This is a genomic window from Enterobacter cloacae complex sp. XAL002 (assembly GCF_049236805.1).
GTDB classification, from domain to species: Bacteria; Pseudomonadota; Gammaproteobacteria; order Enterobacterales; family Enterobacteriaceae; genus Enterobacter; species Enterobacter intestinihominis.
This window is the reverse complement of sequence record NZ_JBMKJN010000001.1, coordinates 57672-114678: the sequence shown is the minus strand read 5'-3', so window position 1 is coordinate 114678 and position 57007 is coordinate 57672. Positions and strand designations below refer to the sequence as shown.

Below are 57007 nucleotides of genomic sequence, written 5' to 3'. Positions count from 1 at the left end.
GATACACTCTTTCTATAGCTAAAAAAGGGAGCAACCCGGATGGCAACCTATCCAGACAGTTTATTAATTCTTAACGGCAAGAGTGCAGGCAACGATCTGCTGCGCCAGGCGATTACCGAATTGCGTGAAGACGGAGCATGCATACACGTGCGAGTAACGTTTGAAAAAGGCGATGCGGCGCGCTACATCGACGAGGGCATCAGGTTAGGTGTTCAGACCATCATTTCCGGCGGCGGCGACGGAACGATCAACGAGATCGCCGGTGCGCTCATTGACCTCAACGCCGCAGCGCGCCCGGCGATGGGGATTTTACCGCTCGGTACCGCCAACGATTTTGCCACCAGCGCCGGTATTCCGGAGGATGTAGGCAAAGCGCTACAGCTGGCCATTCTCGGTAAGGCTACCGCCGTCGATATTGCTCAGGTGAATGAAAAAACCTGCTTTATTAATATGGCGACCGGCGGTTTCGGCACGCGCATTACCAGCGAAACGCCCGAAAAACTCAAGGCGGCGCTGGGCGGCGTATCATATTTGATCCACGGCCTGATGCGCATGGACACCCTCAAGCCCGACAGCTGTGAAATCCAAGGTGAAAACTTCCACTGGCAGGGCGACGCGCTGGTGATTGGTATCGGCAATGGGCGTCAGGCAGGCGGCGGACAGCAGCTTTGCCCGGAAGCGCTGATTAATGACGGTCAATTACAGCTGCGCATTTTTACCGGTGACGGGCTGCTGCCGGCGCTGTTTACGACGCTGACGCAGCCAGAGGAGAGCCCCAATATCATCGACGGGAAATCCGCGTGGTTTGAAGTGATCGCCCCACACGGCATGACCTTTAACCTCGACGGAGAGCCGCTCAGCGGCGAGCGATTCCGCATTGAGGTGTTGCCCGGGGCGTTGCAGTGCCGGTTGCCGCCGGACTGTCAGCTTTTGCGCTGATGTGTTGCCGGGTGGCGGCCCTCTTCCCGTATGCACTGAACAGTCCCCTCTCCCCGTTGGGGAGAGGGTTAGGGTGAGGGGAAAAGACTTAAGCGATCGTGACCTTACTGTCCAGATAGACGTCCTGAACCGCGTTGATCAGCTTCACGCCGTCGGCCATAGATTTTTTGAACGCCTTACGGCCGAGGATCAGCCCCATGCCGCCCGCGCGTTTGTTAATCACCGCCGTGCGCACCGCGTCGGTCAGATCGGTTTCACCGCCTGCCGCACCGCCGGAGTTAATCAGCCCGGCGCGGCCCATATAGCAGTTCGCCAGCTGGTAGCGCACCAGATCGATCGGGTTGTCGCTAGTCAGCTTGCTGTAGACGCGGTCGTCGGTATAGCCAAAGTTCACCGCTTTATAGCCGCCGTTATTCTCGGCCATTTTCTGCTTCACGATGTCCGCGCCGATGGTCGCCGCAAGGTGGTTTGCCTGACCGGTCAGATCCGCAGACACGTGGTAATCCACACCGTCTTTTTTGAACGAGCCGTTACGCAGATAGGCCCACAGCACGGTTACCATGCCCAGCTCGTGGGCGCGCTCGAACGCCGCGGAGATCTCTTCTATCTGACGACGCGACTGTTCAGAACCGAAATAGATGGTTGCCCCGACCGCCACCGCACCCATATTGAACGCCTGCTCGACGCTGGCGTAGAGCGTCTGGTCGTATTCGGTTGGGTAGCTCAGGGTTTCGTTGTGGTTCAGCTTAACGAGGAACGGAATGCGGTGGGCATAGCGACGCGACACGGAGGCCAGCACGCCGTAGGTGGAGGCCACGCAGTTACAGCCCGCCTCAATCGCCAGCTCGACGATATTTTTCGGATCAAAATAGAGCGGGTTCGCGGCAAACGATGCCCCCGCAGAGTGTTCAACGCCCTGGTCAACGGGCAGAATAGAGAGGTACCCGGTTCCGCCCAGGCGGCCGGTATTATAAAGCGTCTGCATGTTTCGCAGTACGGCAGGAGGACGGTTGTTGTCGACCATGACGCGGTCTACGTAATCATGGCCAGGCAGATAAAGCTGGTCGGCTGGAATGGTCATACAACGATGCTGTAAAAGGCTGTCGGCGTCTTTGCCAAGCAGCTGCGCAATATCAGTCATAGTGATGCTCCCGTATGTCCGACATGATGTCGGAGCGTGTGATCCAAGCCCACGTTTTTGCAGGCAGACTAAGCCTGGTACCGACTTAACCTATTTTCCACCATTTGCAACTTTTTTAAGCACAATCTGCTGGCTCGTTTCATGTACAACATTTTTGTTACACTGATCAAACAATCGCCTTAAAGGTATTTAAAAGGTATTATCACATGGTATGTTACATGCGTACCTCTGACATGCAGGATTAAAAAATGAAAACGAAAGTCCAACTGTCATTCATGATGTTTGTTGAATGGTTTATCTGGGGCGCGTGGTTTGTGCCGCTGTGGCTGTGGCTGAGCAAGAGCGGGTTTTCCGCTGGGGAAATTGGCTGGTCCTATGCCTGTACCGCTATTGCCGCGATCCTCTCTCCTATCCTGGTCGGCTCGCTGACCGACCGTTTCTTCGCCGCCCAGAAAGTGCTGGCCGTGCTGATGTTCGCTGGCGCGATTCTGATGTATTTCGCAGCACAGCAAACCCAGTTCAGCACCTTCTTCCCGCTGCTGCTGGCCTACTCCCTGACCTATATGCCGACCATCGCGCTGACGAACAGCATCGCTTTTGCGAACGTCGATGACGTGGAGGCTGATTTCCCGCGCATCCGCGTGATGGGCACCATCGGCTGGATTGCCTCCGGCCTGGCGTGCGGCTTCCTGCCGCAGATGATGGGCTATAGCGACATCTCTGACACCAATATCCCGCTGCTGATGACCGCTGCCAGCTCCCTTCTGCTCGGCGTCTTCGCACTTTTCCTGCCGAATACCCCGCCGAAGAGCACCGGCAAGCTGGATATCAAAGTGATGCTGGGGCTGGATGCGCTGATCCTGCTGCGCGATAAAAACTTCCTGGTGTTCTTCTTCTGCTCATTCCTGTTCGCCATGCCGCTGGCTTTCTACTACATCTTTGCCAACGGCTATCTCACCGAAGTGGGGATGAAAAACGCCACCGGCTGGATGACCCTCGGCCAGTTCTCTGAAATCTTCTTCATGCTCGCTCTGCCGTTCTTTACCAAACGCTTTGGTATTAAGAAGGTCTTGCTGCTGGGGCTGATCACCGCCGCCATTCGCTACGGCTTCTTTGTTTACGGCGGCGCCGAACAATACTTCACCTACGCCCTGCTGTTCCTCGGCATTCTGCTGCACGGCGTAAGCTATGACTTCTATTACGTCACCGCGTACATCTACGTGGATAAAAAAGCGCCCGTGCATATGCGCAACGCGGCGCAGGGCTTGATCACGCTGTGCTGTCAGGGCTTTGGTAGCCTGCTGGGTTACCGTCTCGGCGGCGTGATGATGGAAAAAATGTTCGCCTATAAAGAGCCGGTGAATGGGCTGACCTTCAACTGGGCCGGAATGTGGACGTTTGGTGCAATCATGATTGTAGTGATTGCCGTGCTGTTTATGCTGTTTTTCCGCGAATCGGATAAAGAGATCACCGCAATTGAGGTGGTTGATGGCGATACCGCGCTGACACGAGGGGAAGTTAAATGAAACAAGACCGTATTCTCGGTGCTCTTTACGGGCAGGCGTTAGGGGATGCGATGGGGATGCCGTCTGAACTGTGGCCGCGCAAGCGGGTGAAAGCGCACTTCGGCTGGATCGACCGTTTCTTACCCGGCCCGGCTGAGAATAATGCCGCCTGCTACTTTAATCAGGCCGAATTTACGGATGATACGTCGATGGCGCTGTGCCTGGCCGACGCGATTATCGAATGCGACGGGGAAATTAATCCTGACGTTATCGGTAAGCATATTCTGGACTGGGCGCTGGATTTTGACGCGTTCAATAAGAATGTGCTCGGCCCGACCTCCAAAATTGCCCTGAACGCCATCCGTGACGGCAAGCCGGTGAGCGAGCTGGAAAATAACGGCGTCACCAACGGGGCGGCGATGCGCGCCTCCCCGCTGGGATGCCTGCTACCGGCCACGCGTCTGGCACATTTTGTTGAACAGGTTGCGTTAGCCTCCAGCCCGACCCATAAATCGGATCTCGCCATCGCCGGTGCGGTGGTGATCGCGTGGGCGGTTTCACGCGCTATCGACGGCGAGCGCTGGCAGAACATCGCCGATGCCCTGCCGGGTATTGCCCGTGCGGCGCAGGAGGCGAACACCACCACCTTCAGCGCATCGCTTTCCGCTCGTATTGAGCTGGCCCTGAAAACCGTGCGCGAAGCCAACGGTACGGAGACCGCCAGCGAGCAGATCTATCAGCTTATTGGCGCGGGCACGAGCACACTGGAGTCCGTTCCGGCGGCGATTGCGATGGTCGAACTCGCGGGCACCGATCCGAACCGCTGCGCGGTGTTATGCGCTAACCTGGGCGGTGATACTGACACTATCGGCGCGATGGCAACGGCCATCTGTGGCGCGCTGCACGGTGTACAGGCCATTGATCCGGCGCTTAAAAGCGAACTTGATGCCGTAAACCAGCTTGATTTCGGACGCTACTGCGAAAAACTGCTGCACTTCCGGGAGCAAAGGGAGGGCGTATGAGTGCTTTTGCCCGCCGTCTCGAAACCCTTCACGCTACGCGCCCCGTAACGGTGCTCGGCGCGGCGGTCATCGACGTGATTGCCGACGCCTACGCCCTGCCCTGGCGCGGGTGTGATATCGAGCTGAAGCAACAGGGAGTGAATATTGGCGGCTGCGCGCTGAATATCGCCATCGCCCTCAAGCGGCTCGGCATTGCAGCGCAAAACGCGCTTCCCGTTGGCCACGGCGTGTGGGCCGATATTATCCGTAATGCCATGGCGAAGCAGGATCTGCACAGCGCCGTGGAAGCGGAAACGGGCGATAACGGCTGGTGCCTGGCGCTGGTGGAGCCTGATGGTGAACGGACCTTCATGTCGTTTAGCGGTGTGGAGAATCAGTGGCAGCAACGCTGGCTGGATGGGTTGAGCGTGCCGGAGAAAAGCCTGGTCTATTTGTCCGGCTACCAGCTGGCGTCGCCCAGCGGCGAGCTGCTGACGGCCTGGGTGGAACGTCTTCAGGATGTGACGCTCTTTATCGATTTCGGTCCGCGCATCGCGGATATTCCCGACCCGCTGATGGCGCGGATTATGGCCCGTAAACCGGTTGTCTCGCTCAATCGGCAGGAGGCGGAACTTGCCGCCGAATGGCTTGGCGTGAACGTGGAACAGCTCGGCACTCAGTGGCAGCAACGGTTTGGCGCTGCGCTAATCGTACGCCATGATAAAGACGGGGCGGTCTGGTACGACGCTGACGCTTCCGGACACGTTCCGGCGTTTCCTGCTACCGTCGTCGATACCATCGGTGCCGGTGACAGCCATGCGGGAGGTACCCTTGCCGGGCTGGCTGCGGGATGGTCACTGCCAGAGTCGGTACAGCTTGGCAATGCCGTGGCCGCCTGGGTAGTCAGCCATCGCGGTGGAGACTGCGCCCCCACGCGCGAGGCCCTACTCCTCGCACACAAAGACGTATAGGTCGCTGCGGCAGTAGCTGATGCTGTACTCAATTGGCCGCTGCTGTTGATCGAGCGCGACTTGCTTGATCACCAGCACCGGTATCTTATCGTCCATCTTGATATGCGCCTGAAACTCGCTGTCCGGCATCCGGGCGCTGACGCGGGAACGGGTGCGCTGCGGAAAGATATTCTGGCTGCGGAAGTAATCATAAAGCGAGACGCCAATGTCGTCCGGGTTGGGAATTAATCCTACCGGTACCCAGGACTCCTCTATCGATACCGCATCGTCATCCACGTAACGGATGCGCTTAAGTAAAAACACATCGCTTTCCGGCGCAAGGGAAAGATGGCGGGCGATCTCTTCCGGGCACTTCACGATGCGTTTATTGACCCACAGGGTGTTGGGCGTTTTGCCACGCAGCACCACCTGCTGAGAAAAGCCGCGCGCCTCTTTCAGCGAATATTCAAAGATATTGTTGATTTGCGTCCCGTATCCACGCGCGCGGGTAACGACGCCAGCCTCTTCCAGCGCCTGCATGGCTTTACGCACCGTAATACGCGACACACCGGCCAGCTGGCTCAGATCGCGCTCGCCGGGCAAAATATTACCGTGCGCGAGCACACCGCTGCGCACCGCGTTCTTGACCGTTTCGGCAAATTTCAGATACAGCGGCGTGTTGTCCGGTGCGGCAATTCGTTCCTTGAGTTGAGCAATTAACCGGGTATGCGCTTGTTCCATCTCTGTTTTTCTCTGGCATGAGTTTCATGCCAGTATACGGCTTACCACCATGCATGAAAATGGTGAACCGGACCAATACCGTGACCCACTTCCAGAGAATCGGCTTTTGCCAGCGCGCCCGAGAGCCAGACCTTCGCCTCCTGCACCGTATCCGCCCATGTGGCGTGACGAGGACGCAGCGCCGCCAGCGCCGCCGAGAGCGTACAGCCCGTGCCGTGGGTGTTTTTGGTCTGGACGCGTGGCGCGGTGAAACGTTGCGTGCCATCGTGGGTGAAAAGCCAGTCCGGGCTTTCTGCATCATCAAGATGGCCGCCTTTCATCAGCACCGCGCGACACCCCATCGCCAGCAGCGCATTCCCCTGCTCTTTCATCTCACGTTCGTTTTGCGCGTGTGGCGCATCCAGCAGCGCGGCGGCTTCAGGCAGGTTTGGCGTGATCAGCGCAACCTGCGGCAGCAGCTTTTTACGCAGAGTGTCGACAGCCGAGGCGGAGAGCAGCGGATCGCCGCTTTTGGCCAGCATCACGGTATCAAGCACCACGTTTTTTATCTGGTAGTGTTTGAGACGTTCAGCGACCGCTTCAACAATGTCCGCCTCTGCCAGCATGCCGATCTTGGTGGTGTCGATACGTACGTCGCTGAATACCGAATCCAGCTGCGCGGCGACAAAATCCGGGTCAATGCGATACACCGACTGTACGCCGCGCGTGTTTTGCGCAACCAGCGCGGTGATAACCGAGCACCCGTATGCGCCGAGCGCAGAGAAGGTTTTCAGGTCTGCCTGGATCCCCGCTCCGCCGCTGGGATCGGTTCCCGCAATAGTCAGGGCATTAATGCGCGTCATACCTGTTCCTCCAGCGCGTAAAGCGCGTCCAGAAACGCGGAGACAAAGCTGCCGGGCCCCCGGCTTTGAGTCAGGGCAACTGACCCTGCGCGCTTCATAAAGCCGCAGGCTGCCGCCGCGTTATCAAGCCTGTCGCCAGGCAGCGAGCAGCAGGCGGCGACGACCGCCGAGAGCGCACAGCCAGTTCCTACCACGCGGGTCATCAGCGGGTCGCCCCCCGCGACCGTACGGGTTCGCTGGCCGTCGGTGATGTGATCCACTTCCCCTGTGACGACTACAACGGCGTGGGTCTGGCGGGCTAGCACCTGCGCAGCGGTCAACGCGCTCGCTGCCGTATCGGTGGAATCGACCCCACGTCCGCCCGCACTCATTCCGGCAAGGGCGAGGATTTCGGAGGCGTTGCCACGAATGGCCGCAGGTTTAAGGGATAATATTTGCTGGCAAAAACGGGTGCGGAACGCCAGCGCGCCAACCGCGACGGGGTCCAGAACCCAGGGTGTGCCCGCGGCTACCGCGCTCTCAATAGCCCGACGCATCGACTGGGCGCGCGGCGCGGTGAGGGTGCCAACGTTGACGAGCAGGGCATCGGCAAGCGCGGCAAACTGTTCCGCTTCCTCGGCTTCGATCACCATTGCCGGGGAAGCACCGAGCGCGAGCAGAACGTTGGCGGTGAAGGTCTGCACGACATCGTTGGTCATACAGTGCGTGAGCGGGGAACGGGTTCGGAATTGATGTAAAACGTGTGAGTCGAGCAGGTCAGGCTGCATGGTTTCGCTCCTGCCGTGCGGAAAGAAGCGATGACCGGGTAGGCATCTGACTTCCCTACGCTGGCATTATCCAGATCAGGTAATACGGGTATTTCTCAGCCTTCACAAAGAAGGGCACCCCGAGTCAAATCATCTATAAAACAAAAGCTTAAACAATACTTTGTTATTTAGTGTACCCGCGATTGAGCCTGCTGACAACCATTTTCCCTTTATCTCACTGCCTTATAAGGTACAGACGGGTTCAGGTTACACAAAAAATGAGAAATTCTATTGTTCATTTTCCGGTATTATTTGTACTGAATAAATAACTAACATTGAATTCACATTAAAAATATCTTTATTTAATGTCTACATTGAAAATCTTACGGAAGAATACCTTGCCCTTTATTTAAACACACCCACTCGATAATGTTTACTTTCAGCTTTAAAGGTCGTAATTTTCATTTGAAAACCCCCGTGTAAACCTTAATTTCCATCTCTTAAATAAAAACCGCATAAGTGTTAAAATAAAATTTCATAAAAATCATAAGGTTAAATTAAGCCACCTCGCAAGCGTATCACAACAAATTGATTTTAAAGAAGAAACAATGCAAGAGCATTATTTCTCATCATTCTTATCATTAATAAGAAACATGATCAAAATCAATATTTCTCGCCGCGAAATATCTATAGTTTCGCTCCGTTACCAACATAAATATTAAATACAACTATAAAATTCGACACACTTAAACTTACCCATTCAGCTCTGCTTAAACAAACGTTAGCAATATCGCTAGCGTATATTTTATCTGCCAAACACTGTGAGTCATTTCAAATGAAACCTGTTAGACAAACCGTCATCGCTGTCGCTATTATCGGTGCTCTTTTTGCTGGTACAATGAACGTAGCTAAAGCTGCTGATGTAAATGTAACTCTTAACGATAATGTTACCAATTCAGGTACTTTTATTCAGGTTCAAGGGACTAACAACACCGCATATAACCTTGATAACATCAAGGCTAGCAACACTCAACAAGACGGACAAATCTATAATCTGCAAGGGGATGTTGAGAAGGCAAACATTGCTATCAATAATGCGCAAGATACTGCTAACACTGCTGTAAATAAAGCTGATGCTGCTCAAGCTGGTGTTAATGCTAATGCACAATTTAACTCTACTTTGAATCAGAAAGTAGCTGATAACAAAGCTGATCAGATCTCCACCGACAACAAACAAAATATTTTGATTGATGACATTAAAAACAAAGCAGACACTGCTTTACAAGGTGTTGTTAACAATGGTTCCGATATTAAATCATTGCAAGATGAAAGCGCGTTACAAGGTTCTGTATTGATTAACCATGATCAACGGATCACCGCTTTAGAGAACCAAACACCACCTAAAGACGGTGTGAATGGTAAAGATGGTGTTGACGGTAAAGACGGGGCAACGGGTGCTACAGGCGCTGCAGGTGCAACTGGTGCGCAAGGTTTAAAAGGTGATACAGGCGCACAAGGTATAGCTGGGAAAGATGGTGCTCCAGGTGTTAAGGGTGAGAAAGGAGATAAAGGAGATTCCATCAAAGGTGATAAGGGCGACACTGGCGCTAAAGGTGATAAAGGGGATGCAGGTAAAGCTGGCTCTAACGGAATCACAACTACCATCACTAAGAAAGAAGTTGATACTAAAACTATCAATCTGGTTAAGTCACTCAATACCCAAACTACAGCACAAGCTAAAGATCTGAAAGCTGCTCAACAAGTGTTCGCACAAGCGCAAGCTAACACTAACTCTCAATTCAAGAGCCTGAAAGATGAAGTTGACAGCAATAAGAAAGAAGCCCGTTCAGGTGCTGCTAGCGCTGTAGCTATCGCCTCTATGCCTCAAGTAGAGAAAGATCAGGCTGTCATGTTCTCTGCTGGTGTAGGTAGCTTTAAAGACGAGCAAGCTGTTAGTGTGGGTGCATCCTTCCACGTTGGTAGCAACACCATCGTTAAAGCTGGCGTAAGCGATTCTACAAATAATGATCTTGCTATGGGCGCAGGCATCGGGATTGGCTTTTAAGAAAAACACGTAACTCGACTACATTCATAATAGAGGAAGCTTTTCAGGGCGACAGTACTTCGCTGATGGAAAGTATGATGATGGCCAATAACATGCTCAAACACATTTTTATTTCAGCTGCCCTGTATCTATTGCTTATTTCGGTCGGGGTCTGGATCGGCATTATGTACGTTTCTTATTATTTGTGTCGTTTTTAAGGTGATAAAATGAAAAAATCAATGATGCTAGTGTTAAGCGCTGCCGTACTTGCTGGGTGTATTTCGCCTGCACACGCCATTAGCGCACACTATCGTGCTCAGTTAGAGCGCTCGGGATGCACGCAAATTAGCGCTGGCGATGGATCTTGCGATATCAGCAAAACCAAAGCGGAAAACGCGGCACAACACGAACCAACGGCATCCGTTCACGATCCCCTTCGCGAAGCCTCGTTCTCGTCGGATACGGTTAACGCTACCCTTTCTAACGGCTTTTTTAGCGCTACCGTGAACGGCAAAAAAGCCAGCGTTAAACGTCTGAATGCGAATTTCTATGAGATCCATGGTAACGGTTTTGTGATATCGATAAGCCTGGATGAAAACGGTATTACGGACGCGTCATGGAATAAAACAAAGGGACGTGAACACGGCGTTTTACGCGTTACCCAAAAATAAACAGTCTAAGGAGGCTCTCCGCCTCCTTTTAGCCTGCCAGGCGCACAATTTGCCACACTCTTTCATCTGATTTTACAATGCTGACAATCCATATATAAGCCACTGTTTTTATTAAGAATAATCTGCATATTTTTGCCGGAAAATGAGGTTATCCCCTCCCCTGTGCCCTGTGTCACAAAACAGTAAACAAATTAACCATTGAGCCCGGTGACAAAAGGCTCTATATTGGCGGCGTTTTTTTCAGGCCCCATCTGTTTTTTAACTTTTTATTCAATCGTTGCTCATAACGAAGCGGCGGTTGTAGGAGTGATATGATGACGGATAAAGTCCGTATTGACACCGTAGATGCCCACAAAAGCAACGAAACCTATCTGGCCCGTCAGGCCGAGTTTGAATCTAACGTCAGGAGTTATCCGCGCAAACTGCCTTTAGCGATCACGAAAGCAGAAGGCGTGTGGATCACCGATGCAGATAATAAAGAATACCTTGACTGTTTAGCAGGCGCAGGCACCCTCGCGCTTGGCCACAATCATCCTGATGTGCTGCAAAGCATCCAAAATGTCATTACCAGCGGCTTGCCGTTACATACCCTGGATCTGACTACGCCGTTGAAAGACGCGTTTTCAGAATACCTCCTCTCTCTGTTGCCTGGTCAGGGCAAAGAGTACTGTCTGCAATTCACTGGCCCGTCCGGGGCTGACGCCGTTGAAGCGGCGCTGAAGCTGGCGAAAAAAGTAACCGGTCGCAGCGGTATCATCAGTTTCTCTGGTGGTTACCACGGTATGACCCACGGTGCACTGTCCGTCACCGGTAACCTGTCTCCGAAAGAAGCGGTTGACGGTATGATGCCAGAAGTCCAGTTCATGCCTTACCCACACGAGTACCGCTGCCCACTGGGTATCGGTGGTGAAGCGGGCGTGAAGGCGCTGACCTACTACTTCGATAACCTGATCAACGACGTTGAAAGCGGCGTGCGTAAACCTGCCGCGGTGATCCTGGAAGCTGTTCAGGGCGAAGGCGGCGTGAACCCGGCTCCGGCTGAGTGGTTGCAGCGCATCCGTAAAGTGACTCAGGAACACGGCATTCTGCTGATCCTCGACGAAGTTCAGGCTGGCTTTGCCCGTACCGGTAAATTCTTTGCCTTCGAACACGCAGGCATTGAGCCTGACATCATCGTGATGTCCAAAGCAGTTGGCGGCGGTCTGCCACTGGCTGTGCTCGGTATCAAGAAGCAGTTCGATGCGTGGGCGCCTGGTCACCACACCGGTACCTTCCGCGGCAACCAGCTGGCGATGGCAACAGGTCTGACGACGCTGAAGATCCTGAAAGACCAGAATATCGCGGGCAAAGTGGCCGCACAGGGCGAATGGCTGAAAGGCCAGCTGAAAGAGATGGCGAAACGCTATCCGGTTATCGGCCACGTTCGCGGTCTGGGCATGATGATCGGTATTGAAATCGTTAAGCCACATGAAGCCGCCGACCACATGGGTTGCTTCCCGGGCGATGGCGAGCTGTCTGCACTGATCCAGAAGAAGTGCTTCGAAGCAGGCCTGATTCTGGAGCGTGGCGGCCGTAACGGTATCGTTCTGCGTCTGCTGCCGTCACTGCTGATCAGCGATGACGAGCTGAAAGTCTTCCTGGATAAATTCGAGCAGGCACTGCTTGCTGCGGGCGTTCGCCCGGCGTAACCGGAGTTGTTGATTACGATGTCTGATTCAAACCCAATTTTGTTCTCCTCTGCCCAGAGCATTGAAGCTTACCAGCAGGCGATTGAACAAAGCACTCAGGCTGTGATGCAGTGGCTGAAACAGCCTGAGATGTACCAGGGCAAAACGGTCGCGGAGCTGCGCGACCGTATTAAGCTGGATTTCAACCCGAAAGGGCTGGGCAACGAAGCGGCGATTGAACGCGCCGTGGAGTTCTTCCTGAAAGACAGTTTGTCCGTTCATCACCCGCAGTGCGTGGCGCACCTGCACTGCCCAAGCCTGGTCGTAAGCCAGGCGGCGGAAGTGCTGATTAACGCCACCAACCAGAGTATGGACTCCTGGGATCAAAGCCCGTCCGCAACCATTATTGAGATCAAGCTGATCGAATGGCTGCGTACCCGCGTGGGTTATCAGGCTGGCGACGCAGGCGTCTTCACCAGCGGCGGCACCCAGAGTAACCTGATGGGCCTGATGCTGGCGCGTGATGCGTTCTTCGCGCGTCAGGGCCACTCGGTACAGCAGGACGGTCTGGTGGGCGATCTGCGCAAAATTCGCGTGCTGTGCTCTGAAAACGCCCACTTCTCCGTGCAGAAAAACATGGCGCTGATGGGCCTGGGCTACCAGTCCGTGGTGCAGGTGAAAACTGATGAATTCTCCCGCATGGATCTCACCGATCTGGCGGCGAAAATCGAACAGTGCAACGCGAACGGCGAACAGATCCTGGCGATTGTGGCCACGGCCGGCACGACGGATGCGGGTGCTATCGATCCGCTGCGTGCCATTGCCGAGCTGGCTGCGAAACAGAATATCTGGGTACATGTTGATGCGGCCTGGGGCGGCGCGCTGCTGATGTCCGAGCAGTATCGTCACTACCTGGACGGCATCGAGCTGGTGGATTCCGTGACGCTGGACTTCCACAAGCAGTTCTTCCAGACCATCAGCTGCGGTGCCTTCTTGCTGAAAGAAGCACGTCATTATGAGCTGATGCGCTATCAGGCGGCTTACCTGAACTCTGAGTTCGATGAAGAAGCGGGCGTGCCTAACCTGGTTTCCAAATCTCTGCAAACCACCCGTCGTTTCGACGCGCTGAAACTGTGGATGAGCCTGGAAGCGCTGGGTCAGGAGCAATATGCGGCAATTATCGATCACGGCGTGACGCTGGCACAGCAGGTTGCGGCTTACGTAAAAGAGCAGTCTGCTCTGGAACTGGTTATGCAACCCCAGCTGGCAAGCGTGCTGTTCCGCTTCCGTCCGCAGACCCAGATGGCTGACGCCGGTATCGCCCTGCTGAACCAGAAAATTGGCGATGCGCTGCTGGAATCCGGCCGCGCAAACGTCGGGGTGACCGAGCATAACGGCGTCACCTGCCTGAAGCTGACCCTGCTGAACCCAACCGTGACGCTGGAGGACGTTAAAGTCCTGCTGTCTCTGGTTGAGCGTACCGCGCAGGAAGTGATGGCGAAGTAATGCTTTTCCCTCTCCCATCCGGGAGAGGGTTTATTTTCCCGTCCTGACGCCCCTATCCTTTTTTCCTCGAAGCATAACCGTAGTCATACTGGCTATACCCCGAGCTGTAAAACAGCGCTGCGGATTTAACAATATCGTTGAGGATTGTGCCGCTGACCTTCACGCCAACGTGCTGTAGACGTTTAACGGTATTCTCCATCTCTTTCACGCTGGTTTTATCGTAACGGGCAACCATTAGCGTTGTTCCGGCTGCTCTGGCAACCAGCGCGGCATCATTGACGGCAAGAACTGGGGGTGTATCGATGATGACAATGTCATATTGCTCGTTAACCCAGGACATGATGTCAATGAACCGTTCGCTTAACAGCATTTCTAACGGACGCAGGGGTTCCGGGCCGCAGGTGATGACGTCAATTCCCCCTTTTTCAGCATGCTGAATGACCTCCCCAAAGTCGCGCTTCCCTTCCAGCAGGAAGGATAATCCGTGGCGGTTCTCCAGGCCAAAAATATTATGCACATAACCCTGGCGCATATCCGCATCAATAAACAGCGCACGCTGACCGCTCTGCCCGGCAATGGCCGCCAGGTTCGTCGCCACCAGCGTTTTTCCGCAGTCCTGCGTGGGGCCAGAAATCATCACAATGCGATTCTCAGCCTCCATCATGGTGAAATGCAGACTGGTTCGCAGCCCGCGTACCGCTTCAACAAACATATCAGCAGGTCGATCGACTGGCAGGAAAGGTACATCCGAGGTTTTGTGTGTCCAGCGACGAGAAAACGGATTTTTTCTGCGCAAATGCGTTTTACTCCAAAGCCACTGTGAACGTGGTAACGTCGCCAGAACCGGCATCCCCTGCGCTTCCAGCTGTTCGGAAAGCGTGATCCCACGTTTGAACGCCTGACGTACCAGTACGGTCCCCATTGAAAGGATGAGCCCGAACAGCACGCCAAGCGCAATGATTAGCGCTTTTCGCGGTTTTATCGGATCCGGGAGTGTAACCGCCTCATCAATGATCCTCACGTTCCCGACAGCGCTGGAGCGGGAAATATTCAGCTCCTGCTGACGCGTCAAAAGCTGTAAATAAATCGTGCGGCCCGACTCAACATCGCGGCTCAGGCGTAAAATCTCCTGCTGCGTGGAGGGCATCGAGGACACACGGTTATTAAGACGATCCCGTTCCCGCACAAGGGTTTGTCTTTTTTCATGCAATGCACGGTAGGTAGGGTGACTCTTTTTAAAGAGCTGGGAAATTTCTGCCTCCCGGAACGTCAGCTCATTTAGCTGATTCTCAACGTTCACAACCTGATCCAGGACGGATTTTGCCTCTAAAGACAGATCCACAGAGTCGCGCTGCGCCCGGTAGGCATTCAGCCGCGCTTCAGCCTGATCCAGGTCCGCTCTGATTTTCGGTAACTGCTCCTGTAAAAAATCCAGACTACGCGAATCCTGAGCCTCCTGGCGCGCGATATTTTGCTGTAGATAATTTTCAGCAATCGCATTCAGCACCCGGGCGATTTTGTCAGGATCTTCACCCGTCAGGGTTAAGGTCACAATACCGCTCTGTTTCTCCGATTCCACAACCGTCAGACGCTTCTTCAGTGCATTGATCGTCTCCAGGCGCGTCAACGACTTAAGCGAAAACTGTGTGCCTGGCGTCGCCTCAATCGAGGTCACCCGCAGCACGATCCCTTGCGTAACCAGCGTTTTACCAACCTGGCCGTCTGCCTCAATGTTTTCGCCCGTCAGGTGATACCTTCCCGCTTCCTGTACGGTCAGCGTGAGTTCTTGCGCTTTGCCCTCCACCTGCGGGATCTGGAGTTCGCCTAACGTTATGTTGCCCTGGCCACGCCCTTGCAGACGCTGCCAGAGACGCCCCACCACAGGCAAAACGCGCTGCTTTGCCTGATACGTCAGATCTAATTTGTCGACGGTCTCGCCGAGGATCATGCGAGATTTCAACAGTAAAATTTCAGGGGCAACATCCGGCGAAATATCGGTGCCCAGCTGGCTCAAGCCTTTGAGCAGGCCGTTATCCTGTTTGCTTTCTATTTGCACCATAGCATCCGCCTGATAAACAGGTGGCGTAACCCAGGCATAGAGGCCCGCGCATAAAGTGAAAAGGAAAGTCACGCACAATATCATCGTGCGGTGGTCGATCATTTCGCCGAGCAAACGAACGAGATCGATTTCATTTTGTTCGGGTGCCCCTGCACCATAACTGTCTGTTGTGTAAGACGACATTAATGCTTTATTCCTTTCTGTCCTAAACGACGTGCCCATTCCTGGCTGGCTTTACCCAATAGCCCGAACACATATTCAAACGCTTCACGGCTTTTACGATAGGGGTCTGGGATATCCTGCGGCTCCAGCCACTGCCCAAAAAGCAGCGACTTCCCCCTGTTTTCCGGTGCCATGGCTGCAATGAAGCGAAGATGTTCCGGCTCCATAACCAGGATGAGATCGGATCCCTGCATCAGCCTGCGTGTCAGCCTGCGCGCCACATGACCGTCGAGGGAGATCCCATGCCGCCAGGCCACGTCCTGGGCGCACTCATCCGCCGGATACCCCTCAAGGCCGAGTATTCCCGCCGAGGTGATGTGTCTGTCGGGCAAGTGCTGGCGCAAAAGCCGTTCTCCAATCGGAGAACGGCAGACATTTCCGGTACATACCACGAGTATTGATTCGAACATTATTGCGGCCACGATCTGATATAACGAACCGTTTCGGTGAGGTCATGCACCCCGCTGATTGTCGGAACAAGCTGTGTTATTACGCGATTCCAGCGGGAGAGTGGAGCAGTGGTGACATAGACAATGTCGTAAGGCTCAAGCTGAAACTCGGTGCCCAGCACCATGGCCGAAGCGTCTTTTGCATTCAGTTGATAGATATTCGCAATTTTCCCGGACTCGCGTACCGAGCGGATAACAAAAATACCCGTCGCATCAGCCATATTCTGGTCCAGGCCACCGGCATTGCCGAGCGCTTCGGCCAACGTCATGCCGCTGCGATCCATCTTCAGCGTGCTCTGTTTAACAACTTCGCCCATCACGAATACTTTCAGCGCATCGTTGCGGGGAATAAACAAGATGTCGCCAGGGTTGAGCAGCTTATTCTGGGTTAAATCGCCATGCTGCATCAGGGCATAAAGGGAAATTCGGGAATCCTGACCGTTGTGAGTCAGCACCACGTTCCGCCAGTCCGCATCAGCAGTAAGCCCACCTGCGGCATTAACGGCATCCATAACCGTCAGCGGAATGTTGGTGATGGCCTGCTGGCCAGATTTCGCCACTTCTCCCGTAACGTAGGCTTTTTGCGAACGGAAAGCGGCAACGCTGACGTCGACCTGAGGGCTTTCAATGACGTTATCCAGCCGCGCGGTGATCTCCTCGCGCACTCTGGAAACCGTTTTTCCCGCCACGTGCAGTTTACCCACGTAAGGATAAAAGAGCGTGCCATCGGCATTGACCCAGTTTCCCGTATCGCTTGCGCTACGATACTGTCCCGCGGGCGTAGTCAGCTCCGGGTGATCCCAGACGGTGACCGTCAGGATGTCACCGATTCCAATACGGTATTCCCAGTTTTTGACCTGCTCATCAAGATTAGGATTTGCCTGAGATTTAGCTGCTGCGGGACGTAGTTTCTCAATTAATCCGGGCGTAAGTGGATAAATTTCGATTTGTTTATCTAAACTATTATTGAGATCAGCCGGCGCAATTATTTTTTTGCCTGCGGAACTTAACGTTTGGCCGGGAGAAATTACGCACCCCGCCAACTGACTTATTGCTAAGAATATTACAGATAATGCTGTTGTGTTTTTCATTTATATATACTTATCATCCCTGCTCGTAGCGAACGCCCGACGGGGCGCAGCCCTGCGCTAACCCACGCTTGAAATAAGTTTCTTTTCAAGGGAATACTAAAACGTAATGTAAAAGTGAAGACACGAATTGCCCGATCTGTGACGGGCAATTAATTAAAATATAATCTTCCTGAAAATCTTAATGCCTGTGGCAAAAAAAAGCACGATCTACAGTTTATAAAATTATGGCAACAATGTATTTTCAGAATTAATTCAGCAAAACGATAGTTACAATGAATTATTCCCGTCAGCACGCATTCATATCAAAAATACTCACAACCGCTGGCACTACACAAAACCGTTCACTTTTGTTACATTTTTTTTCAAACACACCCTGTTTTGATACTTAAAATGGGCTGTCTGCCGCACTGTCCCCCGCAGACAAGCGTATCCATAACGATATCACTGGAGAAAAAATGGCTAAGCGTAAATTGGTGCTTCTGGGTGTATTACTGTCTCTGGCGGGCTCCGCATTCGCAGCCCCGCAAACGGCCGCCGCGCCTTCCGGCATTAAGGCTTATGAAGAGCAGGAGTTCATCGCCGACTTCACCAAATTTAAGATTGGCGATACCGCGCCCGCGCAGTATCAGACGCCAGAGTACACCATCAAACAGTACCAGCTACGTAACCTTCCCGCGCCCGATGCCGGTACGCACTGGACCTACATGGGTGAAAATTATGTTCTGATTGGCGATGCTGATGGCAAAATCTACAAAGCCTATAACGGAGATATTTTCTATCACCGCTGATACGATGATCCGGCCCTGGCAGGAGGACGACCGGCCATTTCTGCGCACGCTGTACCTGCATGCACGACGCGTGGCCTGGCCATGGCTGGACAATTCTGAATGGCAGCTTGAGGATTTTGACGCCGCAACGCGTGACGAGCAGATCTGGGTTGCGATTCACGACGGTCACCGGGTAGGGTTTGCCTCCGTCTGGGAAAATGATAACTTTTTGCACAATCTGTTTGTCGACCCGCAGTATCAGCGTCTGGGAGTTGGCCGTTTGTTACTGGAACAAGTACAGAGGACGTTTACCAGTACAGGCGCGCTGAAGTGTCTGGTGAAGAATGAGCGGGCAGTTGCGTTTTACCAGCGCCACGGCTGGCACATTGAGGCGACGGGGGATTCTCCGGAAGGAGAGTATTATTTGATGCACTATCGGCTTGGGTAAAGTCAGGTGGCGCTACGCTTACCTGACCTACAAAATCGAGGTAGGCCGGGTAAGGCGAAGCCGCCACCCGGCACTGACGCGCAGAGGCGTTATACCGCGCGGAAGGCGATCTCACTCGGGATCACGTCCCCCTGCCAGTACAGTTGCGCCGCAACGCGCCCCGCCAGCTGACGATAGATTTCCGTGAATTCGCTATCAGGACGGCTGACCACCGTCGGCTTACCGCTATCCAGATCTTCACGCAGTGTGATATGCAACGGCAGTTGCCCCAGCAGCTGGGTGTGATATTGCGCCGCCAGCTTCTCCGCACCGCCGGTACCGAAGATCGGCTCATGGTGTCCACAGTTGCTGCAAATGTGCATGCTCATGTTTTCGACGATGCCGAGTACCGGCACCTCCACCTTCTCGAACATCACGATGCCTTTTTTGGCGTCGATCAGCGCGATATCCTGCGGCGTGGTGACCACGACGGCGCCGGTGACCGGAATGTTCTGCGCCAGCGTCAGCTGGATATCACCGGTGCCCGGCGGCATGTCCAGCACCAGATAATCGAGGTCAGGCCACATTGTCTCCTGCAACATTTGCAGCAACGCTTTGCTGGCCATCGGGCCGCGCCAGACCATTGCGTTATCGTCCGTGACCAGGTAACCAATGGAGTTGGTCGCCAGACCGTGCGCCACGATCGGCGCCATGTGGGTACCGTCCGGCGAAGTTGGACGCTGGTTTTCAGCACCCAGCATGTTCGGAATGGACGGGCCATAAATATCAGCATCCAGAATGCCGACTTTCGCCCCTTCTGCCGCCAGAGCAAGCGCCAGGTTCACGGCGGTCGACGATTTACCCACCCCACCCTTGCCAGAACTGACGGCGATGATGTTCTTCACGCCGTTAACGCCCGGCTGATTTTTCACGCGCTTGAGCGTGGCGATGCTGTGGCTTAGCTTCCAGTCAATTGCTTTTGCGCCAGTAATGCGCAGCAGCTCAGAACTGGTTTGCTCTTTCAGGGCATCAAAGGCGCTGGTCCAGACGAACGGCATCTGCAGCTCAATGTGCAGCGTATCGTCCAGCCATGCGACATGATGAAGCGCTTTCAGCGTCGTGAGATTGTGCTTCAGGGTTGGATGCTGAAAATTAGCCAGCGTCCCGGCGACCATTGCTCGTAAGGCTTCCGGTGATTTGGCCTGGGATTGAGAACTCATCCCGACTCCTTTGTTCTTGTGAATAAGACCTTAGATGAACAAGTTTACCTGAAAGGCCGTGGTTTGTGCTTACTTAATAATGCCCCTTTTGGTAATATCGAAAACCCTTTTCACAGTTAAAAGAAGTAATGCCTACTATGACTCAAGTCGCGAAAAAAATTCTGGTAACGTGCGCCCTGCCGTACGCCAACGGCTCAATCCACCTCGGCCACATGCTGGAGCATATCCAGGCTGATGTCTGGGTCCGTTACCAGCGAATGCGCGGCCACGAGGTGAACTTCATCTGTGCGGACGATGCCCACGGCACCCCAATCATGCTGAAAGCGCAGCAGCTGGGAATTTCCCCGGAACAGATGATCGCCGAAATGAGTCAGGAGCATCAGACCGATTTTGCTGGCTTTGACATCAGCTATGACAACTATCACTCCACGCACAGCGACGAGAACCGCGAGCTGTCAGAGCTGATCTACACCCGTCTGAAAGAGAACGGTTTCATTAAAAACCGCACCATCTCTCAGCTGTACGATCCGGAAAAAGGCATGTTCCTGCCGGACCGTTTCGTCAAAGGCACCTGTCCGAAATGTAAATCCCCGGACCAGTACGGCGATAACTGCGAAGTGTGTGGCGCGACCTACAGCCCGACCGAGCTTATCGAGCCGAAATCCGTGGTTTCCGGCGCCACGCCGGTGATGCGTGACTCCGAGCACTTCTTCTTCGACCTGCCGTCGTTCAGCGAAATGCTGCAGGCGTGGACCCGCAGTGGTGCGCTGCAGGAGCAGGTGGCGAACAAGATGCAGGAGTGGTTTGAATCCGGTCTGCAGCAGTGGGATATCTCCCGCGATGCGCCATACTTCGGCTTCGAAATCCCGAACGCGCCGGGCAAATATTTCTACGTCTGGCTGGATGCGCCAATCGGCTACATGGGCTCCTTCAAGAACCTGTGTGACAAGCGCGGCGATACCCTAAGCTTCGACGAGTACTGGAAGAAAGATTCCGATGCCGAGCTGTATCACTTCATCGGTAAAGACATCGTTTACTTCCACAGCCTGTTCTGGCCAGCAATGCTGGAAGGCAGCAACTTCCGCAAGCCGACCAACCTGTTCGTACATGGCTACGTAACAGTGAACGGCGCGAAGATGTCTAAATCTCGCGGGACGTTTATTAAGGCCAGCACCTGGCTGAACCACTTTGACGCGGACAGCCTGCGCTACTACTACACCGCGAAGCTCTCTTCCCGCATCGACGATATCGACCTGAATCTGGAAGATTTCGTGCAGCGCGTGAACGCGGACATCGTCAACAAGGTGGTGAACCTGGCGTCCCGTAACGCAGGTTTTATCGCTAAACGCTTTGACGGCGTGCTTTCTGCCGAACTGGCCGATCCTGAGCTGTATAAAACCTTCACCGACGCCGCCGCTGCGGTTGGCGAAGCCTGGGAAAGCCGTGAATTCGGTAAAGCCATTCGCGAAATCATGGCGCTGGCAGACGTGGCCAACCGCTATGTCGACGAGCAGGCGCCATGGGTGGTGGCGAAACAGGAAGGCCGCGACGCCGACTTGCAGGCGATCTGCACCATGGGTCTGAACATGTTCCGCGTGCTGATGACCTGGCTGAAGCCGGTTCTGCCGCAGCTGGCAGCCCGCGCGGAAGCATTCCTGAACACCGAACTGACCTGGGATGCCATCCAGCAGCCGCTGCTCGGCCACAAGGTGAACACCTTCAAGGCGCTGTATAACCGCATCGAGATGAAACAGGTTGACGCGCTGGTGGAAGCATCAAAAGAAGAGGTGAAAGCGGCTGCCGCGCCGGTGACCGGCCCGCTGGCGGACGATCCGATTCAGGAGACCATCACCTTTGATGATTTCGCCAAAGTCGACCTGCGCGTGGCGCTGATCGAAAACGCGGAGCTCGTGGAAGGTTCTGACAAACTGCTGCGTCTGACGCTGGATCTGGGCGGCGAGAAACGTAACGTCTTCTCCGGCATTCGTTCCGCGTACCCTGATCCGCAGGTGCTGATCGGTCGTCAGACCGTGATGGTGGCAAACCTGGCGCCGCGTAAAATGCGCTTCGGCATCTCTGAAGGGATGGTGATGGCCGCAGGCCCGGGCGGAAAAGACATCTTCCTGTTAAGCCCTGACGAAGGCGCGAAGCCGGGTCAGCAGGTGAAGTAATAAAAAAGCCGGATGAGAATCCGGCTTTTTTTTGCCCGGCGGCGCTACGCTTGCACGGGCCAACGAGTTTTTAGGCCGGGTAAGGCGAGGCCGCCACCCGGCTAAAAATCACCCCTTCTGGTTATGCACCCGCTGCGTCAACCCACGCAGGAAATAACGCAGAAACTGATCCCCACACTCGCGGTAATTTTTATGATCCGGCGCGCGCATCATGGCGGTGATTTCCGGCATCGACACGCGAAATTTCTGCTCGGTCATGATCGCCAGAATGTCGTCAGTTTTCAGGGAGAACGCAATACGCAGCTTTTTCAGCACCGTGTTGTTATTCACCCGACGCTCAAGCGCCAGCTCAGGCGCAGATTCATCTTTGCCGCGCTTGTCGTAGATCAGGCCGTTCAGGAAGCCCGACAGAATGATGTCCGGGCAGCGAACAAAACCCTCTTCATCTTCTTTAGTCATCCAGGTGTCGAACCCGGCGGACGTAGATTCCATGTCGGAGAGCGCAAGAATGCGCACCATGTCATTATTGTTCGCTTTCAGGGTGTAGCGCAGGCTACGAAGAATATCGTTACTTAGCATAGAGCCTTCGAATGTCGATGATGCAATGGCGCGCAGTGTACCAGTTTTACAGCCCTATCGCCTCTTTCAAACTTTTCAGATAGCGACGACTGACGGGCACGGTTTGCCCGGCACGTAACACCAGCTCGGCCTGGCCGTTATCTTCCAGGCGGATCTCCTTCAGGTGCGCCATGTTCACCAGGTACTGACGATGGCAGCGGATCAGCGGCGTGCGGCTCTCCAGCGTGCGTAACGTAAGCTCGGTAAAGCCTTCGTTACCTTCGGCGCTGGTGACGTATACCCCGCTCAGACGACTGCTGACAAAGGCAACGTCGTCCATTTGCAGGAGGTAAATCCGGCTGTGCCCGGTACAGGGGATAAACTTCAGGGGCTGCTGATGCTCCGGCAGCAGCGTCACGTCCTGCGCGGTACGCTCCTGGCGCAGACGGGTCAGGGTCTTTTCAAGGCGTTTCTCTTCAATCGGTTTCAGCAGATAATCAAACGCGTGCTCTTCAAACGCCTTTACCGCGTACTCATCAAAGGCCGTCAGAAAGACGATATAGGGGCGGTGCTCCGGGTCGAGCATGCCGACCATCTCCAGACCGCTGATGCGCGGCATCTGAATATCGAGGAACAGCACGTCCGGGCGCAGTTTATGCACAGCACCGATGCCTTCAATGGCATTGGCACATTCCCCCATAATCTCGATATCACTCTGCTCCTGCAACAGGACACGCAGGTTTTCCCGTGCTAACGGCTCATCATCAACAATCAGCACTCTTAACATGCGTTCTCCTCCAGCGGCAATCGTAAGGTAATTCGGGTATAGCGGTCTGGCTCACAGGCGACGGTGATACCGCAGTCATCACCAAAATGTGCGCGCAGGCGTTTATCCACCAGGCTCATGCCCAGACCGCCTGACGCGGAGGCTTCATACAGCCCCGCGTTATCTTCAATATCCAGCACCAGATGGTGGTTAAAACGGGAAGCGGAAATCATGATTTCTCCGGTTCCCAGCAGCTGCGACGTCCCATGCTTAATGGCGTTCTCCACAATCGGTTGCAGGGTAAAGGCCGGAAGATGCTGATACGCCAGCTCATCCGGGACGGATAACGACACCTGTAAACGTGACTGGAAGCGCGCTTTTTCAATTTGCAGATAGGCGTTTACATGCTCAATCTCGTCCGCGAGGGTGACGATCTCCGAGGGACGCTTCAGGTTTTTGCGGAAAAATGTCGACAGAAATTGCACCAGCTGCGCGGCCTGATCGCTGTCGCGGCGGATCACCGCCTTCAGCGTGTTGAGCGCGTTAAACAGGAAATGCGGATTCACCTGAGCGTGCAAGAGCTTAATTTCTGACTGCGTCAGCAGCGCTTTTTGCCGTTCATACTGCCCCGCCAGGATTTGCGCCGAAAGCAGCTGGGCGATCCCCTCCCCCAGCGTGCGGTTGATGGAGCTGAACAGGCGATTTTTGGCTTCGTAAAGCTTAATGGTGCCCATGACGCGCTGGTTTTCGCCCCGCAGGGGAATGACCAGCGTAGAGCCAAGTTTGCACTGCGGATGCAGGGAACAGCGGTACGGCACTTCATTCCCGTCGGCATACACCACTTCACCCGTTTCAATAGCGCGCAAAGTGTAGGCCGAGGAGATCGGCTTACCTGGAAGATGGTGGTCGTCCCCGGTACCGGTAAACGCCAGCAACTTTTCGCGATCGGTAATCGCCACGGCCCCGATATCCAGCTCTTTATACAGCACCTGCGCCACCTTCATGCTGTTCTCCTCGTTGAATCCCTGCCGCAGGATCCCTTCCGTCGACGCCGCAACTTTTAATGCGGTGGCAGAAAATGCCGAGGTGTATTTTTCGAACATGGCGCGTTTGTCGAGCAGAATGCGCATAAACAGCGCCGCACCTACGGTATTGGTGACCATCATCGGTGCGGCAATGCTGCTGACCAGATGTAACGCATCGTCAAACGGGCGCGCGATCAGCAGGATGATCGCCATCTGCGCCATTTCCGCCACGAAGGTGATCGCCCCGGCGGTAAGGGGACTGAACACTTTATCCGGCCGTCCGCGCTTAATCATATAGCTGTGGACGAGACCACCGAGCAGCCCTTCGACAATGGTGGAGATCATGCAGCTTAGTGCCGTCATACCGCCCATCGAATAGCGGTGCAGGCCGCCGGTTAATCCCACCAGACCGCCCACGACCGGGCCTCCGAGCAGCCCGCCCATTACCGCGCCAATGGCGCGCGTATTGGCGATGGAATCTTCAATATGGAGACCAAACCAGGTCCCCATAATGCAGAATATGGAAAATACGACGTAGCAGAGGAATTTGTGCGGCAGACGGACGGTGACCTGCATCAGCGGGATAAACAGGCGCGTTTTGCTCATCAACCAGGCGATGACAAGGAACACGCACATCTGCTGAAGCAACAGCAGCACCAGATTAAACTCGTACATACTCACAAACCGCACATTCTAAAAACGCGTAACATACACTGATAGCGGTTAACTTTCTTTGAAACGTGCCAAAAAAGCGATAAATCGTGTTCGTCATCACACCTTTTGCCGGAGATAACCTGTCTTTCGTATAATTTGTACAAAAAAGAATCAAATCTTCCTGGTTCCGCAAAGTGGGTCTACAGTTAAGCTGGGGACGCGCAAGCCTGGGGGCGAAAATGGCGCTTTACACGATAGGTGAAGTGGCACTCCTGTGTGATATCAATCCCGTTACGCTACGGGCGTGGCAGCGACGGTATGGATTGCTTAAGCCGCAAAGAACGGACGGCGGGCACCGCCTGTTTAACGATGCGGATATTGACCGGATCCGCGAGATCAAAAGCTGGATCGACAATGGCGTACAGGTAGGCAAGGTGAAGTCGCTTCTGAGCCAGGACGATCCTGATACGCAGTATCTCTGGCGCGAGCAGCAGGAAACGCTGCTGAGGCTGTTGCAGACCGGCAATTTGCAGCGTCTGCGCGGCTGGATCAAAGAACAGGGTCGAGACTACCCCGCGCAAACCCTGATCACCCATCTTTTTATTCCCCTACGGCGTCGGCTTCAGTGTCAGCAAACCACCTTACAGGCACTGCTCAGCATGCTTGATGGCGTGCTGATTAACTATATTTCCGTCTGTCTTGCCTCAGCGCGGAATAAAAACAGCAAAGATGCGCTGGTGATCGGCTGGAACGTCCACGATACCACCCGGCTGTGGCTCGAAGCCTGGATTGCCACCCAGCAGGGCTGGCGCGTTGACGTGCTTGCACACTCCCTGGCACAGCTCAGGCCGGAACTGTTTGAGGGGCAGACGCTGCTGGTCTGGTGTGGCGAAGTCCCCTCCGCTTCCCAGCAGCAGCTCCTGACGGAATGGCGCGAACATGGTTATCCCGTTTACTCGCTGGGGCCAAATGCGTTGTAACGCATTTAATGGTTCATTAACAGCTGCGCTTCACCGTATAATTGTTCCGTTAACAACAGGAGCACATGATGAAGGCAACGAAACTGGCCGTAATTACCCTTTTTGCACTGATGGCCGTCAGCGGTATCGGTGGCGTTATGCTTGCAGGTTACTCGTTTATTGTTCGCGGCGGTGTTGGCTGAGGTATCCGGCCAGGCGTTCAAACAGGCGATCCACCACAATCGCCGCCAGCGCAACCAGAACCGCCCCCTGAATAATATAGGCCGTGTTAAACCCGCTTAACCCGATAATGATCGGCGTCCCCAGCGTATTGACCCCGACCGTCGATGCGATGGTTGCCGTACCAATGTTGATGATCACGGACGTCCGCACACCGGCAATAATCACCGGTGCGGCCAGCGGCAGTTCAACCTTCAGTAGCCGCTGCCAGGCGCTCATTCCCATCCCTTCCGCTACGCTCAGCACCGATGCAGGCACCGCCGCAATGCCCGCCAGCGTCCCTTGCAGAATGGGCAACACGCCGTACAAGATCAGCGCAATGATGGCAGGCTCCTGCCCAAAACCGATCGCCGGCACGGCAATCGCCAGCACGGCCACCGGCGGAAAGGTCTGCCCCGTTGCGGCGATGGTCTCCACCAGCGGACGGAACTCCCTGCCCGCAGGCCGCGTCACCGCAATACCGGCACCTGTGCCCAGCACGATGGCAATCACGCTTGACGCCGCTACCAGCCAGAAGTGCGCCAGGGTGAGATTAACAAAGCTCTCCTGCTGGTACACCGGGCGCGGCAGCCCGGGAATAAGCGCATTAAACAGCGCCGCGCTGTGCGGCATCAGGTAGAGTAAGGCGATAAACAGCCCTGTCAGCCAGAGTAACGGATCACGGACCCACTTCACGCGTCACCTCCCCCGCCAGCAGATCGCGAAAATGGATCGTCCCGCATGGTGTCCCCTGCCCGTCCGCAACGGGTAACACCTCACACTGCCGGGCGACAAACGCCGAAAGGGCATCGCGCAGGCTCATCCCGTCATGCAGCGGTTCACCACCGATTTGCGCATCCTGCGGACGCAGATAGTCCCTGACGGTGCGCAGCGAGAGCAGCCTGACACCCAGCTCGCTGCGGCCAAAGAACTCACGCACAAAATCGTTTGCCGGCGACGTTAACAGCTCAAGCGGCGTACCCTGCTGGACGACTTCGCCGTGATCCATCAGTACCAGACGATCGGCCAGCCGCAGTGCTTCGTCGATATCATGCGTCACCAGCACGATGGTGCGCCCGAGAATACGGTGGATGCGGCTCATCTCGGCCTGAAGTGCGCCGCGGGTGACCGGATCCAGCGCGCCGAAGGGCTCATCCATCAGCAGTACCTGCGGGTTAGCGGCCAGCGCGCGCGCCACCCCGACCCGCTGCTGTTGTCCGCCGGAAAGCTGGTGCGGGTAGCGGTCGCGAAGCGACGCGTCCAGGCCCAGCAGCGCCATCAACTCGTCGACACGCTCATTGATCTTCCCCCGGGACCATTTTTCCAGCTGTGGCACGGTGGCAATGTTCTGCGCCACCGTCCAGTGGGGAAACAGGCCGATGGACTGAATGGCGTAGCCCATACGCCGCCGCAGCTCCAGCACCGGCAGGCTGCGGATCTCCTCTCCGGCAAAGCGAATCGTCCCGCTGTCGTGCTCCACCAGCCGATTGATCATCTTCAGCGTCGTCGATTTTCCCGACCCCGACGTCCCGATCAATACCGAGAACGCCCCCTCGGCAAAATGCAGATTGAGATGGCTTGCCGCCGGACGGCCCGCAAAGGTTTTACTCACATCATGAAATTCAATCATTGGCTCTTCTCCTGAGCAGCGCGAGCCACAGGGCAAATAAGGCATCCAGCACGACCGCCAGCGCAATCGTGGGCACAACGCCCAGCAACACCAGATCCAGCGCGCTGCTGAGCAGCCCCTGGAACACCAGCGCCCCAAAGCCGCCCGCCCCGATCAGCGCGGCAATCACCGCCATCCCAACGGTTTGCACCGTCACCACCCGCAGGCTGCGAACCAGCAGCGGAAGCGCAAGCGGCAGCTGTATTTTCCAGAAACACTGGCGCGCACTCATCCCCATCGCATGGGCGCTTTCCAGCACGTCGGGCGGAACCTGGCTTAAGCCCGCCACCACGCCGCGCACCAGTGGCAGCAGCGCATACAACACAAGGGCAATCAGCGCCGGGGTCAGCCCGGTTCCGGCAATGCCTGCCGCGGCCAACGCAGGGAAGGATTTAACCAGACCGGCGAGGGGGGCAATCAGCAGGCCAAACAGGGCAACGGAGGGGATGGTCTGAATAACGTTGAGCACGGTAAAGACGGCACCCTGGCGGCTGGGATGTCGGTAGCACCACATGCCCAGCGGCACGCCCAGCAGCAGCGCCGGGACCAGCGTCCCGAACAGGATCGTCAGATGTTGCGCCAGTGCGTTGTCAAACACCTCCTGGCGGTTGACGTACTCTTTTAACAGCGAGAGTTGATTCAGATCGCCGCTGAAGAGGATCAGCAGGGGGATAACCCAGAATTGCGCGTTCAGCAGCCAGCGCCACACAGGTATCGGCGTCAGGCGGCGAATGGCATCGCTACAGGCCAGCAGGCAGAGTGCCAGCCACAGCCACAGGCCGCTGCCAATCGACGTGCGCGCCAGCGGGCTTTCAACCGAGGCCATCTGCGTCGCCGCCTGTCCCGCGCTCCAGAACAGTACGATAAACAGCGCTTCGCTGAGCAGAAGCGTCAGCCACAGCGCGGTTCGCCCCGGCCAGAAGGCTAAGACTACGGTACTCGCCAGCGCCGCGCCCAGCAGCAGCGGCGTAAATGCCCAGATCTGCCACAGCGCGCGCGGTTCGCCCGACACCAGACGGTTTGGCGCGACATTCACAAAAGGTAACGCGACCGCCACGATGGCCATACAGACCAACAGCAGCAGGACGCGGTTATGACATTTTATTGGCACAGCCTTATCCCGTTACTTCACAAGCCCTTGTTGTTTCAGGAAGTCGGCAGCCACTTTTTTGGCATCCAGCCCCTCTACGGCAATGCTGGCATTCAGCTGTTGCAGCGTTTTCGCATCCAGTTTTTCAAACACCGGTTTGAGCCAATCGTCGATATCCGGGTAGGCTTTCAGCACCGCCTCGCGCACGACCGGGGTTGGGGCGTAAATTGGCTGAACGCCTTTCGGGTCGGTCAGGGTTTGCAGACCAAGCGCCGCGACCGGGCCGTCAGTGCCGTAAGCCATCGCCGCGTTGACGCCGGAGGTTTTCTGCGCCGCCGCCTTAATGGTCACCGCCGTGTCGCCGCCCGCCAGAGAGAGTAGCTGTGCCTGATCGAGCTTGAAATCATAAGCTTTTTCAAACGCTGGCAGGGCATCAGCGCGCTCGATAAACTCTGCCGAGGCCGCGAGCTTAAACTCGCCCTTCTCTTTCAGGTAGCGGCTGAGATCGTCAAGCGAGGTGAGCTTGCCTTTCTCGGCGATATCTTTGCGCACCGCGATGGTCCAGGTGTTGTTGGCCGGTGCCGGTGTAAGCCAGACCAGCTTATTTTTTTCCGCGTCCAGCTTTTTGACTTTTTCGTACCCGGCTTTGGCATTTTTCCAGGCCGGATCGTTTTCATCCTTGAAGAAGAATGCCCCGTTGCCGGTGTATTCCGGGTAGATATCCAGCTCGCCGGAAGTGATAGCACCGCGCACGACAGGCGTGGTGCCAAGCTGCACTTTATTGACCGTTTTCACGCCGTGGCTTTCGAGCACCTGCAAAATGATATTGCCGAGCAACGCGCCCTCGGTATCAATTTTGGAACCCACCTTAACCGGCTCTGCGGCCTGTAACGGCAGGCTCAGCGCCGCCAGAAGCACCGCCGACCCTGTTATCCCCTTAATAATCGTCATTCTGCTTTCCTCATTATTTTGTGGCCTTTTTCATAGGCTTGAGAGAAAAGCGTAGCTTAAAACAGTGAATTTAACCGTTTTTCGTACCAGATGAGAGGCATCCCCCGCCAGGCGGGGGATAGGGAGAAAGGTAAGATTATTGCAGTTCGAACTCGGCTTTGTTCACGCGGGCGGAATCCACGCCGATGAAGACGTTGAATTTGCCAGGCTCGGCATCGTATTTCATCTGCTGATTCCAGAACTTCAGCGCATTTACGTCAATCGGGAAGCTGACCGTTTTGGTTTCGCCCGGTTTCAGGTTGACCTTTTCGAAGCCGCGCAGCTGTTTCACCGGACGGCTCATGGAGGCCGTGACATCCTGAACGTACATCTGGATCACCGTCGCGCCTTCGCGTTTGCCGCTGTTGGTCACTTCCACGCTGGCGGTCACTTTGCCGTCACGCTTCAGGGTCGGCGCCGACATTTTCACGTCAGACACCTTGAAGGTGGTGTAGCTCAGGCCATAGCCAAACGGATAGAGCGGGCCGTTAGCTTCGTCGAAGTAACGGGACGTGTACTTGTTCGGCTTGTCGGCGTTGTACGGGCGACCGGTGTTCAGGTGGCTGTAATAGACCGGGATCTGCCCGACGGAGCGCGGGAAGGACATCGGCAGCTTGCCGGACGGGTTGTAATCGCCAAACAGCACGTCGGCAATGGCGTTACCGCCTTCGGTACCGGCGAACCAGGTTTCCAGAATGGCGTCAGCCTGCTGATCTTCTTTCACCAGCGCCAGCGGACGCCCGTTCATCAGCACCAGCACCAGCGGCTTGCCGGTGGCTTTCAGGGCCGCGATCAGGTCACGCTGGCTTTGCGGGATCGTGATGTCGGTCCGGCTGGAGGCTTCGTGCGCCATCCCCTGCGCTTCACCCACCACGGCGACCACCACGTCGGACTGCTTCGCGGCGTTAACCGCTTCGTCGATCATCTCTTTCGGCGTGCGTGGATCCACCTTCACCGCTTCCTCATACTGGTTGAGGAAGGTCACGATGTCTTTATCGTCGGTGACGTTTGCGCCTTTGGCGTAAACCACTTTTGCATTATCACCCACAGCGCTCTTAATGCCTGTCAGCACGGTAACGGACTGATCCGCCACGCCTGCGGCGGACCAGCTGCCCATGACGTCACGCTTGCTGTCGGCCAGCGGACCGACCACGGCAATGGTGCCGGATTTTTTCAGCGGCAGCGTGTCGAGACGGTTTTTCAGCAGCACCAGGCTTTCGCGCGCCACTTCGCGGGCTTCTTTGCGGTGCAGGCGGCTTTCAGCATTGGTGTCTGCCGGGTCAGATTCCTTCGGCCCCAGATGGCTGTAAGGATCGTTAAACAGCCCCATGTCATATTTCACGTTCAGCACGTGGCGAGCGGCATCGTCCAGCTCCGCCATCGTCACCTTGCCGCTCTTCACCAGCCCCGGCAGGTATTTGCTGTAGTATTCGTCGCTCATGCTCATGTTGATGCCGGACTTGAGCGCCACGCGTACCGCATCTTCCGGGTCAGACGCTGTGCCGTGCTTGATCAGCTCTTTAATCGCCCCGTGATCCGAAACGGTGATGCCCTTGAAGCCCCACTGGTCGCGCAGCACATCTTTCAGCAGCCACGAATCGGAGGTGGCAGGCGTGCCGTTGAGAGAGTTCAACGCCACCATCACCGCGCCGCTACCCGCGTCCAGCCCCGCTTTATACGGCGGCATATAGTCGTTAAACAGGCGCTGCGGACTCATGTCCACGGTGTTGTACTCTTTGCCGCCTTCTACCGCGCCATAGGCGGCGAAGTGCTTGACGCTGGTCATCACCGAGTAACGATCTGCCGGACTTTTGCCCTGCATCGCTTCCACCATGGTTTTGCCCATCGTGGCGGTTAAATAAGTATCTTCCCCAAAGCCCTCCGAAGCACGGCCCCAGCGCGGATCGCGGGAGACGTCTACCATCGGCGCCCAGGTCATGTTCAGGCCGTCGTCTGCGGCTTCATATGCCGATACGCGCCCGACGGTTTTCACCGCATCGAGGTTAAAGGAGGAGGCTAAGCCGAGGCTAATCGGGAAGACGGTACGCTGGCCGTGCACCACGTCGTAGGCGAAGAACAGCGGAATTTTCAGGCGGCTCAGTTCCATCACCTGATCCTGCATTTTGCGGATATCCTGGCGGGTAACGGTGTTAAAAATGGCTCCTACCTGCCCATCTTTGATCATCTCGCGAATGGCTTCTTTCGGGTTATCCGGGCCGACGCTGATCAGGCGCAGCTGGCCGATTTTCTCATCGACCGTCATCTTTTTGAGTAAATCCGTGACAAAGGCGTCGCGGGCTTCAGGCGTGAGCGGGTGATTACCAAACAAATCCTCTGCCAGCGCAGGTTGCAGCGCCAGGCTGACGGCGACACCTACATAACATAGCCATTTCATGTTGTTATTCTCTCTCATCAATAACCGCGGGAAGCACCCGGCCAGACCGTGCGAAAAGCGCAGTGTGCCACAAAGCCTGAAAACCTTGCAGGGTTATTCTCTGATTTTTCTCATGAATACCCGACCGCTCAACGTCTAATCGCGCTATGCTTTACAGCGAGAAATTTGCCCCACCACAAGGAGTGGAAGATGTCTTCTGTTCGAACTAACGATAACACTACTTTTATTAACGAACTGTCGCGCCTGGTTGGTCACTCTCACCTGCTTACCGACCCGGCCAAAACCGCCCGCTACCGTAAGGGCTTTCGCTCCGGCCAGGGCGACGCGCTGGCGGTGGTCTTCCCCGGTACGTTGCTCGAACTGTGGCGCGTGCTCAGCGCCTGCGTTGCGGCAGACAAGATTATTTTAATGCAGGCTGCTAACACCGGCCTGACTGAAGGCTCCACGCCGAACGGCAACGATTACGATCGTGACATCGTGATTATCAGCACCCTGCGCCTCGACAAACTGCACCTGCTGGACAAGGGTGAACAGGTACTCGCCTTCCCCGGCACCACGCTCTACTCGCTGGAAAAGGCGCTTAAGCCGCTGGGTCGCGAACCGCACTCGGTGATCGGCTCTTCGTGCATTGGTGCCTCGGTGATCGGCGGGATCTGCAATAACTCCGGCGGCTCGCTGGTGCAGCGCGGCCCGGCCTACACGGAGATGTCGCTGTTTGCCCGTATCGATGAAAACGGCAAGCTGACGCTGGTTAACCATTTGGGGATCGATCTGGGTGTAACGCCAGAGCAGATCCTCAGCAAACTTGACGATGACCGCGTGAAGGACGAAGACGTTCAGCACGATGGCCGTCACGCGCATGACCACGATTACATCACCCGCGTGCGCGATATCAATGCCGATACGCCAGCGCGCTATAACGCCGATCCGGATCGCCTGTTTGAATCCTCCGGCTGCGCGGGCAAGCTGGCCGTTTTTGCGGTGCGCCTCGATACCTTCCCGGCAGAGAAAAAGCAGCAGGTGTTTTACATTGGCACCAATCAGCCGGAGGTGCTGACGGAGATCCGCCGTCATATTCTGGCCGAGTTCACTCACCTGCCGGTGGCGGGCGAGTATATGCACCGGGACATTTATGACATCGCTGAGCGCTACGGCAAAGATACCTTCCTGATGATCGACAAGCTCGGCACCGACAAAATGCCGTTCTTCTTCACCATGAAGGGCCGCACCGACGCGATGCTGGAGAAAGTGTCGCTGTTCAAACCGCACTTCACCGACCGCTTTATGCAGAAACTGGGCAACGCCTTCCCGGCGCATTTACCGGAGCGGATGAAGACCTGGCGCGATAAGTATGAGCACCACCTGCTGCTGAAAATGGCCGGGGACGGAATTGCCGAAGCGCAGAGCTGGCTCACCGAGTTCTTCAAAACTGCCGACGGGGATTTCTTCGCCTGCACGCCGGAAGAAGGCAGCAAAGCCTTCCTGCACCGCTTCGCCGCGGCGGGTGCGGCTATCCGTTATCAGGCTGTGCATTCCGAAGAGGTAGAGGATATTCTGGCGCTGGATATTGCCCTGCGTCGCAACGATACCGAGTGGTTTGAACATCTGCCGCCGGAGATTGACAGCAAGCTGGTGCACAAGCTCTATTACGGCCACTTCATGTGCTATGTCTTCCACCAGGATTACATCGTCAAAAAAGGGGTGGATGCGCATGCGTTGAAAGAGCAGATGCTGGCGTTGCTGCACGAGCGTGGCGCGCAATATCCTGCCGAGCATAACGTGGGGCATTTGTACAAAGCGCCGGAGACGCTTAAACAGTTTTATCGCAAAAATGACCCTACAAACAGTATGAACCCCGGCATTGGTAAGACAACGCGGAAGAAATACTGGAAAGAGAGTGCCGAAACAGAGGAGCACAATACGCAAGCCTCTGATGAACGCCTATAGCCAAATTTAAGAGATTGTTAAGCTCTCCTCAATCGTACTAGAGTATCTGCCTGTTGCCAGAGAAACGTTTCTCTGGCTTTCCAAACAAGGAGCGGGCAGAACATGTCGGCTGTAGAGATTTTACCCGAAACTGAAATCGAGGTGCGCGACGCCCTTCCTGACGATGCACATGCCATCTCGGCGATATACGCCTGGCATGTGCTTCATGGCCGTGCGTCCTTCGAGGAAGTTCCCCCCACCGTCGATGAGATGCGTCAGCGGATGAAGAGTGTGACCGACAGCGGTTTACCGTGGCTGGTTGCGCTGTATCGCGGCATTGTCGTCGGCTATTGCTACGCCACGTTTTATCGTCCACGCCAGGCCTACCGGTACACCCTTGAGGAATCCATCTATGTGGATGCCAGCACCACCGGGCGCGGGTTTGGTACGGCGCTGATGGATGCCCTGATTGCACGGTGTGAGCAAGGTCCCTGGCGGCAGATGATTGCTGTGGTCGGTGACGGAAACAATAATGCGGGATCGTTACGGCTGCATAAAAAACATGGCTTCGAGGTTGTCGGTCAACTGCGCAGCGTGGGGTATAAGAAGGGCGACTGGCGGGATACGTTGATCATGCAGCGTCCACTCAACGATGGTGACTGGACGCTGCCGGAGTAGGCGCTTTCGCCCGGTGGCGCTCCGCTTACCGGGCCTACGTATCGGGGCCGCTTTAGGGCCGTAGGCCGGGTAAGGCGAAGCCGCCACCCGGCACAGACAGGCGACTCAGTCGTTCTGCGCCGTCGCCATCTGTTCCGCTTTCTGCTTTTTATACGCCAGCGCTGAAGCCGGCACCGGCTGCACTTTCCCGGTTTCAATCCAGGTGCGCAGGCGGCTGGCATCCGCAAAGTGGGTATATTTGCCGAAGGCATCCATCACCACCAGCGCCACTGGTTTACCGTTAAACACGGTGCGCATCACCAGGCAGTGCCCTGCCGCATTGGTGAATCCGGTCTTGGTTAACTGAATATTCCAGTTATCGCGATACACCAGATGGTTAGTGTTGCGGAACGGCAGCGTATACGCCGGGTTCGAGAATGTCGCCATCTCCTCACGCGTGGTGCTGAGCTGACCAATCAGCGGGTATTGCTTACTGGCGATCAGCAGCTTGGTTAAATCACGCGCCGTCGAGACGTTATGGATCGACAGACCGGTTGGCTCCACGAAATGGGTATTTTTCATCCCCAGCGCTTTGGCTTTGGCATTCATCGCGCGGATAAACGCGTCGTAACCGCCAGGATAATGGTGGGCAAGGCTCGCCGCCGCGCGGTTCTCTGAGGACATCAGCGCCAACAGCAGCATATTTTTACGGCTGATTTCACTGTTCAGACGCACGCGAGAGTAGATCCCTTTCATCTCTGGCGTGTGGCTGATATCCACTTTTAGCTTTTCGTCCAGCGGCAGTCGTGCATCAAGCACCACCATCGCGGTCATGACTTTGGTTATGGAAGCGATCGGGCGCACCAGATCCGGGTGACTGGCGTAGATCACCTTGTTGGTATTCAGGTCAACGATCATCGCGCTGCCGGACGCAATCTGGGGTTGCGCAGCAGCGGTGGCAACTGCGGGCGTTTTGGCGATGGCTGGCGCGGTAGCGGAGACGCCCAACAGTAGCGCAAGACTAAGGAGTGACACTCGAAATTTCAGCATGATGAGACTTCTGATAATGATTCACGCACGTTATGACGTACACCGCCTGTGTCGACGGATAAACACAGGCTGGCTTCGGCATCATAGCGGTCACCGTGCGTTGTCGCCAGCGGAGAATCATAACCAGATGCTGCATTGCTGGCATTTACGCCAGCAATGCAGGGGACTTAAAAGAGACGGTATCCATAACCCCAAAGAATAACTGTCAGGGCCAGTAGCGCCTCAAGGACCAGCACGCCGATGGCAAGCGTAGAGCTGGAGAAGCTCAGGCCCTCTTCTTTATTGATGTTGAGGAAGGTTGGCACTCCTACATACAGCAGATAACCGGTGTAAAAGAGGGCAACCGTACCGATCAGCGCGCACAGCCAGACCAGTGGATAGAGCGCAACAATACCGCTTAAGAACAGCGGGGTCGCGACGTATCCGGCGAAGACCATACAGTGTGCCAGCGACGGGCGCTGCGGATAGTTGCGCGCCATCCAGTGGATGACCCGCCCCATTACCGCCACCCCGGCCAGCATCAGGCCATAAAACAGAATGGCCAGGTACAGTCCGGTAAACCAGGAAAGCTGAACCACGGTGCCGTCACCAAAGTTCCAGCCTATTTGCGTAGTACCAATAAACGCGCAGACCACCGGCACCGCTGCCATCAGCAGGACGTGGTGGGTGTAGTGATGCGCGACCGTTTCGTTCTCGTTACGGATGACCTGCATTTCACGATCGGGATGGGAGAAAAGTCCCCAGACATGGTTCATAACGCCCCCTTGTTGTCGGCCCGTCAGCGATAGCTAAAGTATAATGCAGGCTTTAGATTATTTTATGTACAGTGGGAAATTTCCGTTGATTGCCGCGTGGTTGATGGATGGGGTATATGATTAACGCAGGCACAGTAAGGGAGACGACATTTACTTAATGGATATCAACGGTCTTATTGAACAATATGGATACGCCGCGCTGGTCATCGGCAGCGTGGCAGAGGGTGAAACCATCACGCTGCTGGGCGGAGTGGCCGCACATCAGGGATTGCTGAAATTCCCGCTGGTGGTCGCCGCCGTCGCACTGGGCGGTATGATTGGCGACCAGCTGCTCTACTTTCTGGGTCTGCGCTTTGGTCCGACGCTTTTACAACGTTTTGCTAAGCATCAAAAGAAAATTCGTCGTGCTCAGCGGCTTATCCAGCGGCATCCCTATATGTTTGTGATTGGCACCCGCTTTATGTATGGCTTTCGCATCATTGGGCCAATACTGATTGGCGCGAGCCGCTTACCGCCGAAAATTTTCCTGCCGCTGAACATTATCGGGGCGATTGCCTGGGCGTTGATTTTTACCACGCTTGGCTACGTGGGTGGCGAAGTGATAGGCCCGTGGCTGCATAATCTCGATCAGCATCTTAAACACTGGGCCTGGTTGATCCTGGTTGTTGCGGTGGTGATTGGGGTACGGCTGTGGCTCAAGCATCGTGAAAAGCGGCGGGATGAAGAGTGAGTGCGGCCTGCTGCCCCTCACCCTACCCCTCTCCCCAAAGGGGAGAGGGAACTCTATACACCCTCTCCCCTTTGGGGAGAGGGCTGGGGTGAGGGGAATGTTTATTCTGCTGGCTTAAACTGCGGATTCGCCAGCATAAAACCGCCGTCGACGATAAACGACTGCCCGGTGGTGTAGCTGGCGTCGCTGTCACACAGCCACGCCACCAGGCTGGCTATTTCTTTGGTATGCCCTGGCCGTGCCAGCGGGATTTCCGGCATTGAACCTTCTTTCACTTCGCTGTCGTCCATATCATTCATCGGCGTGGCGATCGCACCAGGCGCAACGGCGTTCACCAGAATCTTATGTTTAACCAGCTCCAGCGCCATCGATTTTGTTAACCCGCCCAGCGCATGTTTGGCCGCCGTATAGGCGCTGGCATCCGGCAATGGCGTATGTTCATGCACCGAGGTGATGTTCACGATCCGCCCCCCCTTCTACCTGCTTCACCATCTGACGCGCCGCGATTTGCGAGCAGAGAAACGCGCCGTCCACGTCAACGGTAAATATGTGCCGCCAGTCGTCAAACGACAGGTCCAGAAATGGCGCTTTGTTCATCGCCCCGGCATTGTTTACCAGCACATCCAGCCGCCCGAAACGCGTAATCAGGGTTTCAATGGCCTTTGCGCCTTCCGGCAAATTGCTTAAGTCGAGCTGGATGGCCTCGGCACGCTGCCCGCGCGCTTCAATTTCACGGCAGGTTGCCAACGCCCCTTCCTCATCTGAATGCCAGGTCACCCCGATATCAAACCCGCGTTCGGCCAGCATCAGGGCCGTCGTTTTGCCAATTCCTGAATCCGATGCGGTAACAATTGCGACTCGCGTAATACTCACCTCCTGAAAATCTGCAAAGAGGTAAGTATAGATAATGCGCGATTTTAGCTGTGATGATATCCGCCACCCAGCGCGGAGGTGAGCTGGAGCGTAGCATCCACGTACTGACCTTTCAGCATCAACCCGGCAATACGCTCTTTGAGCGCCGGAATTTTTGCTTCACTCACCCGCGAGCCGGCAATGATCCCCGCGCTGAAGCGCGCCTGTGCCAGCGCAACGACGCGCGCCGCATCTTTTTCGATCTGCTGCTGGTGCTGATTTTTGGCGGTCAGGGTTTCCACTTCGCTGGCCGTCCGGGCAACCTGGTTTACGGCGTCCACTACGGCCTTGTTGTAGTTCGCCACGGAGAGGTTGTTTTGCGCCTGGGCGATATCCAGGTTCGCATTCAACCGACCACTGTCAAAAATTGGCAGCGTCAGACCCGCGGTTACGCCCATTTGCTGAGCAGATGAGCGGAACAGGTCGCTAAGGTGCAATGCATCCTGCTGCAAGAACGCCATCAAATTGATGTCAGGGTAGAACGCAGCTCTGGCGGCATCCACTTCGCTCATGGACGCTTCGATATACCAGTGCGCCTCCTGCAAATCCGGGCGGCGAGCCAGCAGCTCATAACCGAGCGTTGACGGCAGCGACGCCTCTGCGTCAGGTAAGGCATGCCGGGCGAGCGTGACTGAAGGGGTATTGGTCAATGCATTCAGACGCGCCTCAATGGCCTTCATTTTGCCGTGCACGTCAGCGAGCTGTTCATCGGTTTTGCTGGCATTGATATCTGTTTCAACGCCTTCCACCGAGGAGGTAATGCCGTGCTGATAAAGCTCACGATCGGCACCGATGATATTTTCCTGCTCCCGTTTGATCTGCGCGAGCACGTCACCTACCGCGGCCTCGGTCTGCCAGTCCCAGTACAGCCGCGCGACGCTGCTGGCGAGCAGCTGTCGGGTCTGCTCCAGCTCCGCTTTTTGCCCATTCACCTTACCGATGCGGGCCTCAATTTGGGCGCGGTTTTTACCCCATAAATCCAGATCCCATCCGGCCGTCAGACCAAAGGTGCCGTTGGTGTACCAGGGTCCGGTTGTCCCCGCCGCCGGGTCAGTCAGGGCGAATGGCCCCATCAGCCCCTCTGCCGACATCTTTTGCCGTTCCACATCTGCGGAAAAATCCATTTGTGGACCATCAGCAGCGACAGCGGCTTTCGCCTGTGCTTCTGCCAGGGTGATGCGCTGCCGGGCAATTTGCATATCCGGTGCATCCGCCAGCGCTTTAGCAATCAGCGCGTTAAGCTGAGGGTCATTAAAATCTTTCCACCATTCGTTTTTTGGCCAGTCGGCATGACTTAGTTGGGTATTTACAGCAGCGGCGGCGGCTTGCGTTTTCACTGGAGACACCGTGGCATGTTCCGGCGCGCAGGCGGACAGCATAAAAATAAGGGGAGCACTCAGAGATAAAGTGAGGGTACGTTTCATTACGCCATGAACTCAAAAAAAATAAAGGCGCAACTTACGCTTACTGACGTTCCGTTTTTTAGTAACGCGTGGCAATCCGCATATTGTTATACATTTTCATATCCGGAAATTTATTCCCCAAGCGAATGATTTAATTTCACCTATTCATACCAATTATGAATTGACTGCTACACTTACTGACGACAGACATACGCAGGAGAGGCGAATGAAAATATTATTGTGGGCTATTTTGATTATATTTCTGATAGGGCTGCTGGTGGTAACCGGCGTATTCAAAATGATTTTCTGATACGTTTGCCCGGCTCCGCGCCGGGCAAACGTATTCACACTTCGCTCAGTGCTTCGACTGGATCACACGGGCAATATCCGCCGACGTCTGTAGCGTACGGATCTCCTGAAATAATCCCAGCGCGTCGTCGTACTCTTTCCGTAAATAACTCAGCCACTGCTTAATGCGCGCGACGTGATACAACCCGGTATCGCCCTGCTTTTCCAGCCGCGTGTATTTTTGCAGGAGTTTCACCACGTCCGCCCACGGCATCCGCGGCTCATTGTATTTCACCACCCGGCTGAGGTTCGGCACGTTCAGCGCACCGCGGCCAATCATCACGGCATTACAGCCGGTCTCTTTGAGGCAGGCCTGCGCGCTCTCATAATCCCAGATTTCGCCGTTAGCAATCACCGGAATAGTAAGCCGTTTGCGGATCTCGCCAATCGCCTGCCAGTTAATGCGCTCGGCTTTATAACCATCCTCTTTGGTTCGCCCGTGCACCACCAGCTCGGTGGCGCCCGCCTGCTGCACCGCGTCGGCAATTTCAAACTGCCTGTCGCCGCTGTCCCATCCCAGACGCACTTTGACCGTCACCGGTAGATGCGATGGCACCGCCTCACGCATGGCCTTTGCGCCGCGATAAATCAATTCCGGATCTTTGAGTAACGTCGCCCCGCCGCCGCTGCCGTTGACCAGCTTTGACGGACAGCCGCAGTTAAGATCGACACCGTACGAGCCAAGCGCTACCGCGCGGGCGGCGTTTTCCGCCAGCCACTCAGGATACTGGCCGAGCAGCTGGACGCGCACCAGCGTACCGGAGGGGGTGCGGCTCTGACGATGCAGTTCCGGACAGAGACGATAAAATGATTTTTCTGGCAGCAACATATCGACCACGCGCAAAAACTCCGTCACGCAGAGATCGTAATCGTTCACCTCGGTAAGCAGCTCGCGCACGAGAGAGTCGAGCACGCCTTCCATCGGGGCCAGTAAAACACGCATTCTGAGTACCTGTGAAAAAAGACGCGCTATAGTAGCTGCTCTCCATGTATGTTGAAAGCCCGGCGTTCCATTCTGGAATGTCTGGTATGCCCAAAATTCATGATGTGATCCGTGGCACATTTTCAGGTTTAATTGTATGATGAATACGTCTCAGCAAGGACTTTCACCATGAGCAAATCACTGAATACTATCTGGCAATACCTTCGCGCCTTCGTCCTGATTTATGCCTGCCTGTACGCCGGCATTTTTATCGCGTCGCTGCTGCCTATTACCATCCCCGGCAGCATTATCGGCATGTTGATCCTGTTTGTGCTGCTGGCATTACAGGTGCTGCCCGCGAAATGGGTCAACCCGGGATGCTTCGTTCTCATTCGCTATATGGCCCTGCTTTTTGTGCCTATCGGCGTTGGGGTTATGCAGTATTACGATGTGCTTAAGGCGCAGTTCGGCCCGATAGTGGTCTCCTGCGCCATCAGTACGCTGGTTGTTTTCCTGGTCGTCAGCTGGAGCTCACACATTGTGCATGGCGAACGTAAGGTCATCGGGGAGAAAACAAAAAAATGATGGCGAATATCTGGTGGTCCCTGCCGTTAACCCTGGTGGTGTTCTTTGCTGCGCGTAAGCTTGCGGTTCGTTTCAAAATGCCGTTGCTCAACCCGCTGCTGGTCGCCATGGTGGTGATTATTCCTTTTCTGCTGCTCACCGGCATTTCTTATGAACGTTACTTCGCCGGGAGCAAGATCCTCAACGATTTGTTGCAGCCTGCCGTGGTGGCGCTGGCGTTTCCTTTATATGAGCAACTGCATCAGATCCGCGCGCGCTGGAAATCCATCATTACCATCTGCTTTGTGGGTAGCCTTGTTGCGATGATCACCGGTACCTCGGTGGCCCTATTGATGGGCGCATCGCCGCAGATCGCCGCCTCTATCCTGCCTAAATCCGTTACTACGCCGATTGCCATGGCCGTGGGCGGCAGTATCGGCGGCATTCCGGCCATCAGCGCCGTGTGCGTGATTTTCGTCGGTATCCTGGGCGCGGTGTTTGGTCATACGCTGCTGAATATCATGAAAATTCGGACCAAAGCGGCGCGCGGTCTGGCGATGGGTACCGCCTCGCACGCGCTGGGCACCGCACGCTGCGCGGAGCTGGATTATCAGGAAGGGGCATTCAGCTCGCTGGCACTGGTGATCTGCGGGATTATAACCTCCCTGCTCGCGCCGTTTATCTTCCCGATTATTCTGGCAGTAATGGGCTAAAATTTGCGATGCGTCGCGCAAATTTCATTTTCATTTCATAAGTTGCATACATAATGAGATTTGGATCACATATAAAGGCCGTACGGCTCCGTACACTACCGATCCATTAACCTTGATGAGGCAACGTCATGCATCCACGTTTTCAAGCTGCTTTCTCTCAGCTTGCAGAGAATTTGCAATCAGCCCTGGCTCCGGTTCTGGCGGATGCGCATTTCCCCGCCCTGCTGACGGCAGATCAGGTCACGACGCTTAAACAGGCAACGGGGCTGGACGAAGACGCGCTGGCTTTCGCCCTGCTTCCGCTGGCGGCTGCTTGCGCCCGCGCTGACCTTTCCCATTTTAACGTAGGTGCAATTGCGCGCGGCGTGAGCGGGACCTGGTACTTCGGCGGGAACATGGAGTTTCTCGGTGCGACCATGCAGCAAACCGTTCATGCGGAGCAGAGTGCCATCAGTCACGCCTGGCTGCGCGGCGAAAAGGCCCTGCGCGCCATCACCGTCAACTATACCCCTTGCGGCCACTGCCGCCAGTTTATGAATGAGCTGAACAGCGGTCTCGAACTGCGTATCAACCTGCCGGGACGCGCGCCGCATACGCTGGGTGATTACCTGCCGGATGCTTTTGGCCCTAAAGATCTTGAGATCAAAACCCTGCTGATGGACGAGCAGGACCACGGTTACGCGCTCTCAGGGGATGCGCTCAGCGAAGCGGCCATTGCCGCCGCCAATAAAAGCCACACCCCATACAGCAAATCACCAAGCGGCGTCGCCCTTCAGTGCCGCGACGGCCGCATCTTCACCGGCAGCTATGCAGAGAACGCCGCGTTTAACCCGACGCTGCCTCCGCTCCAGGGCGCCCTGAACCTGCTCAGCCTGAACGGGTATGACTACCCGGATATTCAGCGCGCGATCCTCGCTGAAAAGGCCGATGCACCGCTGATCCAGTGGGACGCGACCGCAGCCACGCTGAAAGCGCTGGGCTGTTCAACCATCGACCGCGTGCTGCTGGCATAATCTGTTCGGCGGGCAAATTTGCCCGCCAGTCTGACGAAAAACCCCTCAGTTGAATCGCTGTTTCTTGCGCTAACCAGGCGGGTACAGTAGCCTGAGGGAAATTTCATCATCGGTACGAGCCATCTGCATGTTAAAGCGCGTGTTTTACAGCCTGTCTGTCCTGGTCGGCATACTGCTGTTGATCGTGCTGGGTCTCGACCGCTGGATGAGCTGGAAAACAGCTCCCTACATTTTTGATGACCTACAGGACCTCCCCTACCGCCAGGTTGGCGTGGTGCTTGGCACCGCCAAGTATTACCGCACCGGCGTCATCAATCAGTATTACCGGTATCGTATTCAGGGCGCGCTGAACGCCTATAACAGCGGCAAGGTGAACTATCTGCTGCTGAGCGGCGATAACGCCCTGCAAAGCTATAACGAGCCGGTGACGATGCGCAAAGATCTGATTGCCGCAGGCGTCGACCCGGCCGATATCGTGCTCGACTACGCCGGATTCCGCACCCTTGATTCCATCGTGCGCACCCGCAAGGTGTTCGACACCAATGATTTCATCATCATCACCCAGCGTTTCCACTGCGAGCGGGCGCTGTTTATCGCCCTGCATATGGGGATCCAGGCCCAGTGCTACGCCGTGCCGTCGCCAAAAGATATGCTGAGCGTACGCGTACGTGAGTTTGGCGCCCGTTTTGGCGCGCTGGCTGACCTGTACCTGTTCAAGCGTGAACCGCGCTTTTTAGGCCCGCTGGTGCCGATCCCAACGATGCACGAAGTGCCTGAAAATGCGCAAGGCTATCCGGCGGTTACGCCAGAGCAGCTGCTGGAAATGCAGAAGAAGTAATAACTGATGTCGGGTGGCGGCTTCGCCTTACCCGACCTACGATCGCGATTTTGTAGGCCCGGTAAGCGTCGCGCCACCGGGCAAAAAAAGGCCCGCTACGTGAGCGGGCCTTTCCATTCTGAAGAACTTATTTCTTACGCGCGTACTTCAGTGAATCCAGGGCAACCGCGAAGATAATGATCGCGCCCTTGATGATGTACTGCCAGTACGGGTTCACGCCGATGTAGGTCAGGCCGTAGTTGATCACGGTGAAGATGATTACACCGGTCACCACGCCCAGCACGGTACCCACGCCGCCGCTGAAGGAGACGCCGCCGACCACGCAGGCCGCAATCGCATCCAGCTCGTACATAAAACCGAGGTTGTTGGTGGCAGAGCCGATACGGCCTGCTTCCAGCATCCCGCCGAAGGCGTAGAACACACCGGACAGGGCATAAATCATCAGCAGGTTCAGAGCCACGTTGACGCCGGAGACTTTCGCCGCTTCCGGGTTACCACCGATAGCAAAGATGTTTTTACCGAAGCGGGTTTTGTTCCACAGGATCCAGACGAACGCCACCGCAATCAGCGCATAGAAGGTGATATAGGAGAGACGGAAGCTGCCCAGCGCAACAAACCCCTGCGTGAAGGTCGAGAAGCCGCTTTCGAAGCCAGAGATTGGAGACGCGCCGACGAAATCGTAGTACAGGGAGTTGATACCATAAACGATGATCATCGTGCCAAGCGTGGTGATGAATGGCGTCACGTTCAGGTAAGCAATGATGATGCCGTTAATCAGGCCAATTACCGCGCCGATGGCGCATACGATCAGGATCACCACGAAAATCGGCATGGTCGCCATCTCCGGGAACACCTTGTTGGCGTTTTCCATCGACTGCAACAGGGTTGCCGCAATAACCGCCGCCAGACCCACCTGGCGCCCTGCCGAAAGGTCTGTCCCCTGGGTAACGATGAGCCCTGCCACGCCCAGTGCGATGATAATACGTACGGAAGACTGGGTCAGAATATTACTTAAGTTCAGCAGACTTAAGAACGTTGGGTCCTGGAAAATAATTATCGCCAGCAAGACTAAAAGAACAACGTAAATACCGCCTTCTTTCAGATAAGTGAGAAAACTTTTTTTATTTAACGCACTCATGAGGAGCCCCTGATCTTAAAGGTGCAAAGACGCAAGACGCAAAATTTCGTTTTGCGTTGTCGTTTTGGTTTCAACAATACCGGCAACGAGACCATTGCTCATAACCAGAATACGGTCTGTGATCCCTAACAATTCCGGCATTTCGGAAGAAATAATAATGATCCCTTTATCTTTTTTCGCCAGCTCTGCGATCAGCTGGTAAATCTCGAATTTTGCACCCACGTCGATACCGCGCGTAGGTTCATCCAGCATCAGTATTTCAGGCTGGGTTAACAGCCAGCGACCAATAATGACTTTCTGCTGGTTCCCTCCCGAGAGTGAGCCAATTTGCGTGCGGTGGCCCGGCGTTTTCACGCGCATGGAGTCAATCACCCATTGGGTATCGCTCTTCATGCGGGAATTATCCAGCAACCCGACCTTGTTTTTGTAATTGCGAATATTAGAAATTAACGAGTTAAAGTTAATATCAAGATAAGCGTAAATACCGGTGGAACGCCGCTCTTCCGTCACCAGCGCAAAACCATTATTAATGGCTTCGTTGGCATTATGGTTGTTGATTTTCTTACCGTGCAGGGTAATGGTGCCTTCGGCTTTCTCACGGATACCAAACAGGGTTTCCACGATATCGGTGCGCTTAGCGCCCACCAGCCCTGCGATACCAAGGATCTCGCCCTTGTGCAAATCGAAAGAGACATCGCGGATGGACGGCTGACGCAGTGAGGTCAGGTTACGCACCTCCAGAATCACTTCGCCCGGCTTGTTTTCTTTATCCGGGAAGCGCTGGTTCAATGAACGGCCAACCATCATGGCGATGATCTTGTCCATGTCCAGCCCTTCCAGCGGCTGGGTGGCAATCCACTGGCCATCGCGCAGGATGGTAATTTCATCGCACAGCTGGAAGATCTCTTCCATTTTATGTGAGATATAGACAATGCCGCAGCCGCGATCTTTCAGCTTACGGATGATGGTAAAAAGGTGGTTAACCTCTTTTTCCGTCAATGACGATGTCGGTTCATCCATGATCACGATTTTCGCATCATAGGAGAACGCTTTGGCAATTTCGATCATCTGCATCTGGGAAACGGATAATGTCCCGACGCGTGCGCGCGGGTCAATATCAATATCCAGCTCATCGAAAATGGCTTTGGTGTCGCGATACATTTTATCCTGATCGACAAAGACACCTTTGGTTGGATAGCGGCCCAACCACATATTATCCATAACTGAACGTTGCAGAACCAGGTTTAATTCCTGGTGTACCATCGAGATACCGTTCTCCAGCGCTTCTTTCGCTGAATGGAAGTCGATCTCTTTTCCCTGAAAAAGAATGCTGCCAGAATCTTTTTGATAGATCCCAAAAAGGCATTTTAATAATGTTGATTTACCCGCACCGTTTTCACCCATTAACGCATGAATAGAGTGAGGACGAACTTTTAAATTAACATTATCGAGCGCCTTAACACCGGGGAATGACTTGTTAACACCGGTCATTTCCAACAAGTATTCACCGGACGACTGAGTAGTTGTGCTGACCATAATTATACCTTGTTGGCCTCGCATATCGCGTTATAAAAGGGCGCAACGAATTGCGCCCAGTGAAGACAATTCAGATAACTTATTTACCGATAAACTCAGCCAAGTTGGACTGGTCTACGCCCACGTAAGGAACGCGAACGATTTTGTTTTCAATTTTCCAGCTGGTGCCGTCAGCAGCGCCTTTACCATCAGCGAGGTTTTTCGCCAGATCGAAGGTGGCTTTCGCCTGGTTGTTAGCATCGTTCAGCACGGTACCGGCCATTGCGCCAGATTTCACCAGCGCCAGCGCTTCTGGCAGGGCATCCACACCGAATACAGGAATGGCGGATTTGTTGTGTGCTTTCAGCGCTTCAACTGCACCCATTGCCATTGCATCGTTGTTGGCGATGACCACTTCAATTTTGTTGGCGTTCGGGCCAGAGAGCCACGCATCCATCTTATCTTTCGCCTGAGCGGTGTCCCACATTGCGGTGTCTAACGCCAGCTGCTGGGTTTTCAGGCCCTTGTCGTTCAGCTCTTTAATAACGTAGGTGGTACGTGCTTCAGCATCCGGATGGCCCGGTTCGCCTTTCAGCAGAACGAACTGAATCTGACCATCTTTGTTCATATCCCAGTTTGGGTTCGCCGCCCAGTGTTTCGCAATCAGATCGCCCTGGATAATCCCGGACTCTTTGGAGTCAGTACCCACGTAATACGCTTTATCGTAGCTGTCCAGCGCTTTACGGGAAGGCTCTTTGTTGAAGAAGACAATCGGCACGTTCTGGCCGCGTGCTTTCTCGATCACCGTACCTGCCGCAGCCGGGTCAACCAGGTTAATAGCCAGCGCTTTCACGCCTTTTGCCAGAAGAACGTCAATCTGATCGTTCTGTTTAGACTGGTCATTCTGGGAGTCATTCATCAGCAGCTGCACGTCTGGCGCTGATTTAGCATCTTTTTCAATTGCTTTACGCACAACGGACATGAAGTTGTCGTCGTATTTATAGATAGTCACGCCAATACGGGTATCCGCTGCGTGTGCTGCTGCGCCAAAAAGCATGCTTGCCATGACAGCAGACAGAGTCAACACCTTCTTATTCATGGTATCTCCGGTTTTTTTTATGCAGGGTAGTTCTTGTGAAAAACGGTCGGCGGGCAGATGTTAATAAAACGTTACTGATCGCCGAAGTTCACTTATAAAATGTCCAGCTTCCGTGTTCGGTAACGCTCCAGAAATGCGTTTTATTCGTTGTTTGAGGCTTTCTGGTCACGGCAAAAGTGAATAATCACCGTTACATTGTGTTTCAGCCCCTAAAACGCTGACATCATAGACAGCGGCTTGTTAAGATACTGTGAATTTACTCACAGATTGAAAACGGTTACATCACGTGATGTTATCAGTTAGTGATCGGAGCCACAGTTTGTCGGATAGCGACCGAATGGCGGCGTACTAAAGTCGGCATAAAACAATGCGTTGCGTCAGGATCTAACAGCCCTGCCGCCCCCTGTAACGCCAGCTCTGTCGCCAGTTTCGCCATCGACGCAATGGGGTAACGCACCGTTGTCAGTTGCGGATCGGTGTAACGGGCAATCGGAATATCATCAAAACCGATCAGCGATAAATGCTGCGGCACCGCAATGCCATTATCTTTCAGCGCGGTAAGCGCACCTGCCGCCATGCTGTCGTTATAGGCAAACACGGCCGTCAGCTGAAGGTTACGCCCCAGCAGTTCAACCATTGCCGCTTCACCGCCCTGCATGTCCGGCGAACTGGTACCTACCCAGCTCTCCAGCGGCGCAATGCCCTGTTCTTTCAGGGCGTTTTGCCAGCCCTCGCGGCGCATCATGTCGTCTTCAATACCGTGGCTGGAAGCCAGATAACCAATGCGCTGATGGCCGTTGCTGATGAGCATCCGCGTCGCCATCATCGCGCCGCTGATGTTATCCAGACCGACACAGCGGTGCGCATAACCGGGGACGATACGGTTGATCAGCACCATACCGGGGATCTGCTCCATAAACCCGGCCAGCTCTTCATCGCTCAGGGCTTTTGAGTGCACAATCAGGGCGTTACAGCGCTGGCGGATCAGTACCTCAATGGCATAACGCTCTTTTTCAGCCTCGTGATAGCTGTTGCCAATCAGCACATATTTCTGGTGCTGCTGGGCAACGACATCCACCGCTTTGACCAGCGCGCCGAAGAAGGCGTCCGACACGTCCATCACCACGACACCAATGGTATCGCTGACCTGCGTCGCCAGCGCCTGAGCATTGGCGTTTGGCCGGTACCCCAGCTGGGTCACGGCTTTCATTACGGTTTCACGCGTTTCAGGGCTGACCAGCGCACTGTTGTTCAGCACGCGGGAGACAGTAGCAACAGAAACACCCGCCTGGCGGGCGACGTCACGAATGGTGATCATATTCACCACCCTTAAAAGGATTGCAGCAACTCACAGACACCCCCTGTGTTTAGCAAGGTGGCTATTCTGGCAGCGAGAGAGAGGAGACTACGTGAAGAAGCTCACACAGATGAAAACGCTTACATCCGTTTTGTTAATGATTGTGATCCAGATCGTTATCTGGATGTATTACGCAATGACACGCCCGACGCAAGGGCGGTTAACCGTCGCCATACCCACTCCAGCGGGCCCTGGCGGAAAAAACGCAGCCAGATAACTGAAAACACCACGTTAACAATCCAGACCGGAATAACAAACGCCAGCAGCGTCAGGCGGTCGAATTTCATAAACAGGCCGAATCGGTAGAAAAGCGTGGTACATATCAGCGTTTGCAGGATGTAATTGCTTAACGCCATCCGTCCAACGCAGGCCACCGCACTGACGATCCACAGGCGAGAAAGCCGGGGCCAGAAGCCATAGATCAGCGCCGCATAGCCAATGGTCTGGAACGGCGCGCTCAGTTCGCGCGGCACCTGCAACAGGAACGCGCACCAGCGGTAATCCCACTGAAGATGCCATTGTAAGATCACCGCCGGAAGGTTAATCATCACGCCGAGCAGTACCAGGCCAGCGCCTGTGAGACGATAGTGTCGCAGGCTAAATTCTCCTTTCAGCCAGCCGGTGCGCATCAGGGCTGCGCCCATCAGCATCATCCCCGCCAGCTGCCAGCCGTATTGCGCCCCCAGCGCCAGCAGGTTATCGCCGAGCATATCGGCCCGGTTGCCGATCGCTTCTATGCCGCCTTTCAGCTTCCAGAACTGCTCATATTGCAGATTGGCCGCATCCGGGATCCACGAACGACTGGTGGAAGCATCGGCAATCATGCCAAGCAGCAATAACACGGTCAGTCCCATGACATAGAGCATCACGCCAGTGTTAAAGAGGCTTTTTACACCGGGCGCGTCGCGGATCAGCCGCCAGCAAATCAGGCCCACCAGACCATACGCGAGCAGAATATCGCCGTCCCAGAAAAGCAGCCCGTGAATAAAACCGAGGATAACCAGCAGCGTTAAACGCGACTGGATCCAGCGCGTACCGCGTTTGAGGAGAAGCTGAAGTCCCGCGCCAAACAGAAGCGCAAAGAGGGTCAGAAATTTAACCTGTGCGAAGAGATCAAGGATTGCCCACGTCCAGGCGTCGCTGCGCGTGATGTCGCCATACCACGCAGGATTCAGATAGGCGGCCTTCGGCAGACCGAAGGCGCTGATATTCAGCAGCAGGATACCGAGAATGGCGACGCCGCGAACAAAATCGAGCGTGACGTTTCGCTCCATGGTCCCTGCCCTGTCTGATTAGTTGTGGTGACGCACGGCGCGCAGGAACTCCTGGCGGGTGTTCTGGCTCGATTTGAACAGGCCGCCCAGCGAAGTGGTGGTGGTTGCGCTGGTTGCATCACGCACGCCACGCGCTTTCACGCAGTAGTGAACCGCGTCGATAGACACCGCCACGTTGTTAGTCCCCAACAGGGTTTGCAGTGCGGTCAGGATCTGCTGCGTCAGACGCTCCTGCACCTGAGGACGCTGGGCAAAGAACTGCACGATGCGGTTGATCTTGGACAGGCCAATGACCGTATCTTTTGGAATATAGGCCACCGTCGCTTTACCATCGATGGTCACAAAGTGATGCTCGCAGGTGCTGGTCAGCGTGATATCGCGTACCGTCACCATCTCATCGACCTTCATCTTGTTTTCAATGACGGTGATTTTCGGGAAGTTCGCGTAATCCAGGCCGGAGAAAATTTCGTCGACGTACATTTTCGCGATGCGGTGCGGCGTCTCCATCAGGCTGTCGTCGCTCAGATCGAGATTCAGCAGTTGCATGATCTCCGTCATATGGCCGGCGATCAGACTCTTGCGGGTAACATTGTCCAGCTCCTGCACCGGCGGGCGCAGTGGCGTTTCAAGACCGCGCGCAACCAGCGCTTCATGGACAAGGGCTGCTTCTTTACTGAGTGATGACATTCTTTTCTCCTGCAGGTGTGGCATCTTTTGCCCTCGTTGTGGCAAAAGTGTGCGCTCATTGTGCGTGAGGCGACGCACATAATCCAGTATTCACGTCGATAATTATTGCAATTGCTGTTGCCTTTCAGCCTGACGGTTCCAGACTAACGCTCCGCCAGCGAACAGCGCGATCCCCGCCAGCCCCAGCGCAGGTTCCAGCCGGTGCGTGAGCCAGGTCGAGAGTGCCGACGTGACCGGACCAATCAGCTGACCAATGGCATACCCGGTGGTGAGCAGTCCCGCCATATAACGCGTATGATCTGGCGCCAGCTCGCGACCGTACAGCAGAGAGAGCTGCACGGCGCAGAGGAACCCGCCGCCCACCAGCAGCCCACCCGTTAGCAAGCCGCCAATGCCCGGCAGCAGCCAGGCCGCCAGCACGCCAATCCCCTGTAACCAGAGAACAATCGCCAGCCTGCGGTTAGCGCTTGATGTATGCCGCAGGGCAATACTGATCGCAATCCCCACCACCGAGGCGGCGCCAAATATTGGCCAGACAAACTGGGCAAACAGGCTGCCCGGGAAACGCACCGCCGCCATTTGGGACAGGAAGGTCGCAGGGAGGATATAGCCGAATCCTGCCAGGCTGTAGCTCCAGACCAGACGCCTGAGATCTGCAGTCAGCAGCAACGGCTCAGGCGCGGTACCGGGGCGATGAAGCTGGCCCGCGCGCGGCAGGTAGCGCGCCACCAGCGCAATTAGCACCAGCGCCAGTACGCCGTAGATTTGCCATGCCGCGCCGGCAGACAGGGATCTCGCCTGAATATAGACCGCCAGCAGGCCACTCAGGGCGATGCCGGCCCCGGGTCCGGCAAAGACGGCTGCACTAAGCCCCGGCTTGCCCAGCTGCCCCAGCCGCTCGTTGGTCCAGGCGGCAATCAGCACCATCGACCAGCCGCTCATGCAGCCGATCACAAAGCGCAGCAGACCGTGAACGACAGCATTATCTGCCGCCGCAGAGAGCAGCGTCAGCGCCACCGCGCCAGTGATGCCAAGCCAGAGACGCGTTTCAACGAAGCGATGAGCGCGCATAGCATCCCATGCCCCCACCAGATAGCCCAGGTAGTTCATTGCCGCCACCAGCCCCGCGCTGGTAAGCGTGAGTTGCCCGGCGGCAATCATCAGCGGCACCTGAGGCGTGAAGGCGAAGCGCCCTATCCCCATCGCCACGACCAGAACCACAAATCCGCTGAGCGCGATACGCAGCGCCATGATCGCTCCAATTGTTAAAGAAAAGTAAATTTATGATGCAACATCTCGCCGTCCTGCGAAAGTGAAAGTTGCTCACAGGTCAATGAAAACTCTGTATTATGCATTTTATGAATAGTCTTTCGGATAAGGAGCCCTGCATGGAACTGCTCGAAGAGCATCGTTGTTTTGAAGGTCGACAGCAGCGCTGGCGGCACGACTCCACCACGCTGAACTGTGCTATGACGTTCAGCATTTTCCTGCCCCCTGCGGACAATCCACCGGTGCTGTACTGGCTTTCAGGCCTGACCTGCAACGACGAAAATTTCACCACCAAAGCGGGCGCCCAGCGTATTGCCGCCGAACTGGGCATTGCGCTGGTGATGCCAGATACCAGCCCGCGTGGCGATGACGTGGCCGACGATGCCGGATACGATTTGGGTAAAGGCGCCGGGTTCTATCTCAACGCCACGGAACAACCCTGGGCGAGCCATTACCGCATGTATGACTACATTCGCGATGAACTCCCTGCCCTGGTGCACTCTCAGTTCGCGGTCAGCGAGCGCTGCGCGATAAGCGGACATTCGATGGGTGGCCACGGGGCGCTGATAATGGCGCTGAAAAATCCGGGGAAATACACCAGCGTGTCCGCATTTGCGCCGATTGTGAACCCAACGCAGGTGCCGTGGGGGCAAAAAGCCTTCACGCACTATCTGGGTGAGGATGCAGAGAAATGGCAGGAATGGGACAGCTGTGCGCTGTTGCTGGCAAGCCAGCCAGAAGACGCTATCCCGATGCTGGTGGATCAGGGTGATGCCGATCAGTTCCTCGCCGGGCAGTTACAGCCTGCGGTGCTGGCGGAAGCCGCGCGCCAGAAGGACTGGCCGCTGACGCTGCGCATACAGCCGGGATACGATCACAGCTATTACTTTATGGCGTCCTTTATTGAAGATCATCTTCGCTTCCATGCGACACATTTGTTCGCGTAAATACAGCTGTTTGCCCGATAGCCTCTCGCCTGTCGGGCCTTTCCCCTCATTTACATAATCCTATCCGCTTGAATCCAGCCTGTTTTCCGTCGCCCTCACTCAAACACAAATGATTTCAATTATCATTTGTGTTTACAATTCTACATTCTTTTGTACAATTCCAGGCTCTTCTCCATCTCAAAGAGTTCTTACAAGACAAAAACATACAGTTCTCAGGGTTATCCCGATGGAGTTTTTTTCATTTTTATACGGAATGTACAAATGACAATACCACGCATTAAGCTCCTGGCCGTCGCCATTGGCGCTGCCACATGTTCCCCCTTCGTTCACGCAGCCGATCAGGATACCGTTGTCGTTACCGCGACGGGTTTTGAACAAAAGATCCAGAATGCCCCCGCCTCCATCTCTGTGATTTCAAAACAGCAGATTGAAGATAAAGCCTACCGTGATGTTACCGATGCCCTGAGAGATGTCCCGGGCGTCGTCGTCACCGGCGGTGGAAGTAGCAGTGATATCAGTATTCGCGGCATGGCCTCTCAGTACACCCTGTTCCTGGTGAACGGCAAACGCGTCAGTACGCGAAGCACCCGCCCAAACAGCGACAACTCGGGTATTGAACAAGGCTGGCTGCCGCCGCTGGAGTCCATTGAGCGCATCGAGGTCATCCGCGGCCCGATGTCCTCGCTTTACGGCTCCGATGCTATGGGTGGCGTCATTAACGTCATTACCAAAAAAGTCTCGAACACCAAAGCCTGGACCGGTTCGTTGCATGGCGATGCAACCTTCCAGGAAAATCATGACTCCGGCGATATCTTCCAGACCAACGCCTACGCCTCTGGTCCCCTGATTGACGGGCTGCTGGGTGCAAAAGTGACGGGGCTGTTGTCACGCCGCGCAGAAGATAAAATCGTGAACGGCTATAACGAGCAGAAAATGCGTAACGGTGGCATTACGCTGAACTTCACGCCGGACGAGAAGAACGATTTCGATCTCGACTTTGCTCGCGAGCTTCAGGACAGAAACAGCACCGCGGGGATGTCGAAAGCAGCTGAAACCTGCCGGGGAACAACCTGTACGCCAAATACCAAAAGCGACTCGCGCTATGAGCACACGACCTACTCGTTAACCCACAGTGGTTATTACGACGACTTCAATACCACCAGCTATATCCAGCAGGAAGAGACCAATAATCCAGGTCGCAAAATGCGTTCCTACAACACCACCTTTAACAACCAGAACCAGATCTTCCTCGGCGATCATACGTTGACCCTCGGCGGGCAGTACCGCTATGAGAAACTGCGCGACAACGGTAATCAGCTGGAAGCTGCTGACGGCCTGAACAAACTGACGCGCTGGAGCTGGGCCCTGTTTGCCGAAGATGAATGGTCAATGACGGAAAGCTTTACGTTGACCGGCGGCCTGCGTATGGATAAAGACCAAAACTACGGGACGAACTGGACGCCGCGCGGTTACGGCGTATGGCACCTGGCCGATCAGTGGACGTTGAAAGGCGGGGTTTCTGCTGGCTATCGTGCTCCGGATCTGCGTCAGTCGTCTGCCAGCTGGGGCCAGGTGACAGGTGGCGGCCGTCTTGACGGTATCATCGTCGGCAACCCGGATCTGAAACCCGAGAAGAGCCTGAGCGAAGAGCTCGCCCTGCTCTGGGATAACAACGATAACCTCAATGCCGGTGTGACCCTGTTTAATACCGACTTCAAGGATAAAATTACGGAAGTTCGCCGCTGTAACAGCAGCGCCGATCCCGCCTGTACGATTGGCGATCATAGCTATGATTTCGTCAGCGATCGCGTCAACGTGGACAAAGCCAATATGCGCGGTGTGGAGTCCTCCTTCGGCTGGAAAATCACGCGCGATGTGAACTGGACTGCAAACTACACCTATACGGAATCCGAGCAGAAGAGCGGCCAGTTCTCCGGCAAGCCACTGAACAAAATGCCAAAACACATGTTCAACACCACCCTGGACTGGCAGGCGACGCCCGACGTCGGCTTCTGGAGCCGTCTGAACCTGCGCGGTAAAACGTCTGAGTACCTGAGCCGCACGTCAATGTCCCAGGGTACACCGTCCTACACTCAGGTTGATGTCGGTATGCGCTACAACGCCAACAAAAACCTGCTGGTTACTGCCGGTGTGTATAACGTGCTCGATAAGCAGATTGACTACGATACGTATGACACCGTGCTGGATGGCCGTCGCTATACCGTTGGCATGACTTACAGCTTCTGATCTGCCCATAAAAAAGCCCGCTCGATTGAGCGGGCTAAAAGAGAGGAAGTGCGGTTATTGTTTAAATCGTTCCGGGAAATCCATTTCACTGTAGCGAACGAAGCGCGTTCCTTTCGTCAGTTTGTAGCCAAACCAGATGATCAGGAACAGCGGAATGCCAATATAGGTGGCCGTGACGGCGCCCCAGTCAATGGTGTCAGCAAGGAAGGCCTCATAGTTCTGACCCAGGGTAATAATCAGGCACAGAACGAAGGCGAAGATCGGCCCCAGCGGGAAGAACCCTGACCGGTACGGCAGGTTATTCAGATCATGACCCTGCTTGACGTACCCGCGACGGAAACGGTAGTGGCTGATGGCAATGCCCAGCCAGGCAATGAAGCCCGTCATACCAGAGGTGTTAAGCAGCCACAGGTAGACCGTCTGGTTGCCGAACATGGAGGTCAGGAAACAGAGACCCGCAATCACCGTGGTCGCATACAGCGCGTTGCGTGGCACGCCACCGCGAGACAGTTTCGAGAAAATACGCGGCGCTTTACCGTCGCAGGCCAGGGTGTAGAGCATGCGGGTAGAGGCGTACATCCCGGAGTTACCCGCAGACAGTACCGCCGTCAGGATCACCGCGTTCATCACCGCCGCCGCAGAGAGCAGACCCGCGTGCTGGAAGACCAGGGTGAACGGGCTGACGCTGATGTCTTTCACATCGTTACGCAGCAGGCTTGGGTCGGTATACGGAATGATCAGGCTGATAATCAGGATCGCGAACACATAGAACAGCAGGATACGCCAGAACACCTGACGCACCGCGCGCGGGATGGTCTTCTCCGGGTTTTCGGATTCACCGGCCGCAATGCCAATCAGTTCGGTGCCCTGGAAGGAGAAGCCGACAATCATCGCCACGCCAATCATCGCCGAGAAGCCCCCGGCAAACGGCGCATCGCCTATTGTCCAGTTACTCCAGCCCGCCGGTTCGGCCCCTTTGAAAATACCAACGATCATCGCCACACCGACGACGATAAAGATGATGACGGTTGCCACTTTAATCAAAGAGAACCAGTATTCCGCTTCGCCGAAACCGCGCACGGAGATGTAGTTCAGCAGGAAGATGACCGCCAGGAACAGGGCGCTCCAGATCCAGCCTGGCGTGTCCGGGAACCACCAG

51 protein-coding genes, 1 pseudogene and 1 riboswitch (1 of these 53 running past the window's edge) are annotated in these 57007 nt (G+C 55.3%); of the genes and pseudogenes, 23 read left to right on the top strand and 29 right to left on the bottom strand.

What is annotated here, in order from left to right; genetic code table 11:
- The first annotated feature begins 39 nt into the window (after positions 1–39).
- On the top strand, positions 40–939 hold the full coding sequence (gene yegS / locus ACOT0L_RS00495) for a lipid kinase YegS (protein ID WP_126503291.1): 900 nt from the start codon (positions 40–42) through the stop codon (positions 937–939).
- Positions 940–1027: 88 nt separating this feature from the next.
- On the opposite strand, the gene fbaB is transcribed toward yegS, so the two are convergent.
- Positions 1028–2080, bottom strand: coding sequence for a class I fructose-bisphosphate aldolase (gene fbaB, locus ACOT0L_RS00490; RefSeq protein ID WP_022648654.1), 1053 nt, complete (start codon positions 2078–2080; stop codon positions 1028–1030).
- Between the two features lie 248 nt (positions 2081–2328).
- Between fbaB and ACOT0L_RS00485 the strand changes: the two genes are divergently transcribed.
- Genes ACOT0L_RS00485 through ACOT0L_RS00475 form a run of 3 tightly spaced genes read left to right on the top strand, consistent with a single transcriptional unit; the run spans position 2329 to position 5557 of the window.
- Entirely contained in the window at positions 2329–3606 is a 1278-nt protein-coding gene (locus ACOT0L_RS00485; protein ID WP_126503293.1) for a nucleoside permease, read from the top strand.
- Positions 3603–4607, top strand: coding sequence for an ADP-ribosylglycohydrolase family protein (locus ACOT0L_RS00480; protein WP_022648656.1), 1005 nt, complete (start codon positions 3603–3605; stop codon positions 4605–4607). The genes ACOT0L_RS00485 and ACOT0L_RS00480 overlap by 4 nt, the downstream gene beginning before the upstream one ends.
- Positions 4604–5557, top strand: a complete 954-nt coding sequence (locus ACOT0L_RS00475) for a PfkB family carbohydrate kinase (protein ID WP_063147718.1) — start codon at positions 4604–4606, stop codon at positions 5555–5557. Before ACOT0L_RS00480 ends, ACOT0L_RS00475 begins: the two co-directional genes overlap by 4 nt.
- On the opposite strand, the gene ACOT0L_RS00470 is transcribed toward ACOT0L_RS00475, so the two are convergent.
- The 3 genes from ACOT0L_RS00470 to thiM are packed head-to-tail and all read right to left on the bottom strand — an operon-like array spanning position 5531 to position 7886.
- Positions 5531–6277 (bottom strand): GntR family transcriptional regulator, encoded by a 747-nt coding sequence (locus tag ACOT0L_RS00470; protein WP_022648658.1) that lies wholly within the window; start codon positions 6275–6277, stop codon positions 5531–5533. The two genes, ACOT0L_RS00475 and ACOT0L_RS00470, sit on opposite strands and share 27 nt — an antisense overlap.
- Before the next feature lie 41 nt (positions 6278–6318).
- A complete protein-coding gene (gene thiD, locus ACOT0L_RS00465) occupies positions 6319–7119 on the bottom strand; it encodes a bifunctional hydroxymethylpyrimidine kinase/phosphomethylpyrimidine kinase (RefSeq protein WP_023300565.1) in 801 nt (266 codons plus the stop codon).
- A complete protein-coding gene (gene thiM, locus ACOT0L_RS00460; RefSeq protein WP_022648660.1) occupies positions 7116–7886 on the bottom strand; it encodes a hydroxyethylthiazole kinase in 771 nt (256 codons plus the stop codon). The genes thiD and thiM overlap by 4 nt, the downstream gene beginning before the upstream one ends.
- A 35-nt stretch (positions 7887–7921) precedes the next feature.
- A riboswitch (TPP riboswitch) is annotated at positions 7922–8018 on the bottom strand.
- A 682-nt stretch (positions 8019–8700) separates the two neighbouring features.
- On the opposite strand from thiM, the gene ACOT0L_RS00455 reads away from it, so the two are divergent.
- The 4 genes from ACOT0L_RS00455 to ACOT0L_RS00440 all read left to right on the top strand — a co-directional run bounded on the left by ACOT0L_RS00455 (position 8701) and on the right by ACOT0L_RS00440 (position 13753).
- Positions 8701–9930 carry a YadA C-terminal domain-containing protein gene (locus ACOT0L_RS00455; RefSeq protein WP_126503295.1) on the top strand — a complete coding sequence of 410 codons (1230 nt, stop codon included), beginning with the start codon at positions 8701–8703 and terminating at the stop codon, positions 9928–9930.
- A gap of 206 nt (positions 9931–10136) precedes the next feature.
- Entirely contained in the window at positions 10137–10580 is a 444-nt protein-coding gene (locus ACOT0L_RS00450) for a hypothetical protein (RefSeq protein WP_022648666.1), read from the top strand.
- A 311-nt stretch (positions 10581–10891) separates the two neighbouring features.
- Positions 10892–12268, top strand: a complete 1377-nt coding sequence (locus tag ACOT0L_RS00445) for a diaminobutyrate--2-oxoglutarate transaminase (protein WP_032622473.1) — start codon at positions 10892–10894, stop codon at positions 12266–12268.
- 18 nt (positions 12269–12286) lie between these two features.
- Positions 12287–13753 (top strand): pyridoxal phosphate-dependent decarboxylase family protein, encoded by a 1467-nt coding sequence (locus ACOT0L_RS00440; RefSeq protein ID WP_022648668.1) that lies wholly within the window; start codon positions 12287–12289, stop codon positions 13751–13753.
- Between the two features lie 52 nt (positions 13754–13805).
- Here ACOT0L_RS00440 and ACOT0L_RS00435 read toward each other — a convergent pair whose 3' ends face one another.
- The 3 genes from ACOT0L_RS00435 to ACOT0L_RS00425 are packed head-to-tail and all read right to left on the bottom strand — an operon-like array spanning position 13806 to position 17574.
- Positions 13806–15995 carry a polysaccharide biosynthesis tyrosine autokinase gene (locus ACOT0L_RS00435; protein WP_126503297.1) on the bottom strand — a complete coding sequence of 730 codons (2190 nt, stop codon included), beginning with the start codon at positions 15993–15995 and terminating at the stop codon, positions 13806–13808.
- Complete coding sequence (locus tag ACOT0L_RS00430) at positions 15995–16444, bottom strand: phosphotyrosine protein phosphatase (protein ID WP_022648670.1); 450 nt, start codon at positions 16442–16444, stop codon at positions 15995–15997. The genes ACOT0L_RS00435 and ACOT0L_RS00430 overlap by 1 nt, the downstream gene beginning before the upstream one ends.
- On the bottom strand, positions 16444–17574 hold the full coding sequence (locus tag ACOT0L_RS00425; protein ID WP_022648671.1) for a polysaccharide export protein: 1131 nt from the start codon (positions 17572–17574) through the stop codon (positions 16444–16446). The genes ACOT0L_RS00430 and ACOT0L_RS00425 overlap by 1 nt, the downstream gene beginning before the upstream one ends.
- Before the next feature lie 455 nt (positions 17575–18029).
- Between ACOT0L_RS00425 and ACOT0L_RS00420 the strand changes: the two genes are divergently transcribed.
- Entirely contained in the window at positions 18030–18362 is a 333-nt protein-coding gene (locus ACOT0L_RS00420; RefSeq protein ID WP_022648672.1) for an RcnB family protein, read from the top strand.
- Entirely contained in the window at positions 18313–18789 is a 477-nt protein-coding gene (locus ACOT0L_RS00415) for a GNAT family N-acetyltransferase (protein WP_032622520.1), read from the top strand. Before ACOT0L_RS00420 ends, ACOT0L_RS00415 begins: the two co-directional genes overlap by 50 nt.
- An 89-nt stretch (positions 18790–18878) precedes the next feature.
- Here the strand turns inward: ACOT0L_RS00415 and apbC are convergent, their stop codons facing one another.
- The gene (apbC, locus tag ACOT0L_RS00410; RefSeq protein ID WP_023300574.1) at positions 18879–19988 is read right to left on the bottom strand and encodes an iron-sulfur cluster carrier protein ApbC; all 1110 of its coding nucleotides are present in this window, start codon (positions 19986–19988) and stop codon (positions 18879–18881) included.
- 137 nt (positions 19989–20125) lie between these two features.
- On the opposite strand from apbC, the gene metG reads away from it, so the two are divergent.
- Positions 20126–22159 carry a methionine--tRNA ligase gene (gene metG / locus ACOT0L_RS00405; protein ID WP_126503299.1) on the top strand — a complete coding sequence of 678 codons (2034 nt, stop codon included), beginning with the start codon at positions 20126–20128 and terminating at the stop codon, positions 22157–22159.
- Positions 22160–22267: 108 nt separating this feature from the next.
- On the opposite strand, the gene ACOT0L_RS00400 is transcribed toward metG, so the two are convergent.
- From ACOT0L_RS00400 to ACOT0L_RS00390, 3 genes are read right to left on the bottom strand one after another with little or no spacing between them, the layout of a single operon-like run.
- The gene (locus tag ACOT0L_RS00400) at positions 22268–22738 is read right to left on the bottom strand and encodes a DUF1456 family protein (protein ID WP_015572337.1); all 471 of its coding nucleotides are present in this window, start codon (positions 22736–22738) and stop codon (positions 22268–22270) included.
- 46 nt (positions 22739–22784) lie between these two features.
- Positions 22785–23504: a two-component system response regulator BtsR gene (gene btsR, locus ACOT0L_RS00395; protein ID WP_023300576.1), complete on the bottom strand. Its 720-nt coding sequence runs from the start codon at positions 23502–23504 to the stop codon at positions 22785–22787.
- Complete coding sequence (locus tag ACOT0L_RS00390; RefSeq protein WP_003859271.1) at positions 23498–25183, bottom strand: sensor histidine kinase; 1686 nt, start codon at positions 25181–25183, stop codon at positions 23498–23500. Before ACOT0L_RS00390 ends, btsR begins: the two co-directional genes overlap by 7 nt.
- Positions 25184–25401: 218 nt before the next feature.
- On the opposite strand from ACOT0L_RS00390, the gene mlrA reads away from it, so the two are divergent.
- Entirely contained in the window at positions 25402–26142 is a 741-nt protein-coding gene (gene mlrA, locus ACOT0L_RS00385) for an HTH-type transcriptional regulator MlrA (RefSeq protein ID WP_126503315.1), read from the top strand.
- A 68-nt stretch (positions 26143–26210) separates the two neighbouring features.
- Positions 26211–26324 (top strand): protein YohO, encoded by a 114-nt coding sequence (locus tag ACOT0L_RS00380; RefSeq protein WP_022648678.1) that lies wholly within the window; start codon positions 26211–26213, stop codon positions 26322–26324.
- Here the strand turns inward: ACOT0L_RS00380 and ACOT0L_RS00375 are convergent.
- The 5 genes from ACOT0L_RS00375 to bglX all read right to left on the bottom strand — a co-directional run bounded on the left by ACOT0L_RS00375 (position 26299) and on the right by bglX (position 32484).
- Entirely contained in the window at positions 26299–27036 is a 738-nt protein-coding gene (locus ACOT0L_RS00375; protein ID WP_022648679.1) for an ABC transporter permease, read from the bottom strand. The two genes, ACOT0L_RS00380 and ACOT0L_RS00375, sit on opposite strands and share 26 nt — an antisense overlap.
- Positions 27020–27970 carry an ABC transporter ATP-binding protein gene (locus ACOT0L_RS00370; RefSeq protein WP_022648680.1) on the bottom strand — a complete coding sequence of 317 codons (951 nt, stop codon included), beginning with the start codon at positions 27968–27970 and terminating at the stop codon, positions 27020–27022. Before ACOT0L_RS00370 ends, ACOT0L_RS00375 begins: the two co-directional genes overlap by 17 nt.
- Positions 27963–29120, bottom strand: a complete 1158-nt coding sequence (locus tag ACOT0L_RS00365; RefSeq protein WP_063163791.1) for an ABC transporter permease — start codon at positions 29118–29120, stop codon at positions 27963–27965. The genes ACOT0L_RS00370 and ACOT0L_RS00365 overlap by 8 nt, the downstream gene beginning before the upstream one ends.
- Positions 29121–29132: 12 nt before the next feature.
- A complete protein-coding gene (gene osmF / locus ACOT0L_RS00360) occupies positions 29133–30050 on the bottom strand; it encodes a glycine betaine ABC transporter substrate-binding protein OsmF (RefSeq protein WP_022648682.1) in 918 nt (305 codons plus the stop codon).
- Positions 30051–30186: 136 nt separating this feature from the next.
- A complete protein-coding gene (gene bglX / locus ACOT0L_RS00355; RefSeq protein ID WP_045620888.1) occupies positions 30187–32484 on the bottom strand; it encodes a beta-glucosidase BglX in 2298 nt (765 codons plus the stop codon).
- Between the two features lie 189 nt (positions 32485–32673).
- Here bglX and dld point away from each other — a divergent pair, with 189 nt between their 5' ends.
- Together dld and ACOT0L_RS00345 are read left to right on the top strand one after the other, a co-directional pair.
- Positions 32674–34431: a D-lactate dehydrogenase gene (gene dld / locus ACOT0L_RS00350; RefSeq protein WP_023330164.1), complete on the top strand. Its 1758-nt coding sequence runs from the start codon at positions 32674–32676 to the stop codon at positions 34429–34431.
- A 102-nt stretch (positions 34432–34533) separates the two neighbouring features.
- Positions 34534–35088, top strand: coding sequence for a GNAT family N-acetyltransferase (locus ACOT0L_RS00345; protein WP_058646977.1), 555 nt, complete (start codon positions 34534–34536; stop codon positions 35086–35088).
- A gap of 105 nt (positions 35089–35193) precedes the next feature.
- On the opposite strand, the gene pbpG is transcribed toward ACOT0L_RS00345, so the two are convergent.
- Both pbpG and ACOT0L_RS00335 read right to left on the bottom strand, forming a co-directional pair.
- Positions 35194–36117, bottom strand: coding sequence for a D-alanyl-D-alanine endopeptidase (pbpG, locus tag ACOT0L_RS00340; protein ID WP_006811291.1), 924 nt, complete (start codon positions 36115–36117; stop codon positions 35194–35196).
- A 167-nt stretch (positions 36118–36284) separates the two neighbouring features.
- Complete coding sequence (locus ACOT0L_RS00335) at positions 36285–36872, bottom strand: Yip1 family protein (RefSeq protein ID WP_003859296.1); 588 nt, start codon at positions 36870–36872, stop codon at positions 36285–36287.
- A 157-nt stretch (positions 36873–37029) separates the two neighbouring features.
- Here ACOT0L_RS00335 and ACOT0L_RS00330 point away from each other — a divergent pair, with 157 nt between their 5' ends.
- Entirely contained in the window at positions 37030–37602 is a 573-nt protein-coding gene (locus ACOT0L_RS00330; RefSeq protein ID WP_022648686.1) for a DedA family protein, read from the top strand.
- Positions 37603–37703: 101 nt separating this feature from the next.
- On the opposite strand, the pseudogene ACOT0L_RS00325 reads toward ACOT0L_RS00330, so the two are convergent.
- Positions 37704–38469: pseudogene (locus ACOT0L_RS00325) on the bottom strand (SDR family oxidoreductase).
- Between the two features lie 50 nt (positions 38470–38519).
- Positions 38520–39938 carry a multidrug resistance outer membrane protein MdtQ gene (gene mdtQ, locus ACOT0L_RS00320; protein ID WP_126503301.1) on the bottom strand — a complete coding sequence of 473 codons (1419 nt, stop codon included), beginning with the start codon at positions 39936–39938 and terminating at the stop codon, positions 38520–38522.
- Positions 39939–40143: 205 nt separating this feature from the next.
- On the opposite strand from mdtQ, the gene yohP reads away from it, so the two are divergent.
- A complete protein-coding gene (gene yohP / locus ACOT0L_RS00315) occupies positions 40144–40227 on the top strand; it encodes a small membrane protein YohP (protein WP_000698460.1) in 84 nt (27 codons plus the stop codon).
- Between the two features lie 45 nt (positions 40228–40272).
- On the opposite strand, the gene dusC is transcribed toward yohP, so the two are convergent.
- Entirely contained in the window at positions 40273–41208 is a 936-nt protein-coding gene (dusC, locus tag ACOT0L_RS00310) for a tRNA dihydrouridine(16) synthase DusC (RefSeq protein WP_023306604.1), read from the bottom strand.
- Between the two features lie 168 nt (positions 41209–41376).
- On the opposite strand from dusC, the gene ACOT0L_RS00305 reads away from it, so the two are divergent.
- From ACOT0L_RS00305 to sanA, 4 genes are all read left to right on the top strand, one after another.
- Complete coding sequence (locus ACOT0L_RS00305) at positions 41377–41772, top strand: CidA/LrgA family protein (RefSeq protein ID WP_022648690.1); 396 nt, start codon at positions 41377–41379, stop codon at positions 41770–41772.
- Positions 41769–42464 carry a CidB/LrgB family autolysis modulator gene (locus ACOT0L_RS00300; protein ID WP_022648691.1) on the top strand — a complete coding sequence of 232 codons (696 nt, stop codon included), beginning with the start codon at positions 41769–41771 and terminating at the stop codon, positions 42462–42464. Before ACOT0L_RS00305 ends, ACOT0L_RS00300 begins: the two co-directional genes overlap by 4 nt.
- A gap of 128 nt (positions 42465–42592) precedes the next feature.
- A complete protein-coding gene (cdd, locus tag ACOT0L_RS00295) occupies positions 42593–43477 on the top strand; it encodes a cytidine deaminase (protein WP_022648692.1) in 885 nt (294 codons plus the stop codon).
- A 127-nt stretch (positions 43478–43604) separates the two neighbouring features.
- Positions 43605–44315: an outer membrane permeability protein SanA gene (sanA, locus tag ACOT0L_RS00290; protein WP_022648693.1), complete on the top strand. Its 711-nt coding sequence runs from the start codon at positions 43605–43607 to the stop codon at positions 44313–44315.
- Positions 44316–44442: 127 nt separating this feature from the next.
- Here sanA and mglC read toward each other — a convergent pair whose 3' ends face one another.
- The 7 genes from mglC to ACOT0L_RS00255 all read right to left on the bottom strand — a co-directional run bounded on the left by mglC (position 44443) and on the right by ACOT0L_RS00255 (position 52636).
- Complete coding sequence (gene mglC / locus ACOT0L_RS00285) at positions 44443–45453, bottom strand: galactose/methyl galactoside ABC transporter permease MglC (protein WP_022648694.1); 1011 nt, start codon at positions 45451–45453, stop codon at positions 44443–44445.
- 15 nt (positions 45454–45468) lie between these two features.
- A complete protein-coding gene (gene mglA, locus ACOT0L_RS00280; protein WP_003859320.1) occupies positions 45469–46989 on the bottom strand; it encodes a galactose/methyl galactoside ABC transporter ATP-binding protein MglA in 1521 nt (506 codons plus the stop codon).
- 79 nt (positions 46990–47068) lie between these two features.
- On the bottom strand, positions 47069–48067 hold the full coding sequence (gene mglB / locus ACOT0L_RS00275; RefSeq protein ID WP_022648695.1) for a galactose/glucose ABC transporter substrate-binding protein MglB: 999 nt from the start codon (positions 48065–48067) through the stop codon (positions 47069–47071).
- A 295-nt stretch (positions 48068–48362) separates the two neighbouring features.
- Positions 48363–49385: an HTH-type transcriptional regulator GalS gene (gene galS / locus ACOT0L_RS00270; RefSeq protein ID WP_048966254.1), complete on the bottom strand. Its 1023-nt coding sequence runs from the start codon at positions 49383–49385 to the stop codon at positions 48363–48365.
- A gap of 155 nt (positions 49386–49540) precedes the next feature.
- Positions 49541–50698: a DUF418 domain-containing protein YeiB gene (gene yeiB / locus ACOT0L_RS00265; RefSeq protein WP_126503303.1), complete on the bottom strand. Its 1158-nt coding sequence runs from the start codon at positions 50696–50698 to the stop codon at positions 49541–49543.
- A gap of 18 nt (positions 50699–50716) precedes the next feature.
- Positions 50717–51385 (bottom strand): GTP cyclohydrolase I FolE, encoded by a 669-nt coding sequence (folE, locus tag ACOT0L_RS00260; protein WP_017383384.1) that lies wholly within the window; start codon positions 51383–51385, stop codon positions 50717–50719.
- A gap of 102 nt (positions 51386–51487) precedes the next feature.
- A complete protein-coding gene (locus ACOT0L_RS00255) occupies positions 51488–52636 on the bottom strand; it encodes a YbfB/YjiJ family MFS transporter (RefSeq protein ID WP_038416421.1) in 1149 nt (382 codons plus the stop codon).
- Between the two features lie 137 nt (positions 52637–52773).
- Between ACOT0L_RS00255 and fghA the strand changes: the two genes are divergently transcribed.
- Both fghA and ACOT0L_RS00245 read left to right on the top strand, forming a co-directional pair.
- Complete coding sequence (gene fghA, locus ACOT0L_RS00250) at positions 52774–53601, top strand: S-formylglutathione hydrolase (RefSeq protein WP_038416422.1); 828 nt, start codon at positions 52774–52776, stop codon at positions 53599–53601.
- A 261-nt stretch (positions 53602–53862) separates the two neighbouring features.
- A complete protein-coding gene (locus ACOT0L_RS00245; protein ID WP_126503305.1) occupies positions 53863–55848 on the top strand; it encodes a ligand-gated channel protein in 1986 nt (661 codons plus the stop codon).
- A 54-nt stretch (positions 55849–55902) separates the two neighbouring features.
- Here the strand turns inward: ACOT0L_RS00245 and ACOT0L_RS00240 are convergent, their stop codons facing one another.
- A protein-coding gene (locus tag ACOT0L_RS00240; RefSeq protein WP_022648700.1) for an amino acid permease crosses the window boundary here: on the bottom strand, positions 55903–57007 show its 3' portion. The gene runs 365 nt beyond the window's last position; only the last 1105 of its 1470 coding nucleotides appear in the window; its start codon lies off the right edge, out of view; its stop codon occupies positions 55903–55905.

Bases quoted from the DNA above. Each gene is read 5' to 3' on its own strand.
- bglX (WP_045620888.1), bottom strand. From the start codon at position 32,484: ATGAAATGGCTATGTTATGTAGGTGTCGCCGTCAGCCTGGCGCTGCAA.
- osmF (WP_022648682.1), bottom strand. From the start codon at position 30,050: ATGACGATTATTAAGGGGATAACAGGGTCGGCGGTGCTTCTGGCGGCG.
- dusC (WP_023306604.1), bottom strand. From the start codon at position 41,208: ATGCGTGTTTTACTGGCCCCGATGGAAGGCGTGCTCGACTCTCTCGTG.
- ACOT0L_RS00485 (WP_126503293.1), top strand. From the start codon at position 2,329: ATGAAAACGAAAGTCCAACTGTCATTCATGATGTTTGTTGAATGGTTT.
- ACOT0L_RS00450 (WP_022648666.1), top strand. From the start codon at position 10,137: ATGAAAAAATCAATGATGCTAGTGTTAAGCGCTGCCGTACTTGCTGGG.
- ACOT0L_RS00415 (WP_032622520.1), top strand. From the start codon at position 18,313: ATGGCAAAATCTACAAAGCCTATAACGGAGATATTTTCTATCACCGCT.
- yeiB (WP_126503303.1), bottom strand. From the start codon at position 50,698: ATGGAGCGAAACGTCACGCTCGATTTTGTTCGCGGCGTCGCCATTCTC.
- mglA (WP_003859320.1), bottom strand. From the start codon at position 46,989: ATGGTCAGCACAACTACTCAGTCGTCCGGTGAATACTTGTTGGAAATG.
- cdd (WP_022648692.1), top strand. From the start codon at position 42,593: ATGCATCCACGTTTTCAAGCTGCTTTCTCTCAGCTTGCAGAGAATTTG.
- galS (WP_048966254.1), bottom strand. From the start codon at position 49,385: ATGATCACCATTCGTGACGTCGCCCGCCAGGCGGGTGTTTCTGTTGCT.
- yegS (WP_126503291.1), top strand. From the start codon at position 40: ATGGCAACCTATCCAGACAGTTTATTAATTCTTAACGGCAAGAGTGCA.
- ACOT0L_RS00335 (WP_003859296.1), bottom strand. From the start codon at position 36,872: ATGAACCATGTCTGGGGACTTTTCTCCCATCCCGATCGTGAAATGCAG.
- ACOT0L_RS00430 (WP_022648670.1), bottom strand. From the start codon at position 16,444: ATGTTCGAATCAATACTCGTGGTATGTACCGGAAATGTCTGCCGTTCT.
- ACOT0L_RS00440 (WP_022648668.1), top strand. From the start codon at position 12,287: ATGTCTGATTCAAACCCAATTTTGTTCTCCTCTGCCCAGAGCATTGAA.
- ACOT0L_RS00370 (WP_022648680.1), bottom strand. From the start codon at position 27,970: ATGATTGAATTTCATGATGTGAGTAAAACCTTTGCGGGCCGTCCGGCG.
- ACOT0L_RS00480 (WP_022648656.1), top strand. From the start codon at position 3,603: ATGAAACAAGACCGTATTCTCGGTGCTCTTTACGGGCAGGCGTTAGGG.
- metG (WP_126503299.1), top strand. From the start codon at position 20,126: ATGACTCAAGTCGCGAAAAAAATTCTGGTAACGTGCGCCCTGCCGTAC.
- mglB (WP_022648695.1), bottom strand. From the start codon at position 48,067: ATGAATAAGAAGGTGTTGACTCTGTCTGCTGTCATGGCAAGCATGCTT.
- yohP (WP_000698460.1), top strand. From the start codon at position 40,144: ATGAAAATATTATTGTGGGCTATTTTGATTATATTTCTGATAGGGCTG.
- fghA (WP_038416422.1), top strand. From the start codon at position 52,774: ATGGAACTGCTCGAAGAGCATCGTTGTTTTGAAGGTCGACAGCAGCGC.
- pbpG (WP_006811291.1), bottom strand. From the start codon at position 36,117: ATGCTGAAATTTCGAGTGTCACTCCTTAGTCTTGCGCTACTGTTGGGC.
- ACOT0L_RS00475 (WP_063147718.1), top strand. From the start codon at position 4,604: ATGAGTGCTTTTGCCCGCCGTCTCGAAACCCTTCACGCTACGCGCCCC.
- ACOT0L_RS00330 (WP_022648686.1), top strand. From the start codon at position 37,030: ATGGATATCAACGGTCTTATTGAACAATATGGATACGCCGCGCTGGTC.
- fbaB (WP_022648654.1), bottom strand. From the start codon at position 2,080: ATGACTGATATTGCGCAGCTGCTTGGCAAAGACGCCGACAGCCTTTTA.
- ACOT0L_RS00390 (WP_003859271.1), bottom strand. From the start codon at position 25,183: ATGTACGAGTTTAATCTGGTGCTGCTGTTGCTTCAGCAGATGTGCGTG.
- dld (WP_023330164.1), top strand. From the start codon at position 32,674: ATGTCTTCTGTTCGAACTAACGATAACACTACTTTTATTAACGAACTG.
- ACOT0L_RS00400 (WP_015572337.1), bottom strand. From the start codon at position 22,738: ATGCTAAGTAACGATATTCTTCGTAGCCTGCGCTACACCCTGAAAGCG.
- ACOT0L_RS00470 (WP_022648658.1), bottom strand. From the start codon at position 6,277: ATGGAACAAGCGCATACCCGGTTAATTGCTCAACTCAAGGAACGAATT.
- sanA (WP_022648693.1), top strand. From the start codon at position 43,605: ATGTTAAAGCGCGTGTTTTACAGCCTGTCTGTCCTGGTCGGCATACTG.
- mdtQ (WP_126503301.1), bottom strand. From the start codon at position 39,938: ATGAAACGTACCCTCACTTTATCTCTGAGTGCTCCCCTTATTTTTATG.
- ACOT0L_RS00435 (WP_126503297.1), bottom strand. From the start codon at position 15,995: ATGTCGTCTTACACAACAGACAGTTATGGTGCAGGGGCACCCGAACAA.
- ACOT0L_RS00255 (WP_038416421.1), bottom strand. From the start codon at position 52,636: ATGGCGCTGCGTATCGCGCTCAGCGGATTTGTGGTTCTGGTCGTGGCG.
- ACOT0L_RS00420 (WP_022648672.1), top strand. From the start codon at position 18,030: ATGGCTAAGCGTAAATTGGTGCTTCTGGGTGTATTACTGTCTCTGGCG.
- ACOT0L_RS00455 (WP_126503295.1), top strand. From the start codon at position 8,701: ATGAAACCTGTTAGACAAACCGTCATCGCTGTCGCTATTATCGGTGCT.
- mglC (WP_022648694.1), bottom strand. From the start codon at position 45,453: ATGAGTGCGTTAAATAAAAAAAGTTTTCTCACTTATCTGAAAGAAGGC.
- folE (WP_017383384.1), bottom strand. From the start codon at position 51,385: ATGTCATCACTCAGTAAAGAAGCAGCCCTTGTCCATGAAGCGCTGGTT.
- ACOT0L_RS00305 (WP_022648690.1), top strand. From the start codon at position 41,377: ATGAGCAAATCACTGAATACTATCTGGCAATACCTTCGCGCCTTCGTC.
- ACOT0L_RS00445 (WP_032622473.1), top strand. From the start codon at position 10,892: ATGATGACGGATAAAGTCCGTATTGACACCGTAGATGCCCACAAAAGC.
- thiD (WP_023300565.1), bottom strand. From the start codon at position 7,119: ATGACGCGCATTAATGCCCTGACTATTGCGGGAACCGATCCCAGCGGC.
- ACOT0L_RS00380 (WP_022648678.1), top strand. From the start codon at position 26,211: ATGAAGGCAACGAAACTGGCCGTAATTACCCTTTTTGCACTGATGGCC.
- btsR (WP_023300576.1), bottom strand. From the start codon at position 23,504: ATGTTAAGAGTGCTGATTGTTGATGATGAGCCGTTAGCACGGGAAAAC.
- mlrA (WP_126503315.1), top strand. From the start codon at position 25,402: ATGGCGCTTTACACGATAGGTGAAGTGGCACTCCTGTGTGATATCAAT.
- thiM (WP_022648660.1), bottom strand. From the start codon at position 7,886: ATGCAGCCTGACCTGCTCGACTCACACGTTTTACATCAATTCCGAACC.
- ACOT0L_RS00345 (WP_058646977.1), top strand. From the start codon at position 34,534: ATGTCGGCTGTAGAGATTTTACCCGAAACTGAAATCGAGGTGCGCGAC.
- ACOT0L_RS00245 (WP_126503305.1), top strand. From the start codon at position 53,863: ATGACAATACCACGCATTAAGCTCCTGGCCGTCGCCATTGGCGCTGCC.
- ACOT0L_RS00300 (WP_022648691.1), top strand. From the start codon at position 41,769: ATGATGGCGAATATCTGGTGGTCCCTGCCGTTAACCCTGGTGGTGTTC.
- apbC (WP_023300574.1), bottom strand. From the start codon at position 19,988: ATGAGTTCTCAATCCCAGGCCAAATCACCGGAAGCCTTACGAGCAATG.
- ACOT0L_RS00425 (WP_022648671.1), bottom strand. From the start codon at position 17,574: ATGAAAAACACAACAGCATTATCTGTAATATTCTTAGCAATAAGTCAG.